Raw genomic sequence first — 54,643 nt, 5'->3', positions numbered from 1 at the left:
CGCTTCCCGTCTATGTGGACGACAGCATGCGGGTACTTTGTGGCCCTTCCGTGCTCATGGAATTTCTCGATGAGACGCATGGCGTCCTGAAGCGCGACCGGCGACTGCTTGCCGAAGATCCGTGGCAGCGCGCCGAAATCCGCCGCCTTACCGAATGGTTCCTGCAGAAGATGGAACAGGACGTGACGAGGCCGCTGAGCCGCGAACGCATCTACAAGCTGCAGATGAGCGCGGCCCACGGCGGCGGTGCGCCGGATTCGAAGGTGTTGCGTACATCCCGCGCCAATATCCGCCAGCACATGAAATATCTCTCCTGGCTTGCCGGTTCGCGCCCCTGGCTTGCGGGGGACCGCCTGAGCTATGCGGATCTCGCGGCCGCTGCCTGCATTTCCGTGCTAGACTATCTTGGTGAAATTGACTGGTCGGATACGCCGGTCGCCAAGGAATGGTATCAGCGGCTGAAATCGCGCCCTTCTTTCCGGCCGCTGCTCGCCGAGCGCATCCGCGGACTGACCCCGGTATCCCATTATGCGGACCTTGATTTCTGACGATAACCGAGAGGCTGAAAAAGCGCTGCGACGGCGGGAGAAGCTGACCGCCTTCCTTCACGCGGAGGCGAAAAGCCAGGGCTTCGATCTCTGCCGTGTCACGGGACCCGACAGCATTCCGCGGGCGCCGGAGCGGCTTGAGGTTTTCCTTGCCGAAGGCCACCATGGCACGATGGACTGGATGGCCGAGACCAGGCTGCGCCGCGCCGATCCGAAAGTGCTGTGGTCGGAGGTCCGGTCCATCATCATGTTCGGGCTGAATTACGGCCCGGATGAAGATCCGCGCGGAATTCTCGACAGACCGGACAAGGCGGCGATCTCGGTCTATGCCCGCAACCGCGACTATCACGACCTCATCAAGGGCCGGCTGAAGGAGATTGCCACCCGTTTCGCCGCCCGCGCCGGGGAAGACGTGAAGGTGTTCGTCGACACGGCGCCCGTCATGGAAAAACCGCTGGCGGAGGCGGCCGGTCTCGGCTGGCAGGGCAAGCATACCAATCTCGTCAGCCGAACCCATGGTTCCTGGCTTTTCCTCGGCAGCCTATTCACCACCGCTGAACTCATCATGGACGAGCCGGAGACGGATCATTGCGGCTCCTGCCGCGCCTGTCTCGATGCCTGCCCGACGGCGGCTTTCCCGGCACCCTACCGGCTCGATGCGCGCCGCTGCATCTCCTATCTCACGATCGAGCACAAGGGGCCGATCGCCCCGGAATTCCGGCCGCTGATCGGCAATCGCGTCTATGGCTGCGATGACTGTCTTGCCGCCTGCCCATGGAACAAGTTCGCGGCAAGCGCCTCCGAGATGAAGCTGAAGGCCCGCGAGGACTTGAAGGAGCCCTCCATCGCCTTCCTGCTGACGCTGGACGACGCCACGTTCCGCACCTTTTTTAGCGGTTCGCCGGTGAAACGCATCGGTCGCGACCGCTTCATCCGCAACGTGCTGATCGCCGCCGGCAATTCCGGCGACGCCAGCCTCATCGCCCGATGTCGCGAACTTTCGGGCGACCCCTCGCCCGTGGTGCGCGGCATGGCTATATGGGCCCTGAGACGGCTGATGCCGGATGGGGATTTTGCACGGTTTGCGCAAACGCGCCGAATCGAGGAAGACCCGGACGTGTTGGAAGAGTGGCGATTGGCGGGAGCAGGCTGATGCAGGTGATGATCTTCGGATGCGGTTATTCCGGCCAGGCGATCGCCGAGGAATTCAAAAGAGATGGCGCCAAGGTCTCCGGCACCGCCAGGACCGCCGAGAAAGTGGCAGAGCTCTCCTCCAAGGATATCCGGGCCTTCATCTTCGACGGCGGCCCGTTCGGCGATGAACTGCTGGCCGAACTGAAGCAAGTCACGCATCTCGTGCAATCCGTCCCGCCGGGCTCTGAGGGCGACCCGCTGCTGAAGCTCATGAAGGGCAGGCTCGCCGAACTCTGCCCCAGGCTCGCATGGATCGGCTATCTCTCCACTGTCGGCGTCTATGGCGATCACGGCGGTGACTGGGTGACGGAAGAGACTCCCGGCAGCCCGATCCTGGGTCGTTCGATCGAACGGGTCGATACCGAGGAGGCCTGGACTGCCGAGGGAGAGGCCGCCGGCGTGCCGGTCGCTATCCTGCGCCTTTCCGGCATCTATGGCCCCGGTCGTAACGCCTTCGCCAACCTCGAACGCGGTACGGCGCGGCGCATCGTCAAAAAGGATCAGGTCTTCAATCGCATCCGCGTCGAGGATATCGGTGGCGCCGCGCTCTTTCTCGCAAAGCGCAAGATGGACGGCATATATAATGTCACCGATGACGAGCCCGGCCCGGCCCAGGATGTCATCGTCGAAGCTGCCCGGCTGATGGGTGTAGAACCGCCCGCGGAACAGGATTTCGAAACCGCCGAAATGACGCCCATGGCACGCTCGTTCTACGGCGCCAACAAGCGCGTCTCGAATGCCAAGATCCGTGCCGCGGGCTTTGAATTCCGCTTTCCCAATTACCGCGTGTCGCTGGCCGAAATGTGGTCCACCGGACGTTGGAGAGGATAATTTTCCCATCTTAAAACGGTTGAAATTTCCATCCTTACCGGAAAAGCTGGTTATTCTTTTTTAAGATATGTGGCGCAAGGCCATAAAATTTGCCTGAATGAGGCAAGGAATCGCGTGTTACGATAAATTTTTTCTGCGATTTTCGTGATCAAGTCAGCAGCATGATTCTTCCGGGAATGCCATTCCGTTTTCCCCCTGTTTTTAAATGTTTTCTTCCATAAAAGCTTAGCTGGCTTCTTAAAAAGATCGACTGCAATATAATCACGAATGTTACATCCTGTAATATTCCGTGATCCAAAAGCCCACTTTTCCGCCATTTTTCGCCCCGCTTAGCCATTTTGCACGCAACGTGCAGGGACAAACGACGGGGACGACGAACTTGAAGAAAATTCGACGCTCGATTTGCGCCGCGGCTGCCACTGCTGCTTTTGCACTCCTTGGCTCCGCAGAGGCTAACGCTGCGCCCGGATGTGGTCACGCATCCTGGTACGCTCTGACTTCCAAGACGGCATCCGGTGAACGGATGAATCCTTCGAAATTGACCGCAGCCCACCGCTCGCTGCCTTTCGGCACCAAGGTGAAGGTCACCAACAAACGCAACGGCAAGAGCGTTATCGTCCGCATCAACGACCGCGGACCTTTCATTCGCGGCCGCGTGATCGATGTCTCCAAAGCCGCCGCGCAGAACATCGGCATGGTCCGCTCCGGCACGGCGCAGGTCTGTTACCAGATTATCACCGCCGATAACCAAAAGATCCCGGGCAAGGGTCTCAAGGACATCGACGGTTAAGGTATTAACCTGGCTCTTGCCCTTCCGGCCAATCGCGGTTACGAGCCCTATCATGCGGGTCTAACCGGAACGGAGAACGAGATGCGATTGGGCGGGCGAGTGGCCGGGGCCATAGAGGTGCTGGCCGACATTGAGACGCGAAAGCGCCCTGTCGCCGATGCTCTCAAGGACTGGGGCCTTGCGCACCGTTTCGCCGGATCCGGCGATCGTGCCGCAATCGGCAATATCGTCTATGACGCGCTCCGCATGCGGCTTTCGCATGCCTGGCTCATGGGGGACGAGAGTCCGACCGCGCTCGCTTACGCAGTCCTCATCCGACAATGGGGCCTCACGCTCGAGGCACTCCAGGCCGAGTTCGCCGATGACCGCTTTGCGCCGCCGGCCCTGACCGAGGCGAACCTTTCGGCCCTTGCCTCCCGTAATCTCGATGATGCGCCGCTGCATGTGCAGGGCGACATCCCGGACTGGATCCAGCCGTCCTTCGAAGCCAATTTCGGCGAAGACTGGCTTGTCGAAGCCAAGGCGCTGGCCGGCCGGCCGACCCTCGATCTTCGCGCCAACACCTTGAAGGCGTCCCGGGAGAAGGTCGTCAAGGCGCTGGAACGCTCAGGCGCGAAACCGTCGCGCATCGCCCGCAACGGCATCCGCATCGCCGCCGGCGAAGGAGCGGTCCGCCTGCCGAACGTGACCGCCGAGCTTTCGTTCCAGAAGGGCTGGTTCGAAGTGCAGGACGAGGGATCGCAGATCGTCGCCGACCTCGTACAGGCCGGCGAGCATGATCAGGTGCTCGACTATTGCGCGGGCGGCGGCGGAAAGACGCTTGCCATGGCGGCTGCCATGCACAACAAGGGCCAGATTCACGCCTACGACACCGACCGAAAGCGGCTGGCCCCGATCATCGAACGGCTGCGCCGCGCCGGCACCCGCAATGTGCAGGTTCATGATGATGCTCGCCAGCTTGATCCGCTGAAGGGCAAGCTGGACGCCGTGCTGGTTGACGCGCCCTGCACCGGCACCGGCACTTGGCGCCGCCGGCCGGACACGAAATGGCGGCTGACGCCCAAAAACCTTGATGAGCGCATCGCCCAGCAACAGGAGGCACTTTCGGAAGCCGCAACCTTTGTGAAGCCCGGCGGAGCACTTCTTTACGTCACCTGTTCCATCCTGCCGGAGGAGAACGACACGCAGGTCTCGCGCTTCTGCGCCGAAAATCCGGATTTTTCGATCGTGCCGGCTGCTCAGCAATGGAGCCAGTTCTTCGGACAAGACGCCCCGCCGCCGCGCTTCAAGGATGCACTTACCGTCACCTTGACCCCCGCAAGTACCGATACGGACGGGTTCTTTTTCTGCCGGATGCAACGCAAGGTTTGATCGGGATTTGATCAAAGTCAAAGCCGGGTTCGACTTTCAAACCATTCTAAACTAGATTGTTTGACACCAGTTTCCATTTGCGCGATGTAGCCCATAACGGCTAGGAGATCTGAGCCGTGAAGGAGAGGGACATGATCCGCAAGACCGTTTTCGGCGCCGCGCTGGCGCTTCTCACCACCTCTGCGGCGTTCACCGTTACGCCTGCCCAGGCGGCCGATTCCACATCCGTTGTAAAACACTATGCCGAACTCGCACACGCGAAATACGAAGACTCGCTGAGAACTGCACAGGCCCTCGACAAGGCGATCGATGCGCTGATCGCCAAACCGAGCCAGGAGACCCTCAAGGCCGCCAAGGATGCGTGGATCGCTGCCCGCATTCCCTACCAGCAGACGGAAGTCTATCGTTTCGGCAATCCAATCGTCGATGAGTGGGAAGGCAAGGTGAATGCCTGGCCGCTGGATGAAGGTCTGATCGACTACGTCGACGCCTCCTACGGCACTGAGAGCGATGAAAACGAACTCTACACCGCCAATGTGATCGCCAATCCGAAGATCAAGATCAACGGCGAAGAGTTCGACGCCACCAACATCACGCCCGAGACGATCCAGGGCCTGCACGAGGCCGGCGAGATCGAGGCGAATGTCGCGACCGGCTACCACGCCATCGAGTTCCTCCTCTGGGGCCAGGACCTCAACGGCACCGGGGCAGGCGCCGGCGAGCGTCCCTATACCGATTACGACAAGGCCAACTGCACCCACGGCAATTGCGACCGTCGCGCTGCCTATCTCAAGGCTGCATCGACACTGCTCGTCTCCGACCTCGGCGACATGGTGAAAGCCTGGGGTCCGGACGGCGAGGCCACCAAGCATGTCGAGGCAGATCCCAAGGCTGGACTTACCGCAATCCTGACCGGCATGGGTTCGCTCTCCTATGGCGAACTCGCCGGCGAGCGTATGAAGCTCGGCCTGCTTCTCCACGATCCGGAAGAAGAGCATGACTGCTTCTCGGACAATACCTATGCCTCGCATCTGAACGATGCGATCGGCATCAAGTCGGCCTATACCGGCGAATATGTCCGTGTCGACGGCACCAAGATGAATGGTCCTTCGCTCTCCGAACTGGTTGCTGCCAAGGACAAGGCGCTTGACACGGAAATGAAGGGCAAGCTCGATGCGACGCTTGCCGCCATGAACGCCATGGCCGACCGTGCCAAGAAGATCGAGGCCTATGACCAGATGATCGGCGAGGGCAATTCGCAGGGCAATGCGGTCGTCCAGAAAGCGATCGACGGCCTGATCGACCAGACCAAGACGATCGAGCGCGTCGTCGCCGCACTCGACCTCGGCACGGTCGAGCTCGAAGGTTCCGACAGCCTCGACAATCCTGACGCCGTCTTCAAATAAGAGTTGAAAAGGCGGGCCGCCTCCGGTTTCGGTGCGCGGCCCGGTGATCCATGAGAGCGTCCAGGTCCCTCATCTTCCTGCTGCCGGTTATTTCGGGCGCGCTCGTTCTCACTCCGTTGATCGCGACCGGCGGCGACGCCCGCTTCCCGACCACGCGAACAGATCTCAACCCCAAGGACCGGAGGCGCGTCGAGGCCGTCACCAAGTTCACGACGGATTTCACCAAACCCGAACAGTTCGAGCCGATGGCAGGCGGGGCGGCGACCAGTCGCGCCATCGTCAATGGCGACGCTTTCTCGCATTTTTCCGCAAACCTCAGCTTCGAGGAAGAGCAGACCTTCAAACTCGGCAATGCGCTTTTCAAGAAGCTCTGGGTTCCGCCCCCCTCTTCCACCCAGGCCTCCGACGGGCTCGGACCGCTCTTCAACGCCCGTGCATGCCAGAGTTGCCACCTGAAGGATGGTCGCGGTCATCCGCCGGAAGGTTCCGCCGATGCGACCTCGATGTTTCTCAGGCTAGCGCGCCCGGCCCGCACCGAGGACGAGCGCAAGGCGGTCGCCGACCACCGGAAGCTCAATTTTCCCGATTCCGTGTATGGCGAGCAGTTGCAGAATCTTGCCGTGCAAGGCCTGAAGATCGAGGGGAAGATGCAGGTCTCCTATCAGGAGATTCCTGTGACGCTTGCCGGTGGCGAGATCGCGCACCTGCGCAAGCCGACCTATTCCGCCACCGATCTCGGCTACGGGCCGCTGGAAAGCGACGTGACGCGGTCGCCACGCGTCGCTCCGCCGATGATCGGCCTCGGCCTCATCCAGGCGATCCACGAAGCCGACATCCTCGCCAAGGCCGATCCGGCGGACCAGGACGGCGACGGCATTTCCGGCAAGCCGGCGCTCACGCGTGATCACAGGACCGGCGATCTGAAGCTCGGCCGCTTCGGCTTCAAGGCCCAGAACGCGACGATCCGCGACCAGAGTTCATCCGCCTTCGTGGGCGACCTCGGCATTTCCACGCCCGACCATCCGTCCGACTATGGCGACTGCACCAAAGCGGAGGTCGAATGCCTTGCCCATCCGACCGGCGTACAGCCGCGGCTCGGCGCGTTCGAAGCGCCGGATCCGGTCCTGCCGCTTGTCACCTTCTACTCGGAAAACCTCGCCGTGCCGGCCCGCCGTGATGTCGGTGACAAAACGGTGCTGAAGGGCAAGGAGCTCTTCTACCGGTCCGGCTGCACCGCCTGCCATACGCCGAAATTCGTCACCCGCCGCGATGCCGGCAACAAGGCGCATGCCTTCCAGCTCATCTGGCCCTATTCGGATTTCCTGCTGCATGATATGGGCGAAGGCCTTGCCGACGGCCAGCAGGTGGGGGTCGCGGACGGCCGGGAATGGCGCACGCAGCCGCTCTGGGGCATCGGGCTCACCGAAACCGTCAACGGCCATACCTTCTTCCTGCATGACGGGCGGGCACGCAACCTCACCGAGGCCATTCTCTGGCATGGCGGCGAAGCTCAGATGGCGCGCGACGCCTTCGCCGCTCTTCCCAAGGACGAACGTGCCGCCCTGATCACATTCCTGGAGTCACTCTGATGCGCACAATTCTCGCTGCCGGCCTCATCCTGCTCCTGCCGATCTCGACATTCGCCCAGGAGGCTGACACCGCACCCGCCGTCACCCTTCCCGAAGCGGACGTCACCAGGGTGATGACCGCTGCGGTCGACCAGTTCATCCGGCCGGGTTATGACGCCTTCCAGGCATCGGCGGAAAAGATGACTGCCAGCATGAAGACGCTTTGCGATGCGCCTTCGACGGAAAATTACGATGCCGCCAAGGCCACCTTTCGCGATGCGGCCGTGAGTTGGGCGCATATCGAAGTGGTGCGCGTCGGACCGGTGATCGAACAATACCGCTTCGAACGAATCCTCTTTTATCCCGACCGCAAGAGTACCGGCCTGAAGCAGGTTCAGGGCATTCTGGCGAAATCGGACGAAACGGCGACCGATCCGACGACGCTCGCCACCAAGAGCGTGGCGACACAGGGCTTCGGGGCGCTGGAATATCTTCTCTTCGGCACCGGGTCCGAAGCGCTCTCGACCGGCCAAGACGGTTTTCGCTGCCGATACGGGGCGGCCATCGCCGGCAATATCACCAATGTCGCCAAGGAATTGTCCGATATATGGGACGCGCCGGACGGCATACAGAAGACCTGGGAGCAGCCGGGACCGGACAATCCGGTTTTCCGCACCGGCGGCGAGGCGATCACCGCGTTGCTCGGTATCCTCGTACATGGGGCCGAAGCCGTGCGGGACCAGCGGATCGAGACCTTCTACAAGGGCGCCGACAAGGCGAAATTCCCGAAACAGGCGTTGTTCTGGCGTTCGGAAAGCACCTGGCCGATGATCCAGGGCAATCTGGAAGGCCTTTCGGCGCTGCTCGATAAATCAGGCATGGCGGATCTCCTGCAGGAGAAAGACCGCCCGGTGGTCGCCGCCACCCAGGCGCAACTGAAATCGATGACCGAACTGGCCGGAACCATTACCGCCGACCTCGAAAAAGCGGTCGAGGATCCTGCCGAGCGCAAGAAGCTCGATGCGTTGCTCGCAGATGGCAAGAATGTCATCTCCAAGCTGAACGATGGATATGGCGGGGCAATCGGCCTGAGTTCCGGCTTCTCTTTCTCGGACGGGGATTGATCACATGGCCTGGCGTGGCGAAGCCATCGACCGGCGCGGCTTCCTGAAGGCGGCGGGGATCGCCTTCACCGCCGCGCTTTCGCCGCGCGCGCTGATGGCGCTCGAACGGGCCGATGCGGTCTATGCCTCGGGCTTTCGTGCGCCGGACGGCTCGTTCGGCATTGCTACCGTGTCCGAACGGGGCGAGATCATCGATCGCGTCGCACTACCCGCTCGCGCCCATGGGATGGCCTTCAGCGGCGCCACCGGCCACGTCGTCGCCTTCGCCCGCCGTCCCGGCACATTCGCGATGGTCTTCGATCCCGCCGGCCGGACCGAGCCGATCATCGTCACTTCGCCGGAAGGCCGGCATTTCTACGGCCATGGGCATTTTTCACCGGATGGCCGATTGCTCTACGCCAGCGAGAACGATTTCGACGGCAATCGCGGCATGATCGGCATCTACGACGCCCGCGACGAGTTTCGCCGCATCGGCGAGTTCGACGCCCACGGCATCGGCACGCATGACATGACCGTCTCCGACGATGGCAAACTCCTCGTCATCGCCAACGGCGGCATCGAAACGCATCCGGATTTCGGCCGCACCAAGCTCAATCTCGACCGCATGGAACCGTCGCTGGTGCTCATCGATGCGAAGACCGGCGCGTTGATCCAACGACACGGCCTGCCGGCCTCGCTTCGCCAGCTCTCGACCCGGCATCTCGACATTGATGGCAAAGGGCGCATCTGGTTCGCCTGCCAGTGGGAAGGCGCGCGCAACGCGCTGCCGCCGCTCGCCGGGTGGTTTTCAAAGGGCGAGGATATCGCCCTTCTCTCCCTACCGGAGGAAACCACGGCCCGGCTTGGCAATTATGTCGGGGCGATCGCCGTCAACCGCCGCGAGGGATTGGTAGGCCTCACCTCGCCCATCGGCGGGGCGGCCGTGACGCTCGATGCAAAAACCGGCGTCGTACTGAAGGAAGAGGCTGTCCGCAATGCCGCCGGCGTTGCGCCCGCTGCTCGTGGCATGGCCGTTTCCTCCTATGACGGGCAATTCAACGAGACACGCAGCCAGGTCGCGTGGGATCAGCATATCACTCTGCTAAAATAGCCTTTACTCAAGTTAAGCCAGCCCTAAGTCACAGGGCATGCGTAAAATTGCCAGTGCGTTTTTCTTCGTCGTCGCATGCCTTGCCATAGGTGCATTCAGCCGCATCGCGAATACGCCGGGTGATTGGTACCGGTCTTTGGACAAGCCGTTCTTTCACCCGCCGGACTGGCTCTTTGCCCCTGTCTGGGCCGGACTTTACATCCTGATCGGCCTTGCGTTTGCCGAAACATGGCTCGACCGCAGCAGGCCCCGCATGCGCCGCCTGATCGTCTTCGCGATCCAGGGCATCCTCAACATTCTCTGGTTGCCGGCCTTTTTCGGCATGCACAGCCCTGACCTCGGCCTCATCGTTATCGTGTCAATGCTCGCCTTCATCCTGCTGTTCATTGTGATAAGCTGGCGGCCGAACCGCACGGCCGCCCTACTGTTCATCCCCTATGCACTCTGGGTCGCCTTCGTCGCACTGCTCAATCTTTCAATCGTTGTTCTAAACTAATCCAAAAGTCAGCCCTCTCCGCTTGCCGAACACGTTTCCCCGTGCCAATTTCGCAGTTGCGAAAGGGAGAAACATGAGCGGGAGAGACACGGGAGATTTCCGCGAGCGGGTGCGCCACAGCTTTGGGCGGCAAGGCGCGATGGCCATGCTCGGAGCTGAACTGACGCGCGTCGAACCGGCCATGGTGGAAATAGAACTGCCCTTCGATGCCAAGCTCACGCAGCAACACGGCTTCCTGCATGCCGGCGTTATTTCCGCCGCGCTCGATTCCGCCTGCGGTTATGCCGCCTATACCGTCATCGAGCCGGAAGCCTCCATTCTGACGATCGAATTCAAGGTGAACCTGATGTCGCCCGGGCGCGGCGAGCGCTTCCTCTTCCGCGGCGAAATCACCAAGCCGGGCTCCACGATCATCGTCGCAGACGGCCGCGCCTATGCGATCGGCGACGGGCCGGCCAAGCTCATCGCGTCCATGACCGGCACGATGATGGTGATCCGTGGCCGAGAGGACGTGATGGGATGACGCCTTCGCTTCTCCTGGGTGAGCCGGCGCTTGCCGGCGGCAAATCCATTCTCTTCGTCATGGCCGTGGACGCAGAATACGGCCCGGCGCTCAAATCCCGCATCAAGCCGTTGATGACCGGAGTCGGCCCTGTCGAGGCAGCAACGGTGCTCTCCCATGCGCTGACCAGGTTCGAAACTGCCGACAAACTTCCCGATCTCGTCGTCTCACTCGGCTCGGCGGGCTCCCGAAGCCTCGAACAGACGGAAATCTACCAGGTCGCCTCCGTCGCCTATCGCGACATGGACGCCTCGCCGCTCGGTTTCGAAAAGGGCCGCACGCCCTTCCTGGACCATCCGGCGGTCATACCGCTTCCCTTGCGCATCCCCGGCATTCCGGAAGCCTCGCTGTCCACCGGCGGCAACATCATCTCCGGTGCGATCTACGATCTGATCGAGGCGGATATGGTCGACATGGAGACTTTTGCCGTCATGCGGTGCTGCCAACTCTTCTCTATTCCGCTGATCGGGCTGCGCGGCATTTCCGACGGCAGGCAAGAGCTGAAGCACGTCAGCAACTGGACCGAATATCTGCATGTCATCGACGAGAAGCTCGCAGATGCGATCGATCGCCTCGTGAGGGCTTTGGAAAGCGGCGAATTGGTACTCTGATCCGGTTGCACAAAACGCAACTTTTCTTTAAAGGCTCGGCATGACCCAGATAACGACCTTGGCAGCTCATCCCGACAGCATTCTCATCATCGATTTCGGCAGCCAGGTGACGCAGCTGATCGCGCGTCGCATCCGCGAATCCGGCGTCTACTGCGAAATCCACCCCTTCCAGAACGCGGAAGCCGCGTTCAAGAAACTCCAGCCCAAGGGCGTCATCTTCTCCGGCGGCCCGGCCTCGGTCACCACCGAAGGCAGCCCGCGCGCTCCGCAGGTCGTGTTCGAGCACAATGTGCCGATCCTCGGTATCTGCTACGGCCAGCAGACAATGGCGACCCAGCTCGGCGGCGTGGTCGAGGGCGGCCATGCAGCGGAGTTCGGCCGGGCCGATGTCGAGATCAGGAAGGCGAGCCCGTTGTTCGACGGTTTCTGGGAAGTGGGCGGGCATTATCCCGTGTGGATGAGCCATGGCGACCGCGTCACTCAGTTGCCCGAGGGCTTCGAGGTCATCGCGACCTCCGAGAACGCGCCCTTCGCGATCGCCGCCGACGAAGGCCGCCATTATTATTCGACCATGTTCCACCCGGAAGTGGTTCACACGCCGGATGGAGCCAAGCTGCTCTCCAACTTCGTGCACAAGATCGTCGGGCTGAAATCGGACTGGACGATGTCGGCCTACCGCGCCGAGATGATCCGCAAGATCCGCGAGCAGGTCGGCACCGAACGGGTGATCTGCGGCCTTTCCGGCGGCGTCGATTCCTCCGTCGCGGCGGTCCTCATCCACGAGGCGGTCGGCGACCAGCTCACCTGCATCTTCGTCGATCACGGCCTGATGCGGATGAACGAGGCGGACGAAGTGGTCAAGATGTTCCGCGACAACTACAACATCCCGCTCGTACATGTGGATGCGTCCGACCTCTTCCTTACCGAGCTTGCCGGCGTCTCCGATCCGGAAGTGAAACGCAAGACGATCGGCCGGCTGTTCATCGAAGTCTTCGAGGCGGAGGCGAAGAAGATCGCCGAGGACGGCAAGGGCGCGCCCGCCTTCCTCGCCCAGGGCACGCTCTATCCGGACGTGATCGAAAGCGTCTCCTTCTCCGGCGGCCCGTCGGTGACGATCAAGAGCCACCACAATGTCGGCGGCCTGCCCGAGCGGATGAACATGAAGCTCGTCGAGCCGCTGCGCGAGCTCTTCAAGGACGAGGTGCGCGCGCTCGGCCGCGAACTCGGCCTGCCGGACTCGTTCATCGGCCGTCATCCCTTCCCCGGTCCGGGTCTTGCGATCCGCTGCCCGGGCGGCGTGACCCGCGAAAAGCTCGACATCCTGCGCAAGGCGGATGCGATCTATCTCGATGAAATCCGCAAGGCCGGCCTCTACGACACGATCTGGCAGGCGTTTGCCGTGCTGCTTCCCGTACAGACGGTCGGCGTGATGGGCGACTACCGCACCTACGACTTCGTCTGTGCATTGCGCGCGGTCACCTCGGTCGATGGCATGACGGCGGATTTCTACCCCTACGACATGAATTTCCTCGGTCGAACGGCCACCCGCATCATCAACGAAGTGCGCGGCATCAACCGCGTCGTTTATGACGTGACATCCAAGCCGCCCGGCACGATCGAGTGGGAGTGACGGATACAAACAGCGGCAATAGCGTAGTTTCGGCGGTAGATTTCGCCGTAGCTTAGTTGCCCCTCTCGCTTGTCTTTCACTGCCATTGACCAGCCTACTCCATATCAGTTCCGTGGGATCGATCTGCGTCCCCTCCCGGGATGATGTAAAGACACTTCGGCGGGCGGGAGCATTCTGGCATAGAATAGCGTGCACAACGGCGGGTCTGCTTTGCGCCGTCATTTCCGCCGGCCAACTGCAGAGTTCCCCAAAACTGGTCATTGAAGCGACTACTTGGTATGCTGGCTCGCTGAGCCGCATAAGCAATTATTTCTCGCGCACCGAAGCCTGATCATTGGCCTGCAAATCATCATTTGCAACTGGACACGTGACTGCCTGCGATTTGACAGCCGAGACATCTGCTGTAAATGATGCCGCATGGGGTCGCGATCACCCCACGAGGCGTCACGCTAGAGAATCGCGTCCATCAACCCGGCAAACGGAGGACGCGCCATGCCGTCATTTCTCGAGATTTCCCCCGAAAAACTGAACCGCCTTATCGGCACGCCCGGTGTCCCGGTGCTGATCGACGTGCGCACCGAAGAAGACTTCCATGCAGATCCGAGACTGATCCCCGGCTCGCTGCGCCGCCCTTACGACCAGGTCGCAACCTGGGCAGGGCAGTTCAGCGGGCAGACGGTTGTCACCATCTGCCAGAAAGGCAAGAAACTCAGCCATGGCGTGGTGGCCTATCTGCGCACGCAGGGCACGTCCGCCGAAGTCCTCGAGAACGGCATTGAGGCATGGGTATCCGCAGGTCTCCCTTTGGTCCCAGCCAGTCAATTGCCCGAGCGCGACGCACAGGGTCGAACGGTCTGGGTGACGCGCTCCCGTCCCAAGATCGATCGCATTGCCTGCCCTTGGCTGATCCGTCGCTTCATCGATCCGGAGGCGCTCTTCCTATTCGTCGCGCCAGGCGAAGTGGCCGCCGTGGCAGATCGGTTTGGCGCAACGCCATTCGATGTCGACGATGTCTTCTGGAGCCACCGGGGCGAGCTATGCACCTTCGATGTGATGATCGAGGAGTTCGGACTTTCGACGCCACCGCTCCTGCGCCTGGCGACGATCGTGCGTGGCGCCGATACAGCCCGGCCGGATCTCGCACCTGAGGTGGCAGGCCTGCTCGCCGCATCGCTCGGACTGTCGCGCATGTTCAACGACGACCTTCGACAGCTTGAGGCCGGAATGACGCTCTACGATGCGTTTTACCGCTGGTGCCGCGATGCGACCTCAGAAACCCATGACTGGCCCGCTGGAAAGAAGGGTGACTGAGGTGTCCGACACACGGTGGTATCGACAGAACCGCAACGCGGGTCGGCAGAGCATGGCATTTCATTTATGGAAGCCTTCAAGGTCTGGCTGCGGGTGGCGGCCCTCAGCTTCGGTGGTCCAGCCGGCCAGATCGCGGTGATGCACCGGATCGTCGTGGACGAGAAGAAGTGGGTCGGCGAAGGCCGTTTCCTGCACGCGCTCAACTACTGCATGCTGCTTCCCGGCCCTGAAGCACAGCAGCTCGCCGTCTATCTCGGCTGGCTGCTGCATCGCACCGCCGGCGGTCTTGTGGCCGGCATCCTTTTCATCCTGCCCGGCTTCATGTCGATCCTTGCGCTCAGCTACATCTATGTGCTCTACGGCGATGTCACCGCTGTCGCTGGCCTGTTCTTCGGGTTGAAGGCAGCGGTGCTGGCGATTGTTCTCCAGGCCGTCATTCGCATCGGAAGTCGTGCCTTGAAAGGGCCGGCGATGGTCGTGATCGCCGCGGCTGCCTTCATCGCCATCTTTGCGTTTCGGATACCCTTTCCCCTCATCATCCTGGTAGCGGGCTTTGTCGGCTATGTCGGAGCAAGAGCCGGTTCGCTGCTGTTTGCGGCTTCCGCCGGCCACAAGTCTGCGGGTGGCAAGATTCTGTTGGATGCAGATTCTGCTCTTGGTGAAGGCATGCCAGCGCATGCAAGACCAAATCTTCAATGGTCCCTTCGGGTATCCGTCGTCCTTCTGCTTCTGTGGCTTGCGCCTGTAGCGCTGCTCTACGTCACGCTCGGCCCGGACAACGTCTTCACCCAGATCGGTGTCTTCTTCAGCAAGATGGCCGTGGTCACCTTCGGCGGCGCCTATGCGGTGCTGGCCTATGTGGCGCAGGAGGCGGTGCTGAACTATCAATGGCTGCGTCCCGGCGAAATGCTCGACGGTCTTGGCATGGCCGAAACGACACCTGGACCACTGATCATGGTGCTGCAATTCGTCGGCTTCATGGGGGCCTACCGCGATGCTGGTGGTCTTGGACCTCTTCAGGCAGCGACCATCGGCGCCGTTCTCGCCACATGGGTGACCTTCGTACCCTGCTTCCTCTGGATCTTTCTCGGTGCGCCTTTCATCGAGCGGCTGCGCGGCAACGCGGCAATCTCCGGCGGCATGGCGGCGATCACGGCGGCCGTGGTCGGGGTGATCCTGAACCTTGCCATCTGGTTCGGGCTGCACGTTCTATACTCCAAGGTGAACGTCATTCGCGCCGGGCCGCTATCGATCGAACTGCCTGTCTTGTCTTCGATCGACTGGGCATCTCTCACGCTGACACTGTTGGCGGTCTTTGCGATCTTCCGGCTGAAGATGTCGGTGATGAAGGTGCTTTTGAGCTCTGCTGTGCTTGGCATGGCCTGGACGCTGGTCGGATTTCGCTGACGGATCGCGTCATCAAGCTCCAATGAAAGAAGGCCGGCGGAGAGATCCGCCGGCCTCTGCAGTTACATCATGCGCTTGATGTCGGAATAGGCGCCGTTGGTCTTCAACGTGATCGTCACGGCACCACCCGTCCGGTTGCGCCAGAACCATCCGTGCTTCCCGTCGAAGGCCGCTTCCATCTCGCCAGAGTCCGTGGGCTCGGCACGACCCTTCTTGTAGCTCGTGGTTTGGCCACTGTTTCCATCGGCGTGCATGTCGTAGTTGACGCCGCCACCCTCGGTCGTCCACTCATATGTGGCCTTTGCACCCTTTGACATCGTCAGCTTGATTTCGGTTGCCTCTCCGGGCTGAAGCGTCACCGACATCTCATCTGCCCGCGTGGCATCCTGGGCATAGGCTGCCGAAATACCGAACTCGCGGATGATCCGGTCAAGGACGCTCGACCCCTGCTGTGGCGTGGGCTGCACGGGGACTGGCTGGGTGACGCCGTTCTGCCGGTCGAGTTCGGCCTCTTCGGCGAGTTGCGTCTTGATCTCACCCATTTCGGTCAGGCCGAGGGCGGAGCCGACACCGGTCGGATCGATTCCGTATTCGGACGGCATCACGACGGTGACGAGAAGGGCTGCCGCCGCGACGACTGAGATCACGGTCGATTTGACCAGCTGCCTGGAGGACGGCAGGTCGTCAGGATTGGGAGCTTGGGAATTGAACATATGATTTATCCTTGTTGGGTCAGGAGACGAAGTAGCCGGTGATCTGATAGCCAGCCGGCGGTCATCATCAGCACATTGGCGGTGTAGGCATGGCGCAGGAAACCGGAGGTCTTGCGCCAGTAGCTCATGGCAATCAGGATGATGGCGAGCGCGATGATCTGGCCGATCTCGACGCCAATATTGAAGGCGAGCAGGTTGGGGATGAGGCCATCGGCCGCAATCTCATACTCGAGGATCTTGGTCGCGAGACCGAGGCCATGGAAAAAGCCGAAGATCAGCGTGGCGATCTTGGTGTTCGGCTGGAAACCCAGCCATCGCTGGAAGGCGCCGAGATTATCCAGCGCCTTGTAGACGACCGAAAGCCCGATGATGGCATCGATCAGATAGGCGCTGACATTCCAGCCGAAATAGACACCGAGCAACATCGTCGCCGAATGGCCGACGGCAAAGAGGCTTACATAAATGGCGATGTGCTTCAGCCTGTAGAGGAAGAAGATCACGCCGAACAGGAACAGCAGATGGTCGTAACCGGTGACCATGTGTTTTGCGCCCAGATAGACGAATGGGATCAGGTGAACGCCTGTGATCTCCTGGATGTAGCCCTTGTCGCCTTCAGCGACGGCGTGGGCTGCGGCCGTGCTGACAAGCAACAGCAGCGACAGGGCGGCAAGCGCCAGTGTGGTGGCAATGTGCCGGGTGAAATGCCCGTGCCACACGCCTCCGGGAAGAGGTGTATTCATGAATGATATCCGTAAACGAGGTGAGCCTGCCGCAGAACGCGGCGTGGATCAGACGTGGTTCACGGAACGCGGAGGCCGGTCTATGCCGTACGGGGGGCTGCCGTAGAACTTATCCTCGACAAGGGTATAGTTCGTCTGGAAGGTATTGCGCAGAACGTCACCTGCGACAGTGACCAATCCCGCCTTTTCGTGGGTGTGGTCGGCATGGTGATGATCGGGCGCGTCCGAACTGTCGACAGCAAATTCCAAATCGTCATCGTGCGAATGATCGCCGTGATCGTGGGAATGCCCGTCATCGGTAACGGCCAATGCCGGGGAATGCAGGCTGAGGGCGTGGGTTCCCGCTGGCACGAAGGCGAAGACGAGCATGGCGATGCTGGCCAGCACGGCCGTGAACCCGGTTCCGAATCTTCGTCTCTTTCGAAGCAGAATGTACAAGGAGATATCCGCCATTCATTACCAAAACAAGAATCCACATTGAAACATCCTCTCCAGGGGGATAGGATTTTCGTCATGATAGAACATCGACACGAATCCCATCCCGACATCGTCAAGCGGCTGAAACGCGCCGAAGGACACCTGAAAAGCGTGATCGCCATGATCGAGGCCGGCAGGCCATGCCTCGACATCGCCCAGCAGCTTCATGCGGTGGAGAAGGCGGTGGAAAACGCCAAGCGCACGCTGATCCAGGATCATCTCGACCACTGCCTTGACGAGACGGTCGGCGCGCTGGATCGCCAGCAGCGCAAATCCATCGACGAGTTTAAGGCGATCACCAAGTATCTCTAAAGGAGGGCAACATGCCCGGTTTCGCCGAATTGCTCAGCCAAGGATCCGCGCATGCCTGGCTCTTCATCCCGAGTGCCATTCTGCTGGGTGCGCTCCACGGGCTGGAGCCGGGCCATTCCAAGACGATGATGGCCGCCTTTATCGTCGCTATACGTGGCACGATTGCCCAGGCGGTCTTGCTCGGCATCGCCGCAACGGTCTCGCACACGGCCGTCGTCTGGGGCATTGCCTTTGCCGGCATGTATCTGTGGCGCGGCATCGATGCCGAAACCGTTGAACCCTATTTCCAACTCGCCTCGGCGGCGATCATCATCGCGATCGCGCTCTGGATGTTGTGGCGGACGTGGCAGGACCAGCGGATGGCGAAAGCCGCCGCCGGGCATTCGCATGGTGCGCATCACGGTTCGCATTCGCACGGTGGCCCTGGTCATCCTCACCAACACGCGCAGAAACAGGGCGGGCACGCCCATGGTGACCTGCGCCGGATCGATACCGGCCATGGCCTCGTCTCGCTGGAAGTCTTTGAGGACGGCGTGCCGCCGGTTTGGCGGCTCAGGACCGAACGGGGCCACGCCTGGAAGGCCTCGGATGTGACGGTCTCCACGGAACGGCCGGACGGTTCGGTTCAGTCCTTCGTCTTTGCGGATCGTGGAAACTATCTCGAGTCCACCAGCGAAATACCGGAGCCGCATGAATTCATGGCCCGCCTTAGCCTCGGGCATGGCGGGCATACCCACGACTACGACCTCTCATTTGTTGAAGGCGAAGGTCACGACCACGTTCATGAGGAGCTTCGCGGGCTGGAGATGGCAACTGACGGGTACCAGGATGCGCACGAACTGGCCCATGCCAACGACATCCGCCACCGCTTTGCCGACCGCCCGGTGACGACCTGGCAGATCGTGCTGTTCGGTCTGACCGGCGGGCTCATCCCCTGCCCGGCGGCCATCACGGTTCTGCTGCTCTGCCTGCAGCTCAAGGAACTCACGCTGGGCTTCGTGCTCGTGCTCTGCTTTTCGATCGGGCTCGCCATCACGCTGGTGACGGTCGGGGCAATCGCGGCACTCAGCGTGCACCACGCAACAAAGCGCTGGTCCTGGTTCAGCACGGTTGCGCGAAGGGCGCCTTATGTGTCGAGCCTGCTGATCATCGCGGTCGGCATCTACATCGGCATCCACGGTTGGCAGGGGCTGAGCGCTCAGGCGAAGGCGTCTGTCGCCGCCGACCAGGTCATGGAGAGCGTTTGATGCTGGGCATCCTAAAAAACACCGTCTACCGCAGTCTCTTTCTCGCCCAGGTGATCGCGCTGGTTGGAACTGGGCTTGCGACCGTGGCGCTCGGATTGCTGGCCTATGACCTGGCCGGAGACCGGGCGGGCGCGGTGCTCGGAACCGCACTTGCCATCAAGATGATCGCCTATGTCACGGTCGCACCGGTTGCTGGCGCTTTCGCAGAAGTTCTGCCGCGCCGCGCCATGCTGGTCAGCCTCGATCTGGTCAGGGCTGCCGTGGCGCTGTGTCTGCCCTTCGTCACCGAGATCTGGCAGGTCTATGTGCTGATCTTCGTGCTCCAGTCGGCATCTGCAGCCTTCACCCCGGCATTCCAGGCAACCATTCCTGACGTTTTGCCTGATGAGAGGGACTACACCCGTGCTCTATCGCTTTCGAGGCTTGCCTACGATCTCGAAAGCCTCGTCAGCCCGATGCTGGCGGCTGCGCTGCTGACGGTGATTTCCTTCCATTCGCTCTTTGCAGGAACTGTCTTCGGCTTCGTGGTCTCCGCAGCAATGGTGGTTTCCGTGACGCTGCCGAACCATCCGACCAAGGAGCGCAGAAGCATCTATGCGCGGACGACCCGCGGCCTTCGCCTTTATCTGGCGACACCCCGACTGCGCGGCCTACTTGCCCTTTGCCTGACAGTTTCGGCTGCTGGAGCCATGGTCATCGTCAATACCGTCGTCTTCGTCCAGGCGGAGTTCGGGCTCACCCAGACCGACACAGCCCTGGCCCTTGCCGCTTTCGGATGCGGCTCCATGCTCGCCGCCCTTTCCTTGCCCAAGCTTCTTGACCGGATCGCCGATCGGCCGGTGATGCTGTCCGGAGCGGTGATCCTCATGATCGGTTTGGTTCTGACTGCCTTCGTCAGCGACTACACTGTGCTTCTGGCGATCTGGCTGGTGATGGGGCTCGGCTACTCCATCGTGCAGACACCATCAGGCCGATTGTTACGCCGGTCTGCCCATGCTGAGGATCGTCCGGCCTTGTTCGCCGCCCATTTCGCCTTGTCGCATGCCACCTGGTTACTGACCTATCCACTGTCAGGATGGCTCGGCGCGACGATCGGCCTGTCGTTCGCTGCGATCCTCCTGGCCCTCGTGGCCGGTCTTGGCTTTATCGTCGCGATCTGGACATGGCGGGCCTCTGACGAGGTGGAGGTCGAACACAGTCATGATGACCTGGCAGAGAACGACCCCCATCTGTTGGAGGGACATCACCGCCATGGGCATCGACACAGCCACGCCTTCATGATCGATCGCCTGCATCCGGAATGGCCGCGTGAGCACTGACCTCGCAACCTGTTTCGGTCTGTTCAGCGCCGCATTCCTGGCGGCGACCATTCTGCCGGCACAGTCAGAGGCGGTACTTGCGATGATGATCCTCGCCGATCGCTATCCTCTTGCGACCCTGATTGGTGTCGCGGGCTTCGGCAATGTGCTCGGCTCCGTGGTCAACTGGATGCTCGGGCGGGGGATCGAACACTATCGCGACCGTCGATGGTTCCCTGTCTCACCGGAAAAGCTCGACAAGGCTGAGGGCTGGTACCGCCGCTATGGAAAATGGTCCCTGCTGGCAAGCTGGGTCCCGATCATCGGCGATCCGATCACCGTCATCGCGGGTGTATTGCGGGTTCCGTTCCTGATATTCCTCACGCTTGTCACCATCGCCAAGGTCGGCCGCTATCTGGTGCTGGCCTGGGTGACGCTTAAGGTAGCCTGACCATGCTGACCTGGATCATGGAGTATCAGAAAGAGACCTATCTCGCATTCGGCGAGCACATAAGCACATTCGCAAACGGCGGCGGTTCGGCCGCGCTGCTTGCGTTCCTGCCCATGGGTCTGCTGCTGGGTGCGGTCCATGCGCTGATGCCAGGCCACAGCAAGTTGTTGATGGCGACCTATGTTGTGGGCTCAAAGGGAGGTATGCGGAGCGCGCTGCTCACCGCCCTTGTTCTGGCCGCGACGCACACTACCGTCTCGGTCCTGATCGTCCTTCTGTCCCTGCCGCTGATCGATTACATGTTCGGCGGTTCCGGGCCAGGATCATCGCCAGTTCTGGAACACTTGAGCCGGGGCGCCATCGGTCTGATCGGTCTCTGGATGATCTGGAGAGGTCTGCGTTCCACCAGCCACAACCATGCGCATCGCGAGGGCGCAGGCTTTGGCTTCGCGGCCGGCCTTATTCCCTGTCCGCTAACGCTGTTCGTCATGACCTATGCAACCGCGCGCGCGGTGCCTGCAGCAGGACTGTTGTTTGCCGTCCTCATGTTGGGCGGCGTTGCGCTGACGCTGTCTGGCGTCGCGCTTCTGGCTGTTTCCTTCCGGAAGGCTTTCGAAAAGGTGTTCCTCAGAAACGAGCGGCTGTTTAGTGCCGCGTCACGGGGATTGGAGCTCACCGCGGGCCTCTGCATGGTCGCAGTCGCTGCGTTTACCTTTGTCTGACACGATTCTTCGCGACCCGAAAAGGCGAACCCATCCACCGAATGCAATCCTGCCGCAGCATCGATTTGCAGGATGCGGTGTTCTTGACCTATGTAAACGCTGTCGACGTTTTCGTTTCAGAAGCATTCTTCTGCAGATCTGAAAACGGGGGGATCGGCCGGCTCATCGGCATCCCGGATATGCCAGCATTTTTGCATGGCAGCATCTCGACCTAAATCAATGGACCCCGCGTGTTAACCGAAATTTCCATCGTCATCTTTCTGACCATCGTCAACGGCGTTCTCGCCATGTCGGAGCTCGCCGTCGTCTCCTCCCGCCCGGTTCGACTGAAACTCCTCGCCGAGCAGGGCAACAAGGGCGCGGCCATTGCTATTCGCCTTGCTGATGATCCGGGTCGTTTCCTGTCCACCGTGCAGATCGGCATCACCCTGGTCGGCGTTCTGTCGGGCGCCTTTTCTGGCGCAACGCTCGGCGCACGGCTTGCCGGATGGCTCCAGGCGCAGGGCCTGTCCGAAGCCATGGCCGATGGATTTGGTGTCGGTTCCGTGGTCGTCGCCATCACCTATCTCTCCCTGATCGTGGGCGAACTCGTGCCGAAGCAGATTGCCCTGCGTGCGCCCGAGGCCGTTGCCTCGAAGGTGGCACCTGCCATGGCGCTTCTGTCGAAGGTCGCAATGCCTCTGGTCTGGTTGCTGAACGCATCCGGCAAGGCCGTCCTCGCCCTGCTCGGCCAGAAGGGTGAGACGGACGAGAGGATGAGCGACGAAGAAATCCGCACGGTGCTCGCCGAGGCCCATAGCGCAGGCGTCATCGAGACCGGCGAGTCGGAAATGATTACCGGCGTCATGCGGCTGGCGGATCGCACTGCGCGTGGACTGATGACCCCCCGCCGCGATGTGGAAGTCATCGACATAGAAGATGACCTTGCTGAAATCCGGGAGCAATTGCGCGGTTCTCAACGGTCGCGCCTGCCGGTGCGAAACGGATCCTCGGACGAAATTCTCGGGGTTCTGTTCGTCAAGGATGCCCTTGATGCCTTCCTGCAAGGTACCAATCTCGACGTGCGCAGCCTCATGAGGGAGGCTCCGGTGGTCTCGGTGCGGGTTTCGGTAATTCGCGGACAGGGATTCCATTAAATCCCGGACAGCAATTTCACTAAATCCGGGACAGCATTTCCGCTAATTCGCGGACAGCGATTCCGGTAAATCCCGGACAGTCTTTCGGGATAAAGAGATCGACTTTCGCACGCGCCGTTTTGCCATTCTGGACCTCGATTTGAACGAGGGGCTGATGAATGGCGAGACGGAAGCAGGCGAGACTTACTGACGTGAAGGACATTCGATCGATATTGCGACTGACGTACGAACAGGGGCTTTCGGTTCGTGCGATATCGGAACGGCTGAAGATCAGCAAAACGACCATTTCGACCTACCTGCTGCGGGCGCGTGAGGCCGGGCTGACAGGCTGGCCGTTGCCGCCTGGGCTGGACGATGATGGCATTCTGCAGCGCCGCCTGTTCCATCGTCGCGGCCGTCCGCCCCAGGACATGCACGAACCCGACTGGGGCAAGATCGCCAGTGAATTGAAGCGGAAGGGCGTGACACTGACGCTGTTGTGGCAGGAATATCGCGAACGGCACCCCAACGGTTACGGATACACGTGGTTCTGCGAGCGGTTCGCCGCTTTCGAACAGCGCGCCAACGCCACCTTCCGCAATCGCCACACAGCCGGCGCGGCGATGCAGACCGACTACGCCGGCCAAACCGTCCCGGTGATCGATCCGGTGACGGGCGAAATCCGGCTGGCGCAGATCTTCGTCGCGGTTCTGCCAGCCTCCTTGTACACCTTCGCCTATGCAAGCTTCACTCAACGGTTGCCGGACTGGATCGAGGGTCAGCAGCGGGCGCTGGGTTTCTTCGGTGGTGTGACGAAAGCCATCGTCTGCGACAACCTCAAGGCCGGCGTTGCCAAGCCCTTGTGGTTCGAGCCGACCATCAACGCCACTTTTGCGGCATTCGCCGAGCATTACGACACGACGATCCTGCCGACCCGTCCGAAACGGCCGAAGGACAAGGCTAAGGTCGAAGGCAGCGTTCTCATCGTCGAGCGCTGGATCCTGGCGCGGCTGAGAAACGACCGTTTCTTCAGCCTTGTCGATCTCAACGTGCGGATCAGCCAGCTTCTCGACGATCTCAATAGCCGGCCGATGCGCCGGGTTGGCAAATCCCGGCGGCAGCTCTTCGAGGAGATCGAGCAAGACGCGCTTGCGCCCTTGCCGGCAACGCCATTCGAATACTCCGAATGGAAGTCGGCAAAGGTTCATCCCGACTACCATGTCGAGGTCGACAAGGCCTTCTATTCCGTGCCGCACCGCCTGATCGGCCGCAAGGTCAATGTCCGGCTTACAAGCCGGATCGTCGAGATCTTCCATGATCACCAACGCGTCGCCAGCCACCGCCGGACGTCGCAGCGGGGCGGTCATGTCACCGTCAACGAGCACATGCCGAAGACACATCAGCATTATGCCAACACGACACCTGCGAGCCTCATCAAGCAAGCTGCAAAGATTGGCCGCAACGCTGCAATCCTGATCGAGCGGCTGATGCGCGATAGACCTCATCCTCAGCAAGGATACCGCGCCGCTCAAGGCGTTCTATCGCTTGCGCGCCGGTACGGCCCCGAGCGTCTGGAAGCGGCGTGCGATCGGGCACTGACGATCAATGCGCTCAGCTATTCCTCCGTCAGCACCATCCTCAAATCCGGTCTCGATCAGACCCCGCCTGGTGTTGAGCCGGTCAAGCCCACCCCGGTGCATGGCAACATCCGCGGCAGCTCCTATTACCAGTGAAGAAAGGAAGATACTCACATGCTCACACATCCAACCCTCGACCAGATGCATGCGCTCGGCCTATCCGGCATGGCGGCAGCATATCGCGACCTTGCCAATCAAACTGAGGGCATCGATCTCAACCGCGATGAATGGCTCGGCCTGATGCTCGATCGGGAGATGGCCGTGCGCGGCGACAAGCGCCTGACCAACCGGCTTGCAATCGCCAAACTGCGTTTCCCCGACGCTTGCATCGAGAATATCGACTTCGCCGCCCATCGCGGCCTCGACCGCCGACAGCTCCTCTCGCTTGCCCAAGGCGAATGGCTCAAAGCCCATGAGCACTTGATCCTGACCGGACAAACGGGAACGGGCAAAACCTGGCTCGCCTGCGCCATCGGACGGCAGGCGGCCCGCCTCGATTATTCCGTTCTCTATGTCCGCATGCCCCGTCTCTTCGAGGATTTGGCGCTGGCGCGCCTCGACGGGCGGTTTCCCCGATTGGTCGACAAGCTCGCGCGTGTTCAATTGCTCATCCTTGATGACTGGGGAACCCACGCGCTCAGCGATCAGCAGCGGCTCGATCTCCTGGAAATCTTCGAAGAGCGCTACCGCCGGAAATCCACTCTGATCACTGCCCAGCTTCCCGTCGCGCAGTGGCACGAGATGATCGGCGAACCAACGATCGCTGACGCCATCCTCGATCGTATCGTCCATAACGCCCATCGAATTGCGCTCGAGGGAGACAGCATGAGGAAGCAAAAACCAAGACCGCTCTTGACCGAAGCGCAAAACGCCGAAATCAATAACCAATGACATCAACCAGGCGAACGAAAGTCGATCCCGCCAGACTGTCCGCGATTTAGTGAAACGACTGTCCGGGATTTACCGGAATCGATGTCCCGTTAATCCGAAATCCGCAGTCTCGGATCGTACTGGCGCCTTAGACGTTATCCAGTCGCTGCGCAAATCACCCGCCCACATGGTCCTTGTCTATGATGAATACGGCCATTTCGAAGGCATAGTCACATCAGGTGACGTGCTTGAAGCCATCACAGGGGTCTTCCAGGAAGACGAAAGCGGAGAGCCCGCGATCGTGGAACGCGAAGACGGCTCCTTCCTCGTTGCCGGCTGGATGCCGATCGATGAGTTCGCTGACGAGATGGGTTTCTCACTGGACGAAGAGCCGGACTACGAAACGGTCGCCGGTTTCGTCATCGACGAGATAAAGCATCTCCCGTCCTTAGGCGAGAGTTTCACGGCGAAAGGCTGGCATTTCGAGGTGATTGACATGGATGGACGCCGTGTGGACAAGCTTCTCGTGAAGCGCGTCGAGGTTCCTCGGGACTGATCCAGCACAGGCACGTTGGGAACCAGCGATCGCGATCAGCCGGATTGCCGGCTCTGAAAATGAATACGGCCCTGCGCCCAGGGGAGCCGCGCCTATCGAGGAAAATGTTTCCGGCTATAGCAGTTCGATCGAGCGGCCATGCTCCTTGCGAGGGTCGCCTCCCACGCGGTGTTGCGGACGATAGCCGCCACCGGGTGGCCAATTGTCTAAGCTCTGGTGAATTGGACCGATGTGGGTGTTCCGATTCGCCTGCCCAAATCTGTGCCGCGTCACCCCTCCCGAGCAGCCACGCCTCGTAGCGCGACTGTCGCCCGCAGTCCGCCCTCGGCCCGGTTGGTTAACTCCACCGTCCCGCCATGGGCGTTCAGTATGGCTCGGGCTATGGGGAGACCCAAACCGACACCCCCGGTCTCGCGAGAGCGGGATTGTTCAAGCCGTGTAAACGGCTCGAAGACGCGGGAGAGATCCGCATCGGGTATGCCCGGTCCTGTATCGTCGATGGAAATGACGACATCGTTGCCCATACGACTGAGACCAATCACCGCTCCGCCCCCGTAACGCTGGGCATTCTCTATCAGGTTCCGTAAGGCGCGCCGCATCGGCGTACGTCGAAGCGGCAAGGTGACGGGTTCCATCGTGCCGAGTACCACCTGCGGACCGGTTTCGCTCAGTTCGGAGGCCAGATCCAGGAGCAGTCGCGAAATGTCCGTCGGTTCCATCGGCTGGTCAGGCGAGACGCCACGGGCATAGGCCAGCGTCGCCTCGACCATGTCCTGCATTTCATCCAGCGTCGCTGCCATGCGCTCTCGCGTCTCGTCATCATCGACCATCTCCGCCCGCAGGCGCAGCGCCGTGATGGGCGACCTAAGATCGTGACCGAGCGCCGCCAGCATTCGCGTCCGATCGGCAACCATGCCGGATATGCGTGCCTGCATCCGCTCCATCGCGTCGGACAGTGCGCGCACCTCGTCGGGCCCGCCGCGCGGCATGGAAAATGCCGGACCGTCGATCCCCATCTCTTCCGCCGCCTGAACAAGGTGTCGCAGCGGGCCGGTGATCCGCCGCAGTCCAAGCCAGAGCGCTGCCATGATCAGCGCCAACGAAAGCAGAATAGTGCCCAGGATAGCCGGAGGGAGCTGGAAATCCCGGCGGTCGTTGCGGGAGCGGACATTGAGCCAGGTCCCGTCCTTCAAGAGCACGGACAGGCGAAGTTCGGTTGGAGCCACGCCTGTGGCCAGCAGTCGGTCACGCAACCAGGCAAGCGCGGCAGGAGGTGTCATGGGACGGCCGTCGCGTGGGGAGATCCCGACTTCTTCGGCACGAATCTCGCGCGGGCTTCCCAGCACATCTGTCACCCTGGATCGGACCGCCGGTAGCTCAGTTTCCTCGGAACTGATCGCGCTCTCGCCGACCTCGAATTGCGCATGATGCGAGCGGGCCGCGGCAAGGATGCCCGGGCGATTGTCCGGTGCGGCCTCTTCCAGCGCGATAACGACTGCCGCCGCTCGCTCGGCAGTTTCGACTCTGAGGCTGGCTTGCAAGGCGGTCCCGCGTTCACCCGTGAAGAGCCAGAGGCTTATGAACTGGGCCACCAGGAAGGCGACCAGGATCAACAGTGCCAACTGCCCGGTCAGGCTGCGAGGGGCAAGCCGCATCAGCTCACCTCTCGGACATCGGTGGCAAGACTGTAGCCACCCGCCCGGATCGTGGCGATGATCCTGGGGCTTGCCGCATCGTCTTCGATCTTGCGGCGCAGGCGGCTGACCTGGTTGTCGATGGTGCGGTCGAAAACTTCGGCTACCCGGCCGGACGTCAGGTCCAAGAGCTGATCGCGCGACAATACGAAGCGCGGGCGTTCCAGAAAGATGGTCAGCAACTTGAATTCGGCGCTGGTCAGGCTGACTTCACGTCCGTCCTGATGCGTGAGGGCGCGGGTATCGGTGTCGAGCACCCAACCTGCGAAGGCCAGCTTGCGCCCACCAAGAGTGCCGGCCATGGGCTCGGGCCGGTCAGAACGTCGCAAGATGGCCTTGATCCGCGCCAGGAGTTCGCGCGGATTGAAAGGCTTCACCAGATAGTCGTCGGCCCCGATTTCCAGACCGACGATGCGGTCGGTCTCCTCGCCCAGGGCGCTGAGCATCAGGATCGGCGGGCCGCCGCTGGCCGAAACGCGCCGCGCGGCGGAAAGCCCATCCTCGCCCGGCATCATCACATCGAGAACGATCAGATCGAACCGTCCGGCCTTCAGAGCCACGTCCATTTCCGCCGCATCACGGGCAGGCGTTGCGCGCATTCCGTTCTTTTCCAGATAGCGCGTCACGGCATCGCGAATTTCGCGGTGGTCGTCCACGACCAGGATATGGGGCGATAGATCGGTCATGCCCTTACATAGCTTGCCGTTGCCGCAAGCGGGAGGGATTTTGCGTATCCGTCTGTCGCAATCCATGCCCTTGCGACAGACGGATACAATTCAGGCTCCGTCCTGGCATCCTTCTGCGACACAACCCCTCCATCCTGGTCTCATTCGAAACAACGACCCGAAGAGGTGAGACCATGAAACGCAAGACGATCCTTACTCTTGGCGCCATCGCCGCCGTCGCCGTCATCGGTGGTGCGACCATTCCGGCCATCGCGGGCGGCGGCCCCTGGGGCATGATGGGCGGCCATGCACCGGGCATGATGATGCAGGGCGGCGACGGCGCGGGATGGGGGCCTGGCCGGATGGGCCAGCGCGCCGGCCATGGGCCAATGGGCATGAACGGCTTTACCGAAAACCCCGTCTTCCAGGCTTTCGACGCCGACAAGGACGGCAAGGTCACGGCTGCGGAAGCCGAGGCCGGTGTTTCCGCCTTGCTCACCACCCATGATGCCGACAAGAGCGGCGCTCTGTCCGAGGCGGAATTTGCAGCGCTCTTTTCCGAGGTGACCAAAGGCATGGCCGCGCGACCCTTCGCCATGCTCGATGATGATGGCAACAAGGAAATCAGCGCCGAGGAAATCACCTTTCCCGTGAAGATGATGGCCCGGATGGGTCGCCTGACAGACATCAATGCCGGAACCTCGACCAAACCGTAATCTGATGGGGACGGCGGGTGCCGAAAGGCACCCGCCCAATCATTCATAGTAACAGAGCCATGACACATCCCACAGGTTATTCCGGAGCGCAAATCGCGCTTCACTGGATCGTCGCCCTTCTGGTCGCCGGTCAATATATCTTCAAGGACTCCATCGCTTCTGCCTGGGATGCGATCCGGCAGGGCACGGACTATGCCTTCGACCCGCTGATCCTGGCCCATGTCGCGGGCGGCGGGCTGATCTTCGCCCTCATCCTGTGGCGTCTGGCTCTGCGTCTGACACATGGCGCGCCACTACCGCCCGAAAATGAACCCGCGCCACTAAAGGCGCTGAGCCATGTCGCCCACTGGGCCTTCTATGCGGTGTTGGCGATCATGTCCGTCTCGGGCGCATTGGCTTGGTTCGCCGACCTGACCGTTGCCGCACAGGTACACAACGTCTTCAAGGTTATCCTTCTGGCGCTCATCGCTCTGCATGTCCTGGCCATTCCGTTCCATCGGATCGTGCTGAAAAACAACGTCATGATCCGCATGATCCGTCCGGCGGAGTGACCTCACCGGATCTCCATTCATCGCCCTGACGGGCAATCCAGAAACAATGGAACTCCTCTCTTGAAAATTCGCAGGTTAACCGCCGCACTTCTGCTGTCCGCGACGACAGCCCTTGCCCAGACGAGCCCTGGAGGTCAGTTCATGAACAACTGGGATCTCGACGGGAATGGCACCGCCACCATTGAAGAACTGCGCGAGATGCGCGCCAGTGTCTTTCTGAGTTTCGACTCGAACGAAAACGGCGCCCTTGATGCCGAAGAATACCTGATGTTCGACGAGGCCCGCCAGAACGACGTCAACAACTACGAAGGGGCGCAGCGTGCCCAGATGCAGAAAGTCGCCGACCGGCTGAGCCAGCCCCTCAGCGATCTGGACAAGGACGGCAAGGTGACACGCGAGGAGTTTCTTGCTGGGGCCGACACCTGGTTTGCGGAACTGGACAAGAACGCCGACGGCGGAATTACACTCCACGACTTCGCGATGTAAGCGGAGCGACTTGTCTGAAGGGGCCCGGTGTGAACGGCCGTAGTGAGAGGAAAGCCGCAATGTCAGGACTCGACAAAGACCAACTGCCGATCGACCTGAACCTGTCTGAGCCAGGATCATCGCCCCGCCGCTGGTTTCGCAAGCGGTATCTGCTGGTCCTGCTGGTACCGGTGTTCATGTTCTCGGGCGCGGTGCTCGGAATGTACTTTCAGCCGACGGGGTTGCAGAAGTTCTACGCACTGACGGGCCTTACGCCCGGTGGCGGCTCGGATGCACCCATTGCGCTGCCGCCCGAGATCGAGCTACCGCCGAAGATGGCGGAAACCCTGCTGCCCACCGATGTGGTGGGGTTGGCGCGGGTGATGCCGCGTGGCGATGTCTCGGTTGTGGCGGCACCCTACGGTGCGAGCGACGCGCGCGTTGCCGAAATCCTCGTATCCGTGGGTGACCGGGTGGAGAAGGGCACCGTGCTGGCTCGGCTCGACAATCACTCCGCTCTGGCAGGCGCGGTCCTGACGGCTGAGGCAAACCTTGCCGTGCGCGAAGCAAACCTCATTCAGATCCGTGCCGCGACAGAGGCAAGCCGCGACGAGGCACAAGCAGCACTTGATCAGGCCGTGGCCACGGCGGCGGAAGCCACGACGACGCTGGTCCGCACGGTGGAACTGGTTTCGCACGATGTGGGCACGCAGGCCACGCTCGATGCCGCCCGCTCGGCGGCGGAGGGCGCGAAGCTTTCCGTTATACGCGCCGAGGCAACGTTGAAGCGGTATTCGGCGGTGACGCTCGACGAGCAGCCCGACGTGATCGTGGCCAGCCGTAATGTGGATGCCGCCCGATCCGACCTCGCCCGTGCGCGGCTCGATCTTGCACGGGCCGAGGTCGTGGCGCCGATCACCGGCACGATCCTCGACATCCACGTGACGCCCGGACAGCGCCCTCCCACCGACGGCATCATGGACATGGGCGACACCGACCAGATGATGGCCGAGGTGGAGATCTGGCAGGATCGCATCAGCACTGTCCTGGTTGGCCAGCCGGTGGAATTGGCCACCCCGGCACTGGGTGTCACGCTGCAAGGCCGGGTAGACAGTATCGGGCTGACCGTGGGACGGCAGGGACTGATTTCGGACGACGCGGCGGAAAACAAGGATGCGCGCGTGATCCAGGTCCTGGTGGTGCTGGATGCCGCTTCCTCGGAACTTGCCGCGCGCTTCACGAATCTCGAGGTCATAGCCCGTATTGACACCACTGCACGGGCCAATCCATGAGCTACCTGCTGCAACGCCTGTTCGGGCGGCTGCCGATCGGCTGGCTGCAATTGACCCATAACCGCACCCGCTTCGCGGCGGCACTTGCCGGAGTGGCCTTTGCCAATGTGCTGGTTTTCGTTCAGCTTGGGATCATGAATTCGATGGGTGCTGCAACATTGCGACCCTATGCCTTCTTTCAGGCAGATATCATGATCTCGGCTGGCGACGCGAGTACCCTGACCGACGGTGGCAATGTGGCACGGCAGTGGTTGCTGCAGGCGCTGGGGGATCCGGATGTCTCTGCTGGCATGGGTCTCTTGATCGCCAATGTTCCTTGGGATCGGGGCGAAAAGGACATCAGTTTGACGACCTTTGGTGTCGACCCGGTCAAGACGGAGTTCCTGGCCGCCGATATCGCGGGAGATCTGAAACTCCTGCAGGTGCAAGATGCAGCAATACTCGACCGGCTGGCCCGTGGACTGACCAAGGATGAAGCTTCCGCGATCCGCCCGCAATCGCCGCTGTCTTTTGAAACGCAGGACCGCACCGTCACCGCTTACGCCACCTTCGCCGGCGGAGGCGGGTTCGGTGGCGATGGCTACATGCTGGTTTCGGATCAGACCTTCCTGTCGCTGTTCCCGACACGCAGTTCCACGGCGCCCGACCATATCCTTTTGACCCTGCGCCCCGGCGCACAGACAGACGCCGTGATCACGCGCCTGAAATCCCTGATCTCCGATCCATCCCTTCGCATCCGCAGTTATGAACAAGCAGCTCAAGAGGACCTGCGCTATCAGCAGACCAAGCGGCCCACGGGTATCATCTTCGGCTTCGGGGTGCTGATAGGCGTTCTCGTCGGAATCGTGATCGTCTATCAGGTGCTGTCCACCGACGTGGCCGACCACCTGCGCGAATACGCAACCTTCAAGGCCATGGGGTATGGCCCGCAGTTCTTCCTCGGCATCGTCTTCGAAGAGGCGCTGGTCCTGGGGATCATGGGCTTTATTCCCGGTCTGATCGTCGGGACGACCATTTTGACGATCATGGGCAAGATAACGACCCTGCCATTGGGGATGACGCCATCGATGGCGGTGACGGTTTTCCTTGGCACCATTGTGTTTTCGGCCCTGTCCGGCGCTATCGCCACCCGTCGGCTTGCCGCTGCCGACCCTGCCGATCTATTCTAGGAGGCTGCCATGGACAGCGAGACAATCGTTGAAGTACGGGAGCTGAACCACTGGTTCGGCAGCGGCGAGGTTCGCAAACAGGCGCTGTTCGACGTGAACCTGACGTTGAAGCGCGGCAGCTTCACCGTATTGATGGGCCCTTCCGGGTCTGGCAAGACCACGGTGCTCACGCTGATCGGCTGCTTCCGCGCGGTACAGGATGGGTCGGTGCGGCTTCTGGATCACGAACTGAAGGGCGCACCCCAGGCACAGCTTGTCGCGCTGCGCCGCCATCTGGGCTTCATATTCCAGGCCCACAACCTGCATGAAAGCCTGACTGCGGCGCAGAATGTGATGATGGGGGTGCAGGTGCATGGTGGCGTGCCCGACGGCGTGGCGGAACATGCGGCCGGCCATGCACTTGGCCTTGTCGGCCTGACGGACCGCATGACCTACCTGCCCGCCAACTTATCAGGTGGGCAGAAACAGCGCGTCGCCGTGGCTCGGGCCCTTGTCTCCAGCCCGGCGCTGGTGCTGGCAGACGAGCCCACCGCCGCACTGGACAAGGACAGTGCGGCCGAGGTCGTCGATCTGTTGAAACGCATGGGCGAAGCGCGGGGCACCACGACCTTGCTCGTCACCCATGACAACCGCATCCTCGACCGCGCTGACCGTATCCTGACATTGGAAGACGGTCGCATTGTCAAGATCGAGGAGCGAGGCTGAACGGGCTACCTTCAGACTGAGGGATCACTTTGCTCTGACACGAAATGACAGTGTCTGCGTAGCGGGTAGAACAGGCGGAAGCTGTCCGTCTCCTGTCTGCCCCTTACAAGAAGGTCGCCTGATAGCTGGCGGCCATCAATGATACATGCGCCTCCAGTGGCGGACGCAGTTCGAACGCCTTTGGCTCCCGCGCAAAATTCCACAACCGCACCAGCCGCCAATCGCTACGTCGCTCCTCGGCAACGGCCAGCTCATTGCGCGTGATGTGAAACGGCGTGCGCTCCCAGCCATTGGTCGTCTTCACCTCGATCAGCCGATCGCTACCGTCGGGATCGAAGCTGAGGATGTCATAGCCGGCACCATCACCATCGACATGGGACACCCAGCGAATGCGTTCGGCGAGATCTGTCCGGCCTGCGGCGCGCAGGGTGGCACGCTCATGGGCGAGAACGCGCTTCTCGCCGGCGCGGCCCAGCGCGCGATTGCGGGCATCGCGCTCCGCCACATCGTACTTCCGGGCAATGGCCGCCATCTGCTCAAGTTCGTCGGGCGGCGGCGCATTGCTGTGCGTCGGTGGTGGGCCGATCCACAGCATCGCGTCCTCCCAAAACACTGACGGTGACGGACCCATCGCCATTCGCGCGGCCGGTGCGAGCCAATCTGGATGGCGATCGAGCCAGCGCACCACAGCGTCGACGAGCGATGCCTGGAAATTGAAGGCCGGCTTATAGCCTGGGATCCAGACTTGACCGAGGCCTTTGAGCACGGCGCTGATGTTCTGATGCTTGTATTCGATCGAGCCGCGAGGCCGATCGATCACCGGCTGTAGGAGGCGGTTATGCTCAGACTTGCTGTAGGGTCGCCCGGCGATGTCGTCAGCAAGCATCGCGAAATAATCCGCCACGATCGCGTCGTTCTGCTCGTCGGACCAGTCACCGGCCATGGCGGCTCCCGAGCGGGCGGACCAAGCTGGAGAAGGCCCGGATCATGCCAGCAACTGCGCGGGGACACCAAGCACTGGCCCGGCCTCAGCCAGCCGCTGGTCAAGCGTATACACTGTGGCGCCATGCTCCGACGCGATGGCGAGATGCAGTGCGTCTCCCGCACGCAACCCAAGCGCATGTTGATCAGCGAACCTCGCCGCCGCCCGGAACTGACCGCCCGTCACGGGCAGCATGGTGAAACTCTCGGCGACGAGCTTGTTGAACATGGCGAGCGCCGCGGCGCGCTGCTCAAGGGTGATCTGTCCCGTCCGCAGCTTGATCGCCAGAGCCGACGACATCTCGGTAACGGTCCAGTCGCTGATCAGCAGCCGCGCCGGATCCTGTTCCGCCAGCCAGGCCTGAACGCGCGGCGTCATTACTTCGTTGGAGAGCGCCGCAACGATCAGCGACGTATCGAGATAAAGCATCAGTAGCGATCACCATCCCGCATCGACCGCACGAGATCGGCAGCACTCTGGGATTGGGGCGGCATAGCCGCCGTCAGCAATTGAAGCAGTGCCGCATCGATCGGCTTGCGGGGCCTTTCCACCGCGGTGAGCCGAGCGACTGGCTTACCGCGACGGGTGATGTCGATCGAATCTCCCGCCTCGACCCGGTCGATCAGTTCGCTCAGATGGGCTTTGGCATCCGCCAGATTAATCGCATGCATGTCACGCTCCTGACCATGTAGATAGTCATATAGCAGATCGAGCTTAAGAATTCCAGCAGGAGGTTTGCCGATGAAGCACGGCATCCGCTTGCCGGATGCCACCGATTGAGGACGACCGCATGCCGGACGCCACGGTTGAGCGTAAACCGCTGGGCGTTGCTAGTCCAGATTCGAGGCAGGCATATTGATTTCGTCGATTTTGACGGTACTTTATCGGGCGCAAAATATTCAAGATTTGAGGTCTATGCCTCAGCGCGAAACGGTTGATAGATACCGATAGTTCACAGAATTTTTTCTGTGCTGCGATTTCCAAAAACTCCAATAAAATCAACAGCCGAGCCTTTTGACGGCCTACTTCACGGATCCAGGCGCCGAAATGAAGTTTTTCTATAGTAAAATCAATCCGTTAGAGCGTCGAAAATATTAGAGTGGGAATGAGGGTTGGCTTTGGTGGCAATAGCGTAGCTTTGCCGAGAATGCTCGCCCGTTCATATGATCGTACGTTCTCAGCTTGTTTCTCGACCTTGCCGTCTCCTCTTCGAGCAGTGCGACGTCACCCGATCAGTTCAAGAGCCAGATCGCGCCATTCAGAACCGAGGCGAACGCTACCCAGGCGGCATAGGGCGCAAACAGGAGCGATGCGATTTTATCCCGCTGCCAGCTAATCACGATGAAGCCGATAATCGTGATCAGAAGCAGCACGATCACGCCAAGGGCAATATCAGTGCAATGCGCTGAGAAAAAAATCGGCGACCAAGCGAAGTTTAGAACCAACTGCACCCACCATAGCTTCATTGGCGCTCTGCTGCGGCCCCCTCGCCAAACTCGCCACCCGGCGATCGCGATCATGATATAGAGCGCAGTCCAGACTGGGGCAAAGACCCAACTCGGCGGATTGAAGGGCGGCTTGCTCAGCGGTGCATACCATGCACCGGGAGCAGTCACGAAACCTATGACAAGCCCGCCACCCAGAACGAGCGCCAGAAACAAGAATAGGCTGCCGAGCTCCCCTGCACGCACATTCATTGGAACACCATAACCCTTGTTTCAGCAAAGAACGTCATGGTTCTTTTGCCTCGGATCAGCAATCGTAACCGCGTCTGCCTGTGAGCGCGCCTGTCGATAAGACGCCGGCCCGCTTTTCGGCGACAAAGCGGGCCGGCTGTTGATCGGCTGGGGCGATAGGTGGCCGATCAGCCTTCGGGCGGCAGGATGACTTTGTCGATCACATGGATGATGCCGTTCGAGGCCGCAATGTCGGCCTTCACAACGGTGGCGTCGTTGATCATGACCTTGCCGTCCCCGGTCGATATTTTCGCCGTCGTTCCGTTGACGGTCTTGACCTCGTCCAGCGTGGTCACCTGCTCGGCTTTCACCGTACCCGGCACCACGTGGTAGGTGAGGATCGCCGTCAGCTTCGCCTTGTTCTCCGGCTTCAGCAGGTTCTCCACTGTGCCGGCCGGCAGCTTTGCGAATGCCTCATCTGTCGGCGCAAACACCGTGAACGGTCCGGGACCCTTCAGAGTAGCAACCAGATCCGCTGCTTCGAGTGCTGTCGCCAGCGTCTCGAACTGGCCGGCACTGGCCGCCGTGTCGACAATGTCCTGATTGCCGGCGCGCGCGAGGCTGCTACCGATCATCAGACCCGCCACGGCGAGACCGACCGCGGCCATCGATGCAATACTTATTCTGCTCATCTTTAGCTCCTGTTGCTAGACGCGTTTTACCGTGGGGCCGGCTTGGCCGGCGTTCCGGTCCGAGGAAGCGGGATCGAATGTATTTTGCCTTGCGCACCTCGTCGGATTATTGAACTATGATAAAATCAGTTTTCTTCAAGAGCAAATTCTCGTGATATGAGAAGTGATTTTCTCATTGAGAAAATTGTGCTACCTACCTTTGAACTGAGGTGAAATGAGACCGGAATCATGCTGTCGGAGACGTTGACCACGGCCCTTGAGGGCTATGCTATCGGCCCGAAGATCCGTCGACTGCGACTGCGCAAGAAATTGGGACTGGTCCAGCTTGGCGAGCACACAGGTCTTTCGGCGGCGATGCTGTCGAAGATCGAGCGCGGACATCTGTTTCCGACGCTGCCGACCTTGTTGCGGATCGCCTTGGTCTTCGGCGTCGGCCTTGATCACTTTTTCAAAGAGGACAACGACCGGCCGGTCCATGCCGTCGTGCGCAAGGCGGACCGCATTCGCCTTCCGGACAAGGCGGGGCGGACGTCGCCCGCTTACCGCTTCGAGTCCCTCGACTTTCCAGTCAGCGATCGCAGGCTCCACGGCTATTACGTCGAATTCGGAGAGGAAGATGAACAATCGGAGCCGCACGAGCATGCTGGCGCGGAGATCATCTACGTTTTGCGTGGCGAGCTGGTAGTGAACCTGGAGGGTGAGGACATCACATTGAGTGAGGGCGACTCGATGTATTTCGAAAGCACCTATCCCCACAGCTATCGCCGCAACGGGTCGCTGCCCTGCGCCGCCATTGTCGTAGTGACCGCGCAACCATCCTCAACTTGACCGGGTTTCCTAAGAAAGCCTGATGAGCGGCGTCGTGGATGGCGCCGGTGGATGGCTTCGGCCTTTCAGAGGCCCATCGATGGTTCCGGCGAGCGCATTGTCACCGGAATCGCCGCCGCCGATCGAGGGTCGATCCCGGCTTCGGCCAGGCGTTGGGATATCACGGCCTCCCCCGGAGAATTTTTCGCGGAGACGACTCAATCGACCGTCAGCACGATCTTGCCCTGGATATGGCCTTTCGCGGCGCGCTCATGCGCCTGACGTGCGGCGGCGAGCGGATAGGTGCTGTCGATCACGGTTTTCAACGTTCCATCGGCCAACAGTGGCGCCAGCTGCGCCAATTGCGCACCGCTTGAGCGCACCTGTGCCGTCGACACCGTTATGCCGAGTTCTTTTGCCTCATCGCCGGCATTGAAGCCCAAAGGAAAGACCGGAAACAGGGCGCCGCCCCGCTTCAAAGTGCTGAGGAACCGTCTGGAGGCAGCTCCGCCAAGCGTATCCAAGACCAGATCCGCATCGTGCACCACATCTTCCGGCGGTGTCCTGGTGTAATCGATGACCTCGTCGGCTCCGAGATCCCGGAGAAGTGCCCCATGTCTCCCCGAAGCTATGGCGATCACATACGCGCCTTTGAGTTTCGCCACCTGAACCGCGAAATGCCCGACGCCGCCGGCCGCGCCGTTCACCACGACCCGCCTTTCCTTGAGCGGCACGGGCACGTGCCTCTCCGACTGCAGCTGGTTCGGCGCATCATGACCCACCTCCACCATGAACTGCCAGACGGTGAGCAGCGACATGGGTGCGCCTGCCGCCTGAACGTGATCTATTCCCCTGGGTTTGAGGGCCAGATCCTGAACCGGCACGCTGACATACTGTGCATAGGCCCTGCTCTCTCCGACGCTGAAGAAGCGGACCATGGAATAGACCTCGTCTCCGACGGCGAAACCCTGAACATCATCGGAAACGGCTTCGACAACGCCGGAAATATCCGTGCCGAGAATGAGGGGAAAGGCTACCTGTGGCCGCCATTCCGGCGGAAGCGCCTTGTAGCCGTCGCGCAGATACCAGTCCGGCGGATTGATTCCGATGGCTTTCACGCGAACAAGCACCTCGCCCGGCCCGACCTCTGGCATCGGCACGTCCTCGTATTTAAGCACCTCCGGCCCGCCGAATTCGTGGATCTGTATGGCTTTCATGGTTTTGCCGATCATCTCTTGCTCCTATGATGGACGAGCACCACATTAAGCGGCGCAGTGCTCCATCTATAAATGGAGCGCCGCTCCATATTTCAAGAGGACCGATGAGAGCCGACGCAAAAAAGAACTATGATCACATCCTGCAGGTCGCGCGCGAGATCCTCGGCAAGGGAGATGCAAGCGCATCCCTGCGTGACATCGCCCGCAAGGCGGGTGTTGGCGACGGTACGCTGCACCGGCATTTCCCAACTCGGGAAACCCTGCTGGAGGCGCTGCTGCGGACCAATTTTGAAGAGATGGCGCAAAGGGCGAGCGAGCTGGAAGCCTCCGACAATCCCGCCGAAGCACTCTTGATCTGGCTGAGAGAGGCGATCACCATGACGCGCGACTATAGCGGCGTGATCGCGCCCATGGTCGCCGCCATTGCAGACCAAAGCTCAGCCCTCCATAGCTCTTGTGTCACGTTACGCTCGGCCGGAACCAGACTGCTGGCCCGGGCGCAAGCCAATGGCGCCGCCCGGCCAGATATGGATGGCAACGATCTTTTCGCCCTGATCAGTGCCCTCGCATGGCTCGGCGAACAGCCGCCGCTGGTACCCCAGGCCCATCACCTGTTTGATCTGATCTCAGATGCGATCCTGACGAGGCGATCGGCTTCAGCGGAATAAAGCTTGTGCCGGTAGAGCGGTTGCACAGCGAAACGACCCGATCATCTGTGGATTTCAATGATCGCAAATTGGGAGAATGGTCCTCCCAGGGCGCATCATGCAGCCATTTTCTCGTTCACGGTGCCAAGCGCTTGCGCCGGACCGATGAGCGCCGCGCGGGCCAGAGCCCATGCCCCGGCATCGACATCAAGCGCAGTTTTCAGCCACGCAAGCGTCATTCGCCTGGTTGCCTCCAGCACATCGGGCGCCTCGATTTCGGTTTCCTTGGCATCGAGCCCTGCAATGCCCCCGAGTCCATGCCCTACCCCGCGAAGAGTAAGCAGCGCCCGTGCCCCGGGGCCATCGTGATAGGCATCGGCATGCCACTCAGGTCCACGCGGCGTGAAGTGCGGATTGTCATCCGCGCCGCAGACGACGAGACTCGGCGTCATCACGCCAGCGAAATCGAGGTCGAAGAACGGAAACCGGGCCGCGTTCTCCGGGGTCAGATCCTCGCCCCCGCGTCCCGGCGCGGCGAGAAGAATACCTGCGGAGATGCGGGTATCGGCAAAATCCTCGCCATGCAGCCGCGCACCGAGAAGCAAGCCGACCGTGTGCCCCCCAAAAGAATGACCTGCTGCGGCGATCCGGCCATGATCAAGGCGCCCCGCAACAGCCGGCGTCTGATGTTCGATCTCGGCCAATCGATCGAGGATCGCCCTCACCTCCGCGACACGTTCGCGCCAGAAGAACGGCGCACCAGGCGCGTCTGCCGGGAGCCCACCGACACGGGAACTCGCATGTGTCGGCTGAATGACGGCAAAACCACGTTCGGCCCAGAACTGCGCAAGCGGCGTATACCCGTCCTTCGAAGGGATGTAGTTGGAGGGACCGAACCCATGCGACAGGATCACGATCGGCAGCTTCTCGCCGCTCGCAGGTGCGGTGAGGCGCAATTCCAGCGGTTGACGATCCGCGAGGTGTAGGCGAATCGGTGAATAGGCGAGGGTGAGAGCGGCCTCCGGCGTGGGAATATGGCGGGCAAGCTCGATCAAGTTGTTGGTTGTCATCTTTTGTCTCCTGCTTGAGTATCTCAAGATGGAATAGGCAGACCGGACGTTCTATATTTATTCGTCCGCGTTTGCTTAGCGAAAGTCCGAAACCTGTCTGATCCTCTCGCCGAGATCGTATCGATCCTCAAGCCCGTCCCCTCGATCGCCAAGCTGGTGATGGCGGGTGGGGCATGGCTCGTTGAGCGCCGGGAACTTGGAAGCCCGTTCTATTGCGCGATCGTCGAGGGGCGCTGTCACCTGACGATCAGTGGTCGCGCGCCGATCGTCCTGGCCGCAGGCGATTTCGTTATGGTCCCTGAAATCCATTCCTTCACCATGAGCAGCCTCCAGCCGCCCCCACGGGGCACGCTGCCGCAACGGCTTGAAACCAGTCCCGGCGTCTTTCGCCTCGGTGATCCTGCATCGGCGGTCGATGTCACAGCCATGGTCGGGCATTGTGCCTTCGCAGCAACCGACAGGCAGATGCTGGTCTCGCTTCTACCTGACGTCATCCATGTCCAGGGTCAGCACCGACTGACGAACCTGGTGCGGATGATTCATCGCGAAACAGTCGGCAAGCTTGCTGCCAGGGACATGGTCTTGACCCGCCTGTTGGAGGTTCTCCTGATCGAGGCGTTGCGGTCTGCGGGCGGTGCGACGGCGTCGCCTGGCTTGCTGCGCGGTCTGTCCGACCACAGACTGGCTCCGGTCCTGCGGCGCATTCATCAGGATCCGGGCGGCGAGATAACCGTCGAGGATCTGGCGCGGAACGCTGCAATGTCGCGATCTACCTTTTTCGACCGCTTCCGGCGCGAAGTCGGCGTGGCCCCCATGGAATATGTGACGAGCTGGCGCATGGCGCTGGCGAAGGAAATGCTCCTTCGCCGCGAGGCATCTGTCGCCGAGATCGCCGCGCGCATTGGATACGCCTCCGCCAGCGCCTTCAACGTGGCATTCACCCGGCATGTCGGAACAACGCCGGGTGCTTTTGCCGGGAGGGCTTGACCGCAAGCTGGAATCTCCGGCGGGTCAGAACCCCAGCGACTGCTGTGCAGGCTCCGGCGGCGTCAGGCGCACACCTTCCAGCTCCAGCATATGCGCCTTCGAGGTCGAACCGCCCGGCGCGGAAAAACCGCCGATCTTGCCGCCTGCAGCCAGTACGCGGTGGCAGGGGATGATCAGCGCCACCGGGTTCTTCGCCATGGCCTGGCCGACATCCCGGGCAGCCTCGGGACCAGCACCCAGCTCCCTGGCGATTGTGCCGTAGGTGGTGGTATGTCCCCAGCCGACCCGGCGAGCCGCGGCATAGATTTCCCTGAAGAAATCGTCCTGATCCTGCAGGTCGAGCTTGAAACGCGAGAAATCGACCTCTTCGCCGGCGAAATAGCGCTTCACCGCCTCAATCGCTTCCTGCACCTCGACCGGCGGCGTTCCGCGTTCGGCCTCCGGCAGCCGGCGCAGGAGAAGGCGCTCGGTCGAATCCGCGCTCTTCGTGGGAAGTTGAAAGCGGGTGATGCCGATATCGTTCCAGGCAATGCCGCAGAAACCGCCGGCCGTTCCAAAAATGAGATATTGATGCGCAGCCATAATGTAACCTCCGCATATTGCTTGACCTCAAGATCGGCTTTGCGGGCTTGAGATTCAACCCGTTTCTTGCCTCTCATCGTCTGGCCTCACGGAACTTTTCGTTGAGTTTGCTCCGGCAGGCGCTACGCTTTCCGCATGACAGGATCGCAGGCACAGACACGGATGCGATTGAAAGCGGCGAGGCTCCACACGCCTGCCGGCGGCGGCAGCTTTGTCATGTCGCATCTGTCGATCGGCCTCTTTCTCGTGGACCAGGACCGCCATCGGATTGCGGTGGGATCCGACAGGCAGCGGCACATCCCTCTCAAGGCCGGCGAAGGCTGGATTCTGCCGGCAGATGTCACCGGCATCTGCGAATATGATGAGGCGCTTTCGTTCCTGAAGCTCGAATTGCCGGAGAGCCTGCTCGGCGATGTTGGCTTCTACCGCCAGCGGGATTTCGCGCCGGTCGTCGGCGCCTTCGATCCGCTGCTTGCGCAATTCGTCCATCAAGCGGCCGCGACCACTGAAAGCGCGCCATCGCTCTATCGCGACACCATGCAGCTTGCCCTTGCCGCACATCTGGCTGAGGTGCTGTGGCCGCAGAAGCCGGGGCTTGCCGGCATTGAGGATCGCCGGCTGCGCCGCGCGCTCGACTACATCCACGACAACCTCGCCGCGGACCTCTCTCTGGACGATCTCGCGTCCGAGGCCGCGATGAGCCGTTTCCATTTCGTCCGTGCCTTCACAAAGGCGATCGGCAGGTCGCCGCTGCAATATGTGATCAGCCAGCGCATGGAGCTCGCCAAGCTGCTTTTGAAGACCACACGCCTGCCGATGGCCTCGATCGCCGCGAATGTTGGCTATGAGGACGTGTCCCGCTTTGGACAGCATTTCCGTCGGCATACCGGCACGACCCCCGCCGCATACCGCGCCGACTAGAGCAAGAAAAGCATAATAAACGCCAAGAACCGCGCCTGTGAAACGGGCGGAGAGTTGCAATCCTTCGTGATCCGAATGGAGACAGGAGAAGCAGCATGAAAACCACGGCTCTTTCGACCTTCTGCGCGGCGCTGATGACGTCCGCCGCATTCGCCGCCGACATCCAGACACGCAAGGTCTCCTTCGGGAATGAAGGCACAACGATTGCCGGCACGCTCTATCTGCCGGCGGATTATCAGCCCGGTCAGAAACGCCCCAGCGTCATCGTCGCCGGCGCGTGGACGTCGATCAAGGAGCAGATGTCCGGCCTCTATGCCCGCGAGATGGCGGAACGCGGCTTTGCCGCGCTTGCCTTCGACTATCGCGGCTGGGGCGAGTCGGGTGGCGCTATCCGCTTCAAGGAGGATCCGGCAACCAAAACCGGCGATATCGCCGCGGCGGCCGCGTTCATGGCCACCTTGCCGGAGGTGGATGGCGACCGGATCAACGGGCTCGGCATCTGCGCCTCTGCCGGATACATGGCTGCGGCCGCGACGGGCAATGCGAATTTCGCCTCCGTCGCGCTGGTGGCGCCCTGGCTGCACAACAGGGACATCGTCAACCAGGTCTATGGCGGACCGGACGGCGTTTCCAGGCTGATTGCCACCTCACGAGAGGCGGAAGCTGCCGAACGCCGAGGCCAGCCCCAGATCATTACCGCCGCCAGCGCCACCGACCAGACCTCGCTCATGTACCAGATCCCGTATTACACCGAGGAAGGGCGTGGGCTCAATCCGCAATATGACAACCGCTTCAACCTCGCCTCCTGGGAGCCCTGGCTCACCTACGATTCCGTAGCGCTCGGGGCAAAGCTCGACGAGCCGGTGCTGATCGTTCATTCGGAAGCGGCAGCCGTGCCGCAGGGGGCGCATGCCTTTTATGCGCTTCTTCCCGGCGAAAAGTCCGAGCTTTGGCTTGATGGCGTCAGCCAATTCGATTTCTACGATCAGCCGGGCCCGGTAACCATCGCCGCCGACGCTGTGGCGGCGCATTTCAACCGCCCGGACCACTCAGCCCAGCCGATTGATCCGCAAGATCGCGCCGCCATCCTAGACACGATCACCGATATCGCCGCTGGTGCTGACCGGCATCAATGGGATCGCGTCCGCCACGCCTTCGCCGACGAGGTGAAACTCGATTACACCAGCCTCTGGGGCGGCGAGGCCGCAATCCAGCCGGCCGATGCGGTGATCGAACAATGGTCGGACTTCCTGCCGGGCTTCGACGAAACACTGCATCTCGTTACCAACCCTACGATCACCGCCATACGCGGCGCGACCGCAACGGCCGAAGCCGATTTCCAGGCCACTCACCGTATCGACAACGATTTCTGGGTGCTGATGGGCCATTACCGCTACGAGCTCACGAAAGTGAGTGATGCATGGAAGGTCTCGGCACTCACCATGACCTACACGCATGAAACCGGCGATCGCGGCCTTGTTGCGCGCGCCGCCGAACGCGCCCGGCAGACCCGCTGACCCTCGCGAGGAAACCATGTCCAGAACGCTCACCCGAGCCTTACTCGTCATCACCGCCCTCTTTTCAGAAGTGCCCGCCATGGCCGCCAGTCCGGAAGAAAACCGCAAGGTCATCACCGACTATTACGCCGCCTATGCCGCGGGCGACATGAGCAAGGTGGCCGACTTCTTTGCCGATGACATCGAATGGTATATTCCCGGCCATCATCCGCTCGCCGGCACCAAGCGCGGCAAGGCGGAGGTCGCCGCCTTCTTCCAACAGCTTGGCAAGGCCGGTTTCCGCGCCGAACTGATCGCGCTGATGGCCGACGAGAACTGGGTGATCGACATGCATCGCGGCTGGTCGAACCGCGAGGTCGGCAATGTCGACACCATCTGGGTGCTCGCCTTCCGCATCGAGAACGGCAAGATCAGGGAAGCCCGCAATTTTTCCTATGATCAGGCCGCAGCCGACACGTTCTTCTGGCAGGTCTATCCCCTGAAACCGCTGCCGGAGCGACTGGCGGATTAACCATAATCCGTATGTTCACTTTTTGTTCTTTACACCTCGTGCAAGCTCCGCTAGTTTTTCATCATTGGCAGGAAGCCGGGATGGAACGATCAAGACGGTGGCGAGATGAGCTTGGGGAGACATGTGAGCCAATCCTCGCTTCCCTTTGGCGAAGCTCGGGTTCCTTCCGAAAATGCGGCAGGGCTGCAGCCAAGCAAGCTGTTCTTCGGCCTGAAACCCACCTCCTCCCTGTCATTTCGGATGAACCGTGCCGCTGCCCGGCATTCGCTCGACAGAACAAGGCGGCCCGCCTATCCGCCACACCTCTTGCACATGACGCTGCTTTGCATGGAAGAATTCCGCGCGCCGCCGCGGCATCTCATCCCCGCTATTCAAAAGGCGATCGGTGAGATCGGAGCAAGGCCCATTCCGATTGCGCTTGACGGAAGTAACCTGTTTGGCCGCAAGAGGCATCTCGTACTGACGAGTTCGACGGTGAATCGGGAACTCAGGGGCTTTGTGAGGATACTTCGCAATACGCTCTCGCGGCATAATCTGCCCCGTTTTCCGCTCACGTCTTTCGAGCCGCATGTGACGGTCATCTACGACTGCGGCCACATCGATCTTCTGCCCGTCCCTCAACCGTATGCCTGGACTGCAGGCGAGTTCCTGCTCATCTACAGCCATTACGGGGAGAGCCGGCATGAAGAGTTCGGACGGTGGCGGTTCGACCCGGCCGCACCGCCCTACCCTTCGTCGCCAGAGCAATTACGCTTGATGATTTGAAAATTTCTGGCCGCCATGTCGGGTCGAGCGGCGTCGCTCCGTCCTTTGAGACGGTCACCGAAAGAGGAGAGCAAAATGGCCATCCAGAAGCACAAGATCGTTCCGCATCTCTGGTTCGAGGACAATGCGGAAGAGGCCGTCAATTTCTATGTCTCGATATTCGAGAACTCGCGCGTTACGGATGTGTCCCGCTATGGCGAAGCCGGTCCACGGCCAAAGGGGTCGGTTCTGGCGATGGCCTTCGAACTCGAGGGCCAGAGTTTCGCCGCCATCAACGGCGGGCCGTGGGCCAGGTTCAACGGCGCCGTCTCCTTCCTCGTCCATTGCGAAACGCAGAAGGAGATTGATTGCTATTACGACAAGCTCGTCGAAGGCGGCCAGCAGCAACCCTGCGGCTGGCTGACGGATCGATTCGGTCTCGTCTGGCAGGTCAATTATGCCAGGTTGCCGATGATGCTGACGGACCGTGATGCCATCCGGGCAAACCGGGTCATGGAAGCAATGATGAAGATGAAAAAGATCGACATCGCCCGCCTGGAAGAAGCCTATGAGGGAAAGACCGCAACTCAAAGCGTGCCGCGATCTTTCAGATTCGCTTGACCCACTTTAAGTTCTTTTTTCGCGCATGTCGCGCAAAACCGCTGCACGCTTTTGCGCGACATGCTTTAGACCCGGATCGCCAGGCGCAGGCCGCCCCAATGGCGGCCGCTCACCGTGATCGGTGCGGAAATGTCCTTCATCAGCACGAACTGGCCGCCGCCCATGTCGCGGCGATAGGTCTGCAGCAGGAAAGGCTCCTGGTTTCGGCCGGCGGCGAGGCCGACGCGATCGTTGAAAATGCGCCGGTTGCGGCAGTTTGCCATGTTCCAGGTCACGTCCCCGGGACGCTGGCGCTGCGAGAACTTGCGGTTATGGGTGGGCAGGTAGCCGTTCTCGTCGACTGCGGCACAGAAGGCGATGCGCTCATCGCCTTCGATTGCCGGCTCCTGGATCGGCGGCAGAACGGTATCGGTGAAATCGGTGAAGCGTGTCATGTACTGGACGGGATCGCTGCCCGGAATCGCCGCATATTGCCGGTCGAAAAGCGAAGCGAGATCGATGCGGCCGGATTTCATGCCGGATTCGAAAGCGGCCGAAACGTCGGCGGCAAGCGCCATCACCTGGCGGATATAAGGACTGTCCGGTATCTCGACACCGGCACTGGCGGTCGCCTGGATCATCCGCTCTGAAATCGTTACCACCTCGCCGACTCGGGACGAGGTTTCCTGGAGCTGGTCGTTGGACTTCAGGATCGCGTTCGCGGCGGACGCGATCGAAGAGGCGAATTCACCGCATTGCCGGTCGACGGTCTCGGTCGTCCCGGTCAAGGAGGATGCGTTGTCGAGAATGCGGGTCATGACGTCCTCGACGCCCTTGAAGGACCCTTGCACCTTCAGCGCGGTCGCCTTGACCCCTTCGGCGGAACGGCTGGCGCCTTCGCCGGCTGTTACCAATCGGTCGATCCGGCTATTCAACTGGTCGAGCGTCGTCTGGATCGAGCTCGTCGTCTGGGATGTCTGAAGGGAGAGCGCCCTGACTTCCGCGGCAACCACAGCGAATCCCTTGCCGGCCTCGCCCGCGCGCCCCGCCTCGATTGCGGCATTCAGTGCGAGCAGGTTCGTCTGCCGGGCGATCGTGCCGATCGCCTCGGCCAGCCGTCCGACATCCCCCAGAGCGGCCGAAAAAAGCTTGATCTCCGCGCCGATCTCCTGCGATGCATCGACCATGTTGTCGATCGCGGCGACGGATCCTGAAAGCTGCTCGGCCTGCTCGCCGAGCACCCGCCGGGCGTTCGCGGTCAACTCATCAGATTCATGAAGGGAACGGGCGATCTGCCCGTTGGCTTCCGCGATCGATTGCGCGGATTGGGTAAGACGGCTCAACAACGCCGCATGCTGGGAGGATTGGGCGGCGGTGTCTTGCACGGCGCCGGCTATATCGACCAGATGAATGCCAAGGGCCGAAGCCTCGCTCGCGAGCTTGACGACAGAACGCCTCAATACCTCACCGTCGAGAGGCTCGGCGTCCGATGCTTCACTTTCCCTGATGACCTGCCCGATCGCGCTCACCTGCACCTCCCAGATATTAGGAGATTATCTGATAGCGATGGTTAACGGACAGTTTCCACGTGTATCACTCCCGACCCTATACTTAAGGCTGAGAGTGAGCTTGTCGGATGCCCGAAGGATCGAGGATCGGGCTTAGCCGATCCGGTCGAAAGCCTTGGGGTCGATGCCGAGCATCTGAAGATCGCTGTTGTTCGGGCGACGATGGTTTTCAACGGCGGCCGAAACCGAGATCGCAGCGCTCATGACGGCGAAGGCGCGGCCAATGGCACCACCACGGGTCTTGCTCTTGATGGACATGTTAATCTCTCCTTTTTCGTTCCACTAAAATATGATGTTTTGCCCGCTTTTGTGCAATGCACAACAGAACAAGGGAGACATGCAGCTTTCACATAACGCTCATTGAGCAAGCGCAATGACTTGCATGGCAAGTGCTGCTCTTGTTATCGGTCTGCCCGAAGCAGGGGGTATTCGATGGCAATCACGATCTACGGCATCAAGAACTGCGACACGATGAAGAAGGCCCGCGCCTGGCTCGACAGAAAGGGCGTCGCCTACGACTTTCACGACTATAAGGTCGAAGGCATCGACCGAGCCCATCTTGACCGATGGGTGGATCGCGCCGGCTGGGAGATGGTCCTGAACCGGGCCGGCACGACCTTCAAGAAGCTGGACGATGCCGACAAGGCCGGGCTCGACCGCGAGAAGGCAATCGAATTGATGCTTGCCCAGCCCTCGATGATCAAGCGCCCCGTTCTCGAAGCAGACGGCAAGCTGGTCGTCGGCTTCAAGCCGGAGGTTTATGAGGCAGAAATCGGCTGAGTTGTTGACGTTGGTATGATAGCATATATGCTGTCACCTCATGAAGGTTGTAGTCGACACGAACATTTTTATATCCGCTATTATGAATGCGGAAGGCACGCCTCGTCAGGTGATCCGCTTGTGTTTACAGGAGGAGATCACACCTTTAATGGCGAACGCCCTTTTCTCGGAATACGAAGATGTTTGTAGTAGGGATGACCTCTTTGTTCGGTCGCCGCTTTCTGTTGAGGAGAGAGCGGAGTTGCTGCAGGCCTTCTTCTCGTGTTGCCAATGGGTATCGATTTATTTCCTCTGGCGGCCCAATCTTCGCGACGAAGCGGATAATCACATTTTGGAACTGGCGATCAGCGGCGGCGCAGACGTTATCATAACGGCAAATAAACGCGATTTCGCTCAATCGGAACTGGCATTTCCGAAACTGAAGATTTTCACTGCCGGTGAGTTTCTGGCTTGGAGAACTGCAAAATGAGCACTCTGACAATACGACTTCCTTCGGATCAGCATGAACGCCTCAAAGCACTCGCTGCAGCGCGCGGGACGAGCATTAACAAACTTTTCGAAGAGTTCTCGGCCAAGGCACTTGCCGAATTCGATATCGAAACCCGTTTCCGCTTGCTTGCGGCGAAGGGGAACAAGAAACGCGGGCTTGCCCTTCTGGACAAATTGGACCGTTCTCACTCCCAGTTGGATCGATAGCAGGCCATATGTCCAAGACCACTCGCGCCACCCAGGCTCTCGACAAGGCGGGTGTCGCCTTCACCACCGTCACCTATGATTACGATCCGAATGCCGACCGGATCGGCCTGCAGGCCGCGGAAGCAATCGGCGAGGAGCCACGCCGGGTGCTGAAGACACTGATGGCGGAAGTGGACGGCAAGCCGGTCTGTGTCGTGGTGCCGTCGGATCGTGAAGTCTCGATGAAGAAGCTCGCCGCCGCCTTCGGCGGCAAGTCAGCCAACATGATGAAGCCCGCTGACGCCGAGCGCGCGACCGGCTATCATGTCGGCGGCATCAGCCCGTTCGGGCAGAAGAAACAGGTGCCGACCGCGATCGAAGTTACGGCGCTTGACGAACCCCATGTCTTCATCAATGGCGGCCAGCGCGGCCTGCAGGTTCGGCTTGACCCGAAAGCAGCACGGGATGCATTGAAGGCGATCGCTGCCCCGCTCGTAACGTGAGACGACCATGTCCGAAATGACCGCGACATTGCGAATCCTCGAGCCCTTTCCGGGCATCTTCGCCTATTACGACGGACGGATAGCCGGCAAAAGGCTGCATGCCGAAACGGCCAACTGGCTTGATGATGGCGCCTATGCGCTCGGCGTCGCTTCCTATGCCGTCGTCGATGGACAGGAGGCGCTCGTCTACGACACGCATATCTCGCTCGATCATGCCCGCGCCATCCGCGCTCATCTCGAAGGGCTCGGGGTCACCACGATCCGGGTCGTGCTCAGCCACTGGCACGATGACCATATTGCTGGCAATGCGGTGTTTTCGGACTGCGAGATCATCGCGCTGAAGCTGACTGCCGAAAGGCTCGCGCAAAACCGCGAGAAGATCGAGAGCGCCGATCCGCCGATCTCGCCGCTCGTCATGCCGAATACGGTTTTCGAGAAACGGCTCGACCTCGTCGTCGGCACCCAAAAGGTCGAACTGCATCATTTCGCCATCCACAGCGCCGACGGCAATGTCATCTGGCTACCGGAGCAGCAACTGCTCCTGGCCGGCGACACGGTCGAGGATACCGTCACCTATATTTCGGAGGCGGCCGAGATCGGAATGCATATTGTGGAACTGACACGCATGCGCAGCTGGCCGATCGCCAAAATCCTGCCGGCACATGGCGATCCGGACCGTATCGCATCAGGCGGCTACGGTCCGGCCCTGATCGATGCGAACCGGGCCTATCTGCAACGGCTGACAGGCGCCATTACGGCCGGAGAGGAGATAGATCCCTCCCTCAAATCCTTCGCGGCAGAAGAAATCGCCTCCGGTGCGACCCTCTATTTCGCACCCTACGAGAAGGTTCACGCAAACAACATCGCGGCGGTCAAGGCAGCAATGGATCGCTGAACGATCTTCAATTTTGCCTCAAACCTCTTTAAGTCTGGCAGATCGCACAGGAAGAAAGCAGAGGCCCCCATGACAATCGTGCCGAATTTTCAAACCGTCGTCGATCCGCAGAAGCTCGAGAAACTGGCGGAAGTGGCCATCAAGGTGGGCCTCAGGCTCGAGAAGGGTCAGGATCTGGTCATCACGGCGCCGCTTGCCGCCCTGCCGCTCGTCCGGCTCATCACCAAGCATGCCTACAAGGCCGGGGCCGGTATCGTCACGACCTTCTATTCTGACGAGGAAACCACGCTGGCGCGTTATGAATTTGCGCCGGACGCAAGCTTCGACAAAGCCTCCGACTGGCTCTACGAGGGCATGGCCAAGGCCTATGGCAATGGCGCGGCGCGCCTTGCCATTGCCGGCGACAACCCAATGCTGCTTTCAGGCCAGGACCCGTCCAAGGTGGCGCGCGCCAACAAGGCAAATTCCATGGCCTACAAGCCGGCGCTGGAAAAGATCGCCAATTTCGACATCAACTGGAACATCGTCTCCTATCCCAATCCGTCCTGGGCCAAACAGGTCTTCCCGGACGTTCCCGAAGACGTAGCCGTCGGCAAGCTGGCGGAAGCGATCTTTGCCGCATCGCGCGTCGATGTCGCCGACCCGATTTCGGCCTGGGCGGAGCACAATGCCAATCTCAAGAAGCGGTCGAGCTGGCTGAACGGCGAACGCTTCTCCGCGCTCCATTTCACTGGCCCGGGGACGGATTTGACCGTAGGTCTCGCCGACGGCCACGAGTGGCATGGCGGGGCTTCCACCGCCAAGAACGGCATCACCTGCAACCCGAATATCCCGACGGAGGAAGTCTTCACCACGCCGCACGCCTTGCGCGTCGAAGGGCATGTGTCGAGCACCAAGCCGTTGTCGCACCAGGGCACGCTGATCGACAATATCCAGGTGAAATTCGAGGGCGGCCGCATTGTCGAAGCCAAGGCGACCAAGGGCGAGGAAGTGCTGAACAAGGTGCTGGACACCGACGAAGGCGCCCGCCGGCTCGGCGAAGTGGCGCTGGTGCCGCATTCCTCGCCGATCTCCAAGAGCGGCATCCTGTTCTACAACACGCTTTTCGACGAGAACGCCTCCTGCCACATCGCGCTCGGCCAGTGCTATTCGAAATGCTTCCTCGACGGCGCATCGCTCAGCCAGGATCAGATCAAGGCACAGGGCGGCAATTCGAGCCTCATCCACATCGACTGGATGATCGGCTCCGACAAGGTGGATATTGACGGTATCAAGGCTGACGGCTCGAAGGTGCCGGTCATGCGCAGGGGCGAATGGGCCTGATCCAGGCGCTGCCTGATCGGTTACCGCAAGACCTGGAGCGCGGCCCTGACGCGCTCCAGGTGCCACTTCCGCTTCTCGTCGGTCGCACGGTCCATGTCGTGCAGCGCCAGCATGCGGAAATCGACCTTTTTGCTGCAGAAGATCGCAATACCGCGCCTCAACTGCCGGCGAACGGGATCGCCCATATAGAATTTCACGATCCACCAGGGTGAGCCGGTCGTCGTGAAGGCCCAGAAATGGCGAATATTGGTAAGCAGCGGAATGATCCGCCCACCGGCCTTGTCATGGCGGAAGGCCACGCCCGGCGCGAAGACGCGATCGAAGAAGCCCTTCAGGATCGCCGGCAGATTGAACCACCATTGCGGAAAGACGAGGATCAGCGCTTCCGCCGCCTGCAGCCGCGCAACCAGATCGGCGACATCAGACGTATCGTAAGGCACGTCGAAATAACCGCGCCGCTCCTTCTCCGTCAGCCGCGGATCGAAACCTTCTGCATAAAGATCAAGAAGATCGACCGTATGGCCGCCTGCCTCCAGGGTCTCGCGTGCCGCACGAGCGACGGAAGCCGCAAAGCTTTCGGGCACGGGATGGGCGAGAACCAGTAGAACCCGCATCAGAAGAGGCTGCCCTGCTTCGGCTTGTCACTCCCGCTTTCAGGCTTCACCACACGCTTTTTCGGCTGTGGCGGAGCGAGAGGCCGCTCGGCGAGCTCACCACCCGCTCCCGTCACAGCCGCGATACGTCCATCGGCGAATTCGACAGCGATCGCCTTTCCCTCACCAATGCCGGCAGCACGGGTCAGCGGCCTGTCGTCTTCCCCGCGCACCACGGCAAAGCCGCGCTTCAGCACATTCTTGTAGGAGAGCGACTGCAACACGCGATCCTGTGCCGTGATCGCCGAACGGCTGCGGGCAAGCGTGTGCGAAACCGCCGTATCCGCATGACGAGACAACGACGTGAGATGCTGCCGATCGCGCTGCAACTGGCCGATCAGCCGCGCCGGCAGGGCCTTCAACGATGCCTCGAATTTCGCAACGCGCCCGCGTTCTCGCAACAACTGCCGTTCGAGGCAGCGTTCGCTGCGTGTGATCCGGTCGGCCAGCAATTGCCGCTGCTGGGCAAGGCGGTTCGTGAGCAGTTCCAGCCGGAGACCCGATGAGGCTCGCTCGAAACTGCGACGCTTGACGACGGTCGTACGCTCAAGCCCACGTCCGAGACCGGCTGCCGCCTCATCGAAACGGCGCCGCGGCAAAGCCAGCAACTGGTCAAGCGAAGGAAGCGCGCGGACCAGCGCCCTTACGGACTGGCGGCGCAGGTCCATCTGACGGCTGGCGCAACCCCGAAGGCGCGCCGTCAGGTTGGCAATCTGCGCGTCCAGATCGGCCTTGACCGGCACGGCCATTTCCGCCGCACCCGTCGGCGTCGGGGCACGCACATCCGCCGCATGGTCGATCAGCGTCCAGTCGGTTTCATGGCCGACGGCTGAGATCAACGGGATCTCGCTTTCCGCCGCAGCCCGCACCACCGCTTCGTCGTTGAAGCTCCAGAGATCCTCAAGGCTGCCGCCGCCGCGCGCGACGATCAGCACGTCCGGCCGCTTGACGGGGCCGCCCGGAACAACCGCATTAAAGCCGCGGATCGCTGCGGCCACCTCGTCACCCGACCCTTCGCCCTGTACTTTCACCGGCCAGACGATGACATGCACCGGAAAGCGGTCGGAGATGCGGTGCAGGATGTCGCGGATGACGGCGCCGGTCGGCGAAGTCACGACACCGACCACATGCGGCAGGAAGGGAAGAGGCCGCTTGCGGTTCTGATCGAACAGGCCCTCGGCTGCAAGCCGCCGGCGTCGCTCCTCGATCAGTGCCATGAGCGCGCCAGCGCCTGCCGGCTCTAGGCTCTCGATGACGATCTGGTATTTGGACGAGCCCGGAAACGTGGTGACCTTGCCGGTCGCGATGACTTCCATGCCCTCTTCAGGCCGGAATTTGATGCGCGGGAAGGTGCCCTTCCAGATGACAGCATCGATGCGGGCGCGGTCGTCCTTCAGCGAGAAATAGGCATGACCCGAGGAATGCTGGCCGCGATAGCCGGAAATCTCGCCCCGCACCCGCACGTGGTCGAAAGCGTTCTCGACCGTGCGCTTGATCGAGCCGGAGAGTTCCGACACCGAATATTCAGCGACGTTCGTAGGCGAATCGTTGGCGATAAGACTGTTCATCCCGTTCTTTTAAAGGATGTGGCACGCAAATTCACCATCCGAAGCGCAGCGAAACGGGGACGATTGGTCTCGAAAAGCGAGGCCGAAGCGGAAGGTTTCCAAGGAGCTGCCGCAACATTTTCCCGGCTCCCTCATTGCGCAACCGCTTGAACCAGCATCTTTTCTTTTTTCACGACGGCCACATTTCCTTTCTGTGGAGCAGCCCGGATTTCCGGAATCCGATGTTTTTTCGCCCTCAAATTTCCCCGGAGCAGGGAGAAAAGCGACAATGACGGCGAAGGACATTCAAGGAGATTTCGCCCATGCACGACCGTTTCGCCAACATGCAAGCCTCGCTTTCCGGCCCCGCCTCTTCCGGTTTTTCCATCACGCCCAGCGACGGCAGCGATCT

General features: G+C 61.1%; 60 protein-coding genes and 2 pseudogenes (2 of these 62 cut by a window edge). 45 read left to right on the top strand and 17 right to left on the bottom strand.

The window, feature by feature from the left end:
- The 15 genes from QEO92_RS26610 to chrA form a co-directional block, all read left to right on the top strand.
- Positions 1 to 548, top strand: the 3' portion of a protein-coding gene (locus QEO92_RS26610) for a glutathione S-transferase family protein (protein ID WP_037160063.1). It extends 145 nt beyond the left edge of the window; the window shows 548 of its 693 coding nt (coding positions 146-693); its start codon lies off the left edge, out of view; the stop codon is at positions 546 to 548.
- Entirely contained in the window at positions 529 to 1,701 is a 1,173-nt protein-coding gene (gene queG / locus QEO92_RS26605) for a tRNA epoxyqueuosine(34) reductase QueG (RefSeq protein WP_407722014.1), read from the top strand. The genes QEO92_RS26610 and queG overlap by 20 nt, the downstream gene beginning before the upstream one ends.
- Positions 1,701 to 2,573: an SDR family oxidoreductase gene (locus tag QEO92_RS26600; RefSeq protein WP_227705027.1), complete on the top strand. Its 873-nt coding sequence runs from the start codon at positions 1,701 to 1,703 to the stop codon at positions 2,571 to 2,573. Before queG ends, QEO92_RS26600 begins: the two co-directional genes overlap by 1 nt.
- A gap of 379 nt (positions 2,574 to 2,952) precedes the next feature.
- A complete protein-coding gene (locus tag QEO92_RS26595; RefSeq protein WP_052183180.1) occupies positions 2,953 to 3,363 on the top strand; it encodes a septal ring lytic transglycosylase RlpA family protein in 411 nt (136 codons plus the stop codon).
- A gap of 81 nt (positions 3,364 to 3,444) precedes the next feature.
- A complete protein-coding gene (locus QEO92_RS26590; RefSeq protein ID WP_227705026.1) occupies positions 3,445 to 4,734 on the top strand; it encodes an RsmB/NOP family class I SAM-dependent RNA methyltransferase in 1,290 nt (429 codons plus the stop codon).
- Positions 4,735 to 4,865: 131 nt separating this feature from the next.
- Positions 4,866 to 6,140 carry an imelysin family protein gene (locus QEO92_RS26585; RefSeq protein WP_227705025.1) on the top strand — a complete coding sequence of 425 codons (1,275 nt, stop codon included), beginning with the start codon at positions 4,866 to 4,868 and terminating at the stop codon, positions 6,138 to 6,140.
- A gap of 50 nt (positions 6,141 to 6,190) precedes the next feature.
- Complete coding sequence (locus QEO92_RS26580; RefSeq protein ID WP_227705024.1) at positions 6,191 to 7,729, top strand: di-heme oxidoreductase family protein; 1,539 nt, start codon at positions 6,191 to 6,193, stop codon at positions 7,727 to 7,729.
- On the top strand, positions 7,729 to 8,832 hold the full coding sequence (locus QEO92_RS26575) for an imelysin family protein (protein WP_227705023.1): 1,104 nt from the start codon (positions 7,729 to 7,731) through the stop codon (positions 8,830 to 8,832). Before QEO92_RS26580 ends, QEO92_RS26575 begins: the two co-directional genes overlap by 1 nt.
- A gap of 4 nt (positions 8,833 to 8,836) precedes the next feature.
- Positions 8,837 to 9,922, top strand: coding sequence for a DUF1513 domain-containing protein (locus tag QEO92_RS26570; protein WP_227705022.1), 1,086 nt, complete (start codon positions 8,837 to 8,839; stop codon positions 9,920 to 9,922).
- Positions 9,923 to 9,959: 37 nt separating this feature from the next.
- Positions 9,960 to 10,418 carry a TspO/MBR family protein gene (locus tag QEO92_RS26565; protein ID WP_227705021.1) on the top strand — a complete coding sequence of 153 codons (459 nt, stop codon included), beginning with the start codon at positions 9,960 to 9,962 and terminating at the stop codon, positions 10,416 to 10,418.
- A gap of 73 nt (positions 10,419 to 10,491) precedes the next feature.
- On the top strand, positions 10,492 to 10,941 hold the full coding sequence (locus QEO92_RS26560) for a PaaI family thioesterase (RefSeq protein ID WP_037159409.1): 450 nt from the start codon (positions 10,492 to 10,494) through the stop codon (positions 10,939 to 10,941).
- The gene (locus QEO92_RS26555; RefSeq protein WP_227705020.1) at positions 10,938 to 11,591 is read left to right on the top strand and encodes a 5'-methylthioadenosine/S-adenosylhomocysteine nucleosidase; all 654 of its coding nucleotides are present in this window, start codon (positions 10,938 to 10,940) and stop codon (positions 11,589 to 11,591) included. The genes QEO92_RS26560 and QEO92_RS26555 overlap by 4 nt, the downstream gene beginning before the upstream one ends.
- Positions 11,592 to 11,631: 40 nt before the next feature.
- Entirely contained in the window at positions 11,632 to 13,221 is a 1,590-nt protein-coding gene (gene guaA, locus QEO92_RS26550; protein WP_227705019.1) for a glutamine-hydrolyzing GMP synthase, read from the top strand.
- A gap of 492 nt (positions 13,222 to 13,713) precedes the next feature.
- Positions 13,714 to 14,532, top strand: coding sequence for a chromate resistance protein ChrB domain-containing protein (locus QEO92_RS26545; protein ID WP_227705018.1), 819 nt, complete (start codon positions 13,714 to 13,716; stop codon positions 14,530 to 14,532).
- Positions 14,533 to 14,598: 66 nt separating this feature from the next.
- Entirely contained in the window at positions 14,599 to 15,939 is a 1,341-nt protein-coding gene (gene chrA, locus QEO92_RS26540) for a chromate efflux transporter (protein WP_227705017.1), read from the top strand.
- A 62-nt stretch (positions 15,940 to 16,001) separates the two neighbouring features.
- Here the strand turns inward: chrA and QEO92_RS26535 are convergent, their stop codons facing one another.
- From QEO92_RS26535 to QEO92_RS26525, 3 genes are read right to left on the bottom strand one after another with little or no spacing between them, the layout of a single operon-like run.
- A complete protein-coding gene (locus QEO92_RS26535) occupies positions 16,002 to 16,652 on the bottom strand; it encodes a transmembrane anchor protein (RefSeq protein WP_227705016.1) in 651 nt (216 codons plus the stop codon).
- A gap of 5 nt (positions 16,653 to 16,657) precedes the next feature.
- Complete coding sequence (locus QEO92_RS26530) at positions 16,658 to 17,392, bottom strand: HupE/UreJ family protein (RefSeq protein ID WP_407722008.1); 735 nt, start codon at positions 17,390 to 17,392, stop codon at positions 16,658 to 16,660.
- A 48-nt stretch (positions 17,393 to 17,440) separates the two neighbouring features.
- Complete coding sequence (locus tag QEO92_RS26525) at positions 17,441 to 17,830, bottom strand: hypothetical protein (protein ID WP_227705015.1); 390 nt, start codon at positions 17,828 to 17,830, stop codon at positions 17,441 to 17,443.
- A 75-nt stretch (positions 17,831 to 17,905) separates the two neighbouring features.
- Here QEO92_RS26525 and QEO92_RS26520 point away from each other — a divergent pair, with 75 nt between their 5' ends.
- The 9 genes and pseudogenes from QEO92_RS26520 to QEO92_RS26480 form a co-directional block, all read left to right on the top strand.
- On the top strand, positions 17,906 to 18,181 hold the full coding sequence (locus tag QEO92_RS26520; protein WP_227705014.1) for a metal-sensing transcriptional repressor: 276 nt from the start codon (positions 17,906 to 17,908) through the stop codon (positions 18,179 to 18,181).
- A gap of 11 nt (positions 18,182 to 18,192) precedes the next feature.
- Positions 18,193 to 19,428 carry a nickel/cobalt efflux transporter gene (locus QEO92_RS26515; protein WP_227705013.1) on the top strand — a complete coding sequence of 412 codons (1,236 nt, stop codon included), beginning with the start codon at positions 18,193 to 18,195 and terminating at the stop codon, positions 19,426 to 19,428.
- Complete coding sequence (locus QEO92_RS26510) at positions 19,428 to 20,747, top strand: MFS transporter (protein WP_227705012.1); 1,320 nt, start codon at positions 19,428 to 19,430, stop codon at positions 20,745 to 20,747. The genes QEO92_RS26515 and QEO92_RS26510 overlap by 1 nt, the downstream gene beginning before the upstream one ends.
- A complete protein-coding gene (locus QEO92_RS26505; RefSeq protein WP_227705011.1) occupies positions 20,737 to 21,177 on the top strand; it encodes a YqaA family protein in 441 nt (146 codons plus the stop codon). Before QEO92_RS26510 ends, QEO92_RS26505 begins: the two co-directional genes overlap by 11 nt.
- 2 nt (positions 21,178 to 21,179) lie before the next feature.
- The gene (locus QEO92_RS26500; RefSeq protein ID WP_227705010.1) at positions 21,180 to 21,899 is read left to right on the top strand and encodes an urease accessory protein UreH domain-containing protein; all 720 of its coding nucleotides are present in this window, start codon (positions 21,180 to 21,182) and stop codon (positions 21,897 to 21,899) included.
- A gap of 287 nt (positions 21,900 to 22,186) precedes the next feature.
- A pseudogene (locus tag QEO92_RS26495) lies at positions 22,187 to 23,014 on the top strand (hemolysin family protein); the annotation flags it as partial.
- Between the two features lie 179 nt (positions 23,015 to 23,193).
- Entirely contained in the window at positions 23,194 to 24,747 is a 1,554-nt protein-coding gene (gene istA / locus QEO92_RS26490) for an IS21 family transposase (RefSeq protein ID WP_227704227.1), read from the top strand.
- Positions 24,748 to 24,765: 18 nt separating this feature from the next.
- The gene (gene istB, locus QEO92_RS26485; RefSeq protein WP_227704226.1) at positions 24,766 to 25,542 is read left to right on the top strand and encodes an IS21-like element helper ATPase IstB; all 777 of its coding nucleotides are present in this window, start codon (positions 24,766 to 24,768) and stop codon (positions 25,540 to 25,542) included.
- A gap of 106 nt (positions 25,543 to 25,648) precedes the next feature.
- Positions 25,649 to 26,077 (top strand): annotated as a pseudogene (locus tag QEO92_RS26480) (transporter associated domain-containing protein); the annotation flags it as partial.
- A gap of 269 nt (positions 26,078 to 26,346) precedes the next feature.
- On the opposite strand, the gene QEO92_RS26475 reads toward QEO92_RS26480, so the two are convergent.
- Positions 26,347 to 27,732, bottom strand: coding sequence for an ATP-binding protein (locus QEO92_RS26475; RefSeq protein ID WP_227705009.1), 1,386 nt, complete (start codon positions 27,730 to 27,732; stop codon positions 26,347 to 26,349).
- Positions 27,732 to 28,457: a response regulator gene (locus tag QEO92_RS26470; protein WP_227705008.1), complete on the bottom strand. Its 726-nt coding sequence runs from the start codon at positions 28,455 to 28,457 to the stop codon at positions 27,732 to 27,734. Before QEO92_RS26470 ends, QEO92_RS26475 begins: the two co-directional genes overlap by 1 nt.
- A 173-nt stretch (positions 28,458 to 28,630) precedes the next feature.
- Between QEO92_RS26470 and QEO92_RS26465 the strand changes: the two genes are divergently transcribed.
- The 6 genes from QEO92_RS26465 (at position 28,631) to QEO92_RS26440 (ending at position 33,334) form a co-directional block, all read left to right on the top strand.
- Positions 28,631 to 29,152: an EF-hand domain-containing protein gene (locus QEO92_RS26465; RefSeq protein ID WP_227705007.1), complete on the top strand. Its 522-nt coding sequence runs from the start codon at positions 28,631 to 28,633 to the stop codon at positions 29,150 to 29,152.
- Between the two features lie 59 nt (positions 29,153 to 29,211).
- Positions 29,212 to 29,703, top strand: a complete 492-nt coding sequence (locus tag QEO92_RS26460) for a cytochrome b (protein WP_227705006.1) — start codon at positions 29,212 to 29,214, stop codon at positions 29,701 to 29,703.
- A gap of 141 nt (positions 29,704 to 29,844) precedes the next feature.
- Positions 29,845 to 30,189: an EF-hand domain-containing protein gene (locus QEO92_RS26455; RefSeq protein ID WP_227705005.1), complete on the top strand. Its 345-nt coding sequence runs from the start codon at positions 29,845 to 29,847 to the stop codon at positions 30,187 to 30,189.
- A 59-nt stretch (positions 30,190 to 30,248) separates the two neighbouring features.
- Positions 30,249 to 31,460, top strand: coding sequence for an HlyD family efflux transporter periplasmic adaptor subunit (locus QEO92_RS26450; RefSeq protein ID WP_227705004.1), 1,212 nt, complete (start codon positions 30,249 to 30,251; stop codon positions 31,458 to 31,460).
- Entirely contained in the window at positions 31,457 to 32,629 is a 1,173-nt protein-coding gene (locus tag QEO92_RS26445; RefSeq protein WP_265105738.1) for an FtsX-like permease family protein, read from the top strand. Before QEO92_RS26450 ends, QEO92_RS26445 begins: the two co-directional genes overlap by 4 nt.
- 9 nt (positions 32,630 to 32,638) lie before the next feature.
- Positions 32,639 to 33,334 (top strand): ATP-binding cassette domain-containing protein, encoded by a 696-nt coding sequence (locus tag QEO92_RS26440; protein ID WP_227705002.1) that lies wholly within the window; start codon positions 32,639 to 32,641, stop codon positions 33,332 to 33,334.
- A 103-nt stretch (positions 33,335 to 33,437) separates the two neighbouring features.
- On the opposite strand, the gene QEO92_RS26435 is transcribed toward QEO92_RS26440, so the two are convergent.
- The 5 genes from QEO92_RS26435 to QEO92_RS26415 all read right to left on the bottom strand — a co-directional run bounded on the left by QEO92_RS26435 (position 33,438) and on the right by QEO92_RS26415 (position 36,684).
- Complete coding sequence (locus tag QEO92_RS26435) at positions 33,438 to 34,277, bottom strand: protein NO VEIN domain-containing protein (RefSeq protein ID WP_227705001.1); 840 nt, start codon at positions 34,275 to 34,277, stop codon at positions 33,438 to 33,440.
- Between the two features lie 42 nt (positions 34,278 to 34,319).
- On the bottom strand, positions 34,320 to 34,745 hold the full coding sequence (locus tag QEO92_RS26430; RefSeq protein ID WP_227705000.1) for a type II toxin-antitoxin system VapC family toxin: 426 nt from the start codon (positions 34,743 to 34,745) through the stop codon (positions 34,320 to 34,322).
- Entirely contained in the window at positions 34,745 to 34,987 is a 243-nt protein-coding gene (locus QEO92_RS26425) for a type II toxin-antitoxin system Phd/YefM family antitoxin (RefSeq protein WP_113139575.1), read from the bottom strand. Before QEO92_RS26425 ends, QEO92_RS26430 begins: the two co-directional genes overlap by 1 nt.
- A gap of 561 nt (positions 34,988 to 35,548) precedes the next feature.
- On the bottom strand, positions 35,549 to 36,013 hold the full coding sequence (locus QEO92_RS26420; protein ID WP_037159415.1) for a TspO/MBR family protein: 465 nt from the start codon (positions 36,011 to 36,013) through the stop codon (positions 35,549 to 35,551).
- Positions 36,014 to 36,180: 167 nt separating this feature from the next.
- On the bottom strand, positions 36,181 to 36,684 hold the full coding sequence (locus QEO92_RS26415) for a fasciclin domain-containing protein (RefSeq protein WP_081953032.1): 504 nt from the start codon (positions 36,682 to 36,684) through the stop codon (positions 36,181 to 36,183).
- Positions 36,685 to 36,912: 228 nt separating this feature from the next.
- Here QEO92_RS26415 and QEO92_RS26410 point away from each other — a divergent pair, with 228 nt between their 5' ends.
- Positions 36,913 to 37,512, top strand: a complete 600-nt coding sequence (locus QEO92_RS26410) for a helix-turn-helix domain-containing protein (protein WP_227704999.1) — start codon at positions 36,913 to 36,915, stop codon at positions 37,510 to 37,512.
- A 197-nt stretch (positions 37,513 to 37,709) separates the two neighbouring features.
- Here the strand turns inward: QEO92_RS26410 and QEO92_RS26405 are convergent, their stop codons facing one another.
- Positions 37,710 to 38,723 (bottom strand): NADP-dependent oxidoreductase, encoded by a 1,014-nt coding sequence (locus tag QEO92_RS26405; RefSeq protein WP_227704998.1) that lies wholly within the window; start codon positions 38,721 to 38,723, stop codon positions 37,710 to 37,712.
- Between the two features lie 89 nt (positions 38,724 to 38,812).
- Here QEO92_RS26405 and QEO92_RS26400 point away from each other — a divergent pair, with 89 nt between their 5' ends.
- The gene (locus tag QEO92_RS26400) at positions 38,813 to 39,376 is read left to right on the top strand and encodes a TetR/AcrR family transcriptional regulator (RefSeq protein ID WP_227704997.1); all 564 of its coding nucleotides are present in this window, start codon (positions 38,813 to 38,815) and stop codon (positions 39,374 to 39,376) included.
- 95 nt (positions 39,377 to 39,471) lie between these two features.
- On the opposite strand, the gene QEO92_RS26395 is transcribed toward QEO92_RS26400, so the two are convergent.
- Complete coding sequence (locus tag QEO92_RS26395) at positions 39,472 to 40,425, bottom strand: alpha/beta hydrolase family protein (protein ID WP_227704996.1); 954 nt, start codon at positions 40,423 to 40,425, stop codon at positions 39,472 to 39,474.
- 93 nt (positions 40,426 to 40,518) lie between these two features.
- Here QEO92_RS26395 and QEO92_RS26390 point away from each other — a divergent pair, with 93 nt between their 5' ends.
- Positions 40,519 to 41,412: an AraC family transcriptional regulator gene (locus tag QEO92_RS26390; protein ID WP_227705268.1), complete on the top strand. Its 894-nt coding sequence runs from the start codon at positions 40,519 to 40,521 to the stop codon at positions 41,410 to 41,412.
- 24 nt (positions 41,413 to 41,436) lie between these two features.
- On the opposite strand, the gene QEO92_RS26385 is transcribed toward QEO92_RS26390, so the two are convergent.
- Complete coding sequence (locus QEO92_RS26385; protein ID WP_227704995.1) at positions 41,437 to 41,994, bottom strand: methylated-DNA--[protein]-cysteine S-methyltransferase; 558 nt, start codon at positions 41,992 to 41,994, stop codon at positions 41,437 to 41,439.
- Between the two features lie 162 nt (positions 41,995 to 42,156).
- Here QEO92_RS26385 and QEO92_RS26380 point away from each other — a divergent pair, with 162 nt between their 5' ends.
- From QEO92_RS26380 to QEO92_RS26360, 5 genes are all read left to right on the top strand, one after another.
- On the top strand, positions 42,157 to 42,915 hold the full coding sequence (locus tag QEO92_RS26380; protein ID WP_227704994.1) for an AraC family transcriptional regulator: 759 nt from the start codon (positions 42,157 to 42,159) through the stop codon (positions 42,913 to 42,915).
- Between the two features lie 95 nt (positions 42,916 to 43,010).
- The gene (locus tag QEO92_RS26375; protein WP_227704993.1) at positions 43,011 to 44,432 is read left to right on the top strand and encodes an alpha/beta fold hydrolase; all 1,422 of its coding nucleotides are present in this window, start codon (positions 43,011 to 43,013) and stop codon (positions 44,430 to 44,432) included.
- Positions 44,433 to 44,448: 16 nt separating this feature from the next.
- A complete protein-coding gene (locus QEO92_RS26370; protein ID WP_227704992.1) occupies positions 44,449 to 44,943 on the top strand; it encodes a nuclear transport factor 2 family protein in 495 nt (164 codons plus the stop codon).
- Between the two features lie 123 nt (positions 44,944 to 45,066).
- Entirely contained in the window at positions 45,067 to 45,708 is a 642-nt protein-coding gene (locus QEO92_RS26365; protein ID WP_227704991.1) for a 2'-5' RNA ligase family protein, read from the top strand.
- Between the two features lie 75 nt (positions 45,709 to 45,783).
- Positions 45,784 to 46,308, top strand: a complete 525-nt coding sequence (locus QEO92_RS26360) for a VOC family protein (RefSeq protein ID WP_227704990.1) — start codon at positions 45,784 to 45,786, stop codon at positions 46,306 to 46,308.
- 65 nt (positions 46,309 to 46,373) lie between these two features.
- Here the strand turns inward: QEO92_RS26360 and QEO92_RS26355 are convergent, their stop codons facing one another.
- Positions 46,374 to 47,816: a methyl-accepting chemotaxis protein gene (locus QEO92_RS26355; protein WP_227704989.1), complete on the bottom strand. Its 1,443-nt coding sequence runs from the start codon at positions 47,814 to 47,816 to the stop codon at positions 46,374 to 46,376.
- A gap of 132 nt (positions 47,817 to 47,948) precedes the next feature.
- Positions 47,949 to 48,113 (bottom strand): hypothetical protein, encoded by a 165-nt coding sequence (locus tag QEO92_RS26350; RefSeq protein ID WP_200884034.1) that lies wholly within the window; start codon positions 48,111 to 48,113, stop codon positions 47,949 to 47,951.
- 174 nt (positions 48,114 to 48,287) lie between these two features.
- Here QEO92_RS26350 and QEO92_RS26345 point away from each other — a divergent pair, with 174 nt between their 5' ends.
- The 6 genes from QEO92_RS26345 (at position 48,288) to QEO92_RS26320 (ending at position 52,031) form a co-directional block, all read left to right on the top strand.
- The gene (locus tag QEO92_RS26345; protein ID WP_037159440.1) at positions 48,288 to 48,635 is read left to right on the top strand and encodes an ArsC family reductase; all 348 of its coding nucleotides are present in this window, start codon (positions 48,288 to 48,290) and stop codon (positions 48,633 to 48,635) included.
- A 40-nt stretch (positions 48,636 to 48,675) separates the two neighbouring features.
- Positions 48,676 to 49,104, top strand: a complete 429-nt coding sequence (locus QEO92_RS26340; protein ID WP_037159443.1) for a putative toxin-antitoxin system toxin component, PIN family — start codon at positions 48,676 to 48,678, stop codon at positions 49,102 to 49,104.
- Entirely contained in the window at positions 49,101 to 49,331 is a 231-nt protein-coding gene (locus QEO92_RS26335; RefSeq protein ID WP_037159446.1) for a ribbon-helix-helix protein, CopG family, read from the top strand. The genes QEO92_RS26340 and QEO92_RS26335 overlap by 4 nt, the downstream gene beginning before the upstream one ends.
- 8 nt (positions 49,332 to 49,339) lie before the next feature.
- Complete coding sequence (gene ybaK / locus QEO92_RS26330; protein WP_227704988.1) at positions 49,340 to 49,813, top strand: Cys-tRNA(Pro) deacylase; 474 nt, start codon at positions 49,340 to 49,342, stop codon at positions 49,811 to 49,813.
- A gap of 7 nt (positions 49,814 to 49,820) precedes the next feature.
- On the top strand, positions 49,821 to 50,708 hold the full coding sequence (locus QEO92_RS26325) for an MBL fold metallo-hydrolase (RefSeq protein ID WP_037159450.1): 888 nt from the start codon (positions 49,821 to 49,823) through the stop codon (positions 50,706 to 50,708).
- Between the two features lie 69 nt (positions 50,709 to 50,777).
- Positions 50,778 to 52,031: an aminopeptidase gene (locus QEO92_RS26320; protein ID WP_037159452.1), complete on the top strand. Its 1,254-nt coding sequence runs from the start codon at positions 50,778 to 50,780 to the stop codon at positions 52,029 to 52,031.
- A 20-nt stretch (positions 52,032 to 52,051) separates the two neighbouring features.
- Here QEO92_RS26320 and QEO92_RS26315 read toward each other — a convergent pair whose 3' ends face one another.
- Positions 52,052 to 52,645 carry an NAD(P)H-dependent oxidoreductase gene (locus QEO92_RS26315; protein ID WP_037159454.1) on the bottom strand — a complete coding sequence of 198 codons (594 nt, stop codon included), beginning with the start codon at positions 52,643 to 52,645 and terminating at the stop codon, positions 52,052 to 52,054.
- Positions 52,645 to 54,252: an exodeoxyribonuclease VII large subunit gene (gene xseA / locus QEO92_RS26310; protein WP_227704987.1), complete on the bottom strand. Its 1,608-nt coding sequence runs from the start codon at positions 54,250 to 54,252 to the stop codon at positions 52,645 to 52,647. The genes QEO92_RS26315 and xseA overlap by 1 nt, the downstream gene beginning before the upstream one ends.
- Before the next feature lie 302 nt (positions 54,253 to 54,554).
- Between xseA and QEO92_RS26305 the strand changes: the two genes are divergently transcribed.
- Positions 54,555 to 54,643 carry the 5' end (the start) of a spike base protein, RCAP_Rcc01079 family gene (locus QEO92_RS26305; protein ID WP_037159459.1) on the top strand. The gene runs 175 nt beyond the window's last position, so 89 of the gene's 264 nt are visible here — the first part of the coding sequence; its start codon is at positions 54,555 to 54,557; its stop codon lies off the right edge, out of view.

The sequence above is a fragment of the Neorhizobium petrolearium genome, from assembly GCF_029854435.1.
GTDB classification, from domain to species: Bacteria; Pseudomonadota; Alphaproteobacteria; order Rhizobiales; family Rhizobiaceae; genus Neorhizobium; species Neorhizobium petrolearium.
The sequence above is the reverse complement of the archived record's forward strand: the minus strand, read 5'-3'. Positions and strand labels throughout refer to the sequence as shown.

What these genes read in the sequence shown, in the direction of transcription:
- QEO92_RS26405 (WP_227704998.1), bottom strand. Translation starts at nt 38,723, where the DNA reads ATGATCGGCAAAACCATGAAAGCCATACAGATCCACGAATTCGGCGGG.
- QEO92_RS26500 (WP_227705010.1), top strand. Translation starts at nt 21,180, where the DNA reads ATGCTGACCTGGATCATGGAGTATCAGAAAGAGACCTATCTCGCATTC.
- QEO92_RS26470 (WP_227705008.1), bottom strand. Translation starts at nt 28,457, where the DNA reads ATGACCGATCTATCGCCCCATATCCTGGTCGTGGACGACCACCGCGAA.
- QEO92_RS26345 (WP_037159440.1), top strand. Translation starts at nt 48,288, where the DNA reads ATGGCAATCACGATCTACGGCATCAAGAACTGCGACACGATGAAGAAG.
- QEO92_RS26425 (WP_113139575.1), bottom strand. Translation starts at nt 34,987, where the DNA reads ATGCATGCGATTAATCTGGCGGATGCCAAAGCCCATCTGAGCGAACTG.
- QEO92_RS26380 (WP_227704994.1), top strand. Translation starts at nt 42,157, where the DNA reads ATGCGATTGAAAGCGGCGAGGCTCCACACGCCTGCCGGCGGCGGCAGC.
- QEO92_RS26575 (WP_227705023.1), top strand. Translation starts at nt 7,729, where the DNA reads ATGCGCACAATTCTCGCTGCCGGCCTCATCCTGCTCCTGCCGATCTCG.
- QEO92_RS26455 (WP_227705005.1), top strand. Translation starts at nt 29,845, where the DNA reads ATGAACAACTGGGATCTCGACGGGAATGGCACCGCCACCATTGAAGAA.
- QEO92_RS26560 (WP_037159409.1), top strand. Translation starts at nt 10,492, where the DNA reads ATGAGCGGGAGAGACACGGGAGATTTCCGCGAGCGGGTGCGCCACAGC.
- QEO92_RS26475 (WP_227705009.1), bottom strand. Translation starts at nt 27,732, where the DNA reads ATGCGGCTTGCCCCTCGCAGCCTGACCGGGCAGTTGGCACTGTTGATC.
- QEO92_RS26415 (WP_081953032.1), bottom strand. Translation starts at nt 36,684, where the DNA reads ATGAGCAGAATAAGTATTGCATCGATGGCCGCGGTCGGTCTCGCCGTG.
- QEO92_RS26545 (WP_227705018.1), top strand. Translation starts at nt 13,714, where the DNA reads ATGCCGTCATTTCTCGAGATTTCCCCCGAAAAACTGAACCGCCTTATC.
- QEO92_RS26420 (WP_037159415.1), bottom strand. Translation starts at nt 36,013, where the DNA reads ATGAATGTGCGTGCAGGGGAGCTCGGCAGCCTATTCTTGTTTCTGGCG.
- QEO92_RS26410 (WP_227704999.1), top strand. Translation starts at nt 36,913, where the DNA reads ATGCTGTCGGAGACGTTGACCACGGCCCTTGAGGGCTATGCTATCGGC.
- QEO92_RS26600 (WP_227705027.1), top strand. Translation starts at nt 1,701, where the DNA reads ATGCAGGTGATGATCTTCGGATGCGGTTATTCCGGCCAGGCGATCGCC.
- QEO92_RS26530 (WP_407722008.1), bottom strand. Translation starts at nt 17,392, where the DNA reads ATGAATACACCTCTTCCCGGAGGCGTGTGGCACGGGCATTTCACCCGG.
- QEO92_RS26445 (WP_265105738.1), top strand. Translation starts at nt 31,457, where the DNA reads ATGAGCTACCTGCTGCAACGCCTGTTCGGGCGGCTGCCGATCGGCTGG.
- ybaK (WP_227704988.1), top strand. Translation starts at nt 49,340, where the DNA reads ATGTCCAAGACCACTCGCGCCACCCAGGCTCTCGACAAGGCGGGTGTC.
- QEO92_RS26385 (WP_227704995.1), bottom strand. Translation starts at nt 41,994, where the DNA reads ATGGCTGCGCATCAATATCTCATTTTTGGAACGGCCGGCGGTTTCTGC.
- QEO92_RS26350 (WP_200884034.1), bottom strand. Translation starts at nt 48,113, where the DNA reads ATGTCCATCAAGAGCAAGACCCGTGGTGGTGCCATTGGCCGCGCCTTC.
- chrA (WP_227705017.1), top strand. Translation starts at nt 14,599, where the DNA reads ATGGAAGCCTTCAAGGTCTGGCTGCGGGTGGCGGCCCTCAGCTTCGGT.
- QEO92_RS26565 (WP_227705021.1), top strand. Translation starts at nt 9,960, where the DNA reads ATGCGTAAAATTGCCAGTGCGTTTTTCTTCGTCGTCGCATGCCTTGCC.
- QEO92_RS26400 (WP_227704997.1), top strand. Translation starts at nt 38,813, where the DNA reads ATGAGAGCCGACGCAAAAAAGAACTATGATCACATCCTGCAGGTCGCG.
- QEO92_RS26335 (WP_037159446.1), top strand. Translation starts at nt 49,101, where the DNA reads ATGAGCACTCTGACAATACGACTTCCTTCGGATCAGCATGAACGCCTC.
- istA (WP_227704227.1), top strand. Translation starts at nt 23,194, where the DNA reads ATGGCGAGACGGAAGCAGGCGAGACTTACTGACGTGAAGGACATTCGA.
- QEO92_RS26320 (WP_037159452.1), top strand. Translation starts at nt 50,778, where the DNA reads ATGACAATCGTGCCGAATTTTCAAACCGTCGTCGATCCGCAGAAGCTC.
- QEO92_RS26520 (WP_227705014.1), top strand. Translation starts at nt 17,906, where the DNA reads ATGATAGAACATCGACACGAATCCCATCCCGACATCGTCAAGCGGCTG.
- guaA (WP_227705019.1), top strand. Translation starts at nt 11,632, where the DNA reads ATGACCCAGATAACGACCTTGGCAGCTCATCCCGACAGCATTCTCATC.
- QEO92_RS26465 (WP_227705007.1), top strand. Translation starts at nt 28,631, where the DNA reads ATGAAACGCAAGACGATCCTTACTCTTGGCGCCATCGCCGCCGTCGCC.
- QEO92_RS26430 (WP_227705000.1), bottom strand. Translation starts at nt 34,745, where the DNA reads ATGCTTTATCTCGATACGTCGCTGATCGTTGCGGCGCTCTCCAACGAA.
- QEO92_RS26315 (WP_037159454.1), bottom strand. Translation starts at nt 52,645, where the DNA reads ATGCGGGTTCTACTGGTTCTCGCCCATCCCGTGCCCGAAAGCTTTGCG.
- QEO92_RS26370 (WP_227704992.1), top strand. Translation starts at nt 44,449, where the DNA reads ATGTCCAGAACGCTCACCCGAGCCTTACTCGTCATCACCGCCCTCTTT.
- QEO92_RS26570 (WP_227705022.1), top strand. Translation starts at nt 8,837, where the DNA reads ATGGCCTGGCGTGGCGAAGCCATCGACCGGCGCGGCTTCCTGAAGGCG.
- QEO92_RS26435 (WP_227705001.1), bottom strand. Translation starts at nt 34,277, where the DNA reads ATGGCCGGTGACTGGTCCGACGAGCAGAACGACGCGATCGTGGCGGAT.
- QEO92_RS26580 (WP_227705024.1), top strand. Translation starts at nt 6,191, where the DNA reads ATGAGAGCGTCCAGGTCCCTCATCTTCCTGCTGCCGGTTATTTCGGGC.
- QEO92_RS26535 (WP_227705016.1), bottom strand. Translation starts at nt 16,652, where the DNA reads ATGTTCAATTCCCAAGCTCCCAATCCTGACGACCTGCCGTCCTCCAGG.
- QEO92_RS26440 (WP_227705002.1), top strand. Translation starts at nt 32,639, where the DNA reads ATGGACAGCGAGACAATCGTTGAAGTACGGGAGCTGAACCACTGGTTC.
- QEO92_RS26585 (WP_227705025.1), top strand. Translation starts at nt 4,866, where the DNA reads ATGATCCGCAAGACCGTTTTCGGCGCCGCGCTGGCGCTTCTCACCACC.
- QEO92_RS26515 (WP_227705013.1), top strand. Translation starts at nt 18,193, where the DNA reads ATGCCCGGTTTCGCCGAATTGCTCAGCCAAGGATCCGCGCATGCCTGG.
- xseA (WP_227704987.1), bottom strand. Translation starts at nt 54,252, where the DNA reads ATGAACAGTCTTATCGCCAACGATTCGCCTACGAACGTCGCTGAATAT.
- QEO92_RS26360 (WP_227704990.1), top strand. Translation starts at nt 45,784, where the DNA reads ATGGCCATCCAGAAGCACAAGATCGTTCCGCATCTCTGGTTCGAGGAC.
- istB (WP_227704226.1), top strand. Translation starts at nt 24,766, where the DNA reads ATGCTCACACATCCAACCCTCGACCAGATGCATGCGCTCGGCCTATCC.
- QEO92_RS26375 (WP_227704993.1), top strand. Translation starts at nt 43,011, where the DNA reads ATGAAAACCACGGCTCTTTCGACCTTCTGCGCGGCGCTGATGACGTCC.
- QEO92_RS26395 (WP_227704996.1), bottom strand. Translation starts at nt 40,425, where the DNA reads ATGACAACCAACAACTTGATCGAGCTTGCCCGCCATATTCCCACGCCG.
- QEO92_RS26450 (WP_227705004.1), top strand. Translation starts at nt 30,249, where the DNA reads ATGTCAGGACTCGACAAAGACCAACTGCCGATCGACCTGAACCTGTCT.
- QEO92_RS26340 (WP_037159443.1), top strand. Translation starts at nt 48,676, where the DNA reads ATGAAGGTTGTAGTCGACACGAACATTTTTATATCCGCTATTATGAAT.
- QEO92_RS26460 (WP_227705006.1), top strand. Translation starts at nt 29,212, where the DNA reads ATGACACATCCCACAGGTTATTCCGGAGCGCAAATCGCGCTTCACTGG.
- QEO92_RS26510 (WP_227705012.1), top strand. Translation starts at nt 19,428, where the DNA reads ATGCTGGGCATCCTAAAAAACACCGTCTACCGCAGTCTCTTTCTCGCC.
- queG (WP_407722014.1), top strand. Translation starts at nt 529, where the DNA reads ATGCGGACCTTGATTTCTGACGATAACCGAGAGGCTGAAAAAGCGCTG.
- QEO92_RS26590 (WP_227705026.1), top strand. Translation starts at nt 3,445, where the DNA reads ATGCGATTGGGCGGGCGAGTGGCCGGGGCCATAGAGGTGCTGGCCGAC.
- QEO92_RS26555 (WP_227705020.1), top strand. Translation starts at nt 10,938, where the DNA reads ATGACGCCTTCGCTTCTCCTGGGTGAGCCGGCGCTTGCCGGCGGCAAA.
- QEO92_RS26325 (WP_037159450.1), top strand. Translation starts at nt 49,821, where the DNA reads ATGTCCGAAATGACCGCGACATTGCGAATCCTCGAGCCCTTTCCGGGC.